Below are 45,163 nucleotides of genomic sequence, written 5' to 3' on the forward strand. Positions count from 1 at the left end.
GATTGCCGACGCCTACAGAGCATTCACCCCTGCCGAATGCGCCAACTACTTCACGGCAGCAGGATACAGTTCAACTTGATCGGAATCTGCTCTAGGACAACGGATCAACAAAAAACATTCGAAGATAAATACTTGCAGGATTCTGAGGCACGCGGTCGCGCTGCTTCGAAATGGCGCGCGAGAGCACGTAGGTTGTCGCTAGATCTTCTTTGAACTCCCGGTGCACACGTCGCGCACACACCGCCTCCTAACCTATTGAAAAGATTGGCGTATCGCTCCAATCCATCATTGGAGAGATCGCGTTTACAGGTCGCAACATGCGCCCTCTCCGACAGCGATTTCGCAGTGAGGCTCTACCGCCAACCCCATGACCGACATTCACATTGCTCCCCGCGACAAGGCTATCGCTCAGCTACCGACTCCTGAAGATGGCTGGTATCTGCCCACGACACCGAGTAGTAAGGACTCTTCGAGGTCGTGGGGAAGCGGAAAAGGACCTGCAAGGATGCTGGTTCTATTTGAGATAGCTGGCAAGATTCATACTCAGTATCTTGCCGAGCGCCGAATATGATGCGGTGAGTTGCGTCTCGTAGGTCGAGAGCTGCGCCGTGATGGCGGCAACGTCGACGCTGGTGAGGTCGTTCGACAGCGTCTCGGCATAGCTCTTATAGTCGGCCTGGCGAGCACTCGCGGTCTCGATCGATGACGCGGCGCCGGACAGCTTTGCCTGCAGGGCCGCGGTGTCGTCGAGCGCCGTGCTGGCGAGATCCAGCGCGCTGGTGATGTCCGAGGACGACAGCGTCGTGCTGTTGGCCACGAACTTCAGCACCCGCATCACCTCCTCGAACGCCGAATTGTCGGCGGTGATGCCATATGACACGGTCTGGTCGGTAGCGACCCGCACAGACGCGATCTCGTTGCCGCCATTGTAGTAGCTGGTGTCCGACGTGGTGGTCGAGCCGGTTCCGGACGAGAAGCTCGTGAGATCGACCGGAGCCGTGTCGGTCTTGCCGCCGGCGAACACGTATTGGCCGTCATACTGCGTGTTCATCAGCGAGCCCATCTGCTCCAGCATCTGCTGGGCTGAGCTGATCGCCGAGTTCACCTCGGTCGAGCTCCCCGTCGAGGCCGCGCTGAGCTGGGAGCGCAGCTGCGTGAGGATGTCGGTCACCGAGCCGACCGCCGAATACATCACCTGGACCTTGCTGCCGGCGAGCGTGGCCGCGTCGATATAGGATTGCGCGCGCGTCACCGAGACCTGAAGGTTGATGACGTGCTGCGCGTCCGCGCCGTAGCCGCCGAAATCGGTCGAGACGACGCCCGTCGATTCCTGGATCTGCTTGGTGGCCATGACCGACTCCACGCGCATGGCATCGGCGATCATCCTGTTCGACTGGGCGAAGGTGGCCACCCTCATCGCGACCATAATCGTACCCCCTTACGTCGACTGCACGGCGGTGAGCAGCGCCGAATACATGGAATTGATGGCCTGGATCAGCGCCGCCGCCGCCGAATATTTGTTCTGGAGCGTGCTCAAATTGGCCGATTCCTCGTCGAGATTGACGCCGGACTGCGACGACAGCGAATTCGCATAGGTCGACTGCGCGGTCTCCTTGGCGGTGTAATCCGTGGAGGCCTGCGAAGCCTTGCTCGAGACGTCGGAGACGATGGCCGAGGCGTAGTCGGCGAGCGACCCGGTGCTCGCGGCGAGCCTGCCCGTCGATGCAAACGTCTGCGAGGCCGTCAACGCATCGTAAAAGGCATTGACCACGGTGGCGGAGCCGGACGACAGTACCGAGCTTCCGACAGTCGGGCTCGACGACGAGTCCAGTGTCGCAAGCTGAAGCTCGTTCGTGCCGGACAGAATCTTGCTGTTGACTGCGATGTCCGAAGCGCTCGTTCCCGTCACCAGATCGTTGAGGCCGAAATACTCGGAAAACCCCTCGCTGGAGCTGCCGACCGAGCTCGTCATCTCGTTGATGGCGACCCCGTTGCCAGAACCGGTCGTCGTGATCGAGAGATGGCCATCCGAATCGACCGAGGCGGACAAGCCGGAGATACCGTTGATGGCGGTGACGAGATCGCCGACCGTCGCGTAGGACGACAGGTCGAGATCGGCGTAGGAGACCAGGTTGCCGCTCTGGTCGGTGGCCGCAATACGCACCGAGCCAGAGGCGGACAGGGCAGAACTGCTGGTGACGGCCGTCGTCCCCGTCAGGCTGGTGGGCGCCGGCACCGAAGAGGCGCTGTTCGAGACGTTGTTCATCACGGACGCAAGCTGCTGCGCGAGCTGATCGAGCTGGGACTGCGCGTCCGGCAGCGTCTCGTCACGGAGCGTGATGAGCGCGCCGATATTCCCACCGGTGATCTGGGAGGTGATGTCCACCCCGTTCACGGTAATCGCGTTGAAGCCGCTCGACGAGGAGCCGGCGGTATACGTCGTTGACGCCGTCACATTGGACGCAGCCGTGTAGCTGATCGTATGTGCGGAACTGTCGACCAGTGCCTGGCCTGATTTGGTGTAGATCTGGATGTCGCCGTTCGAAGCGGTGGAGTAATTGATGTTCATCTTCGAGGCGAGGTCCTGAAGCGCGGTGTTGCGCTGGTCCTCGAGGTCGGCGGTCGACTGGCCGGAGGCGGCCATCTGCTTGATCTGGGTGTTCAGATCCGCGATCTGCTGCAAATTCGCGTTGACGTCGTCGATCGAGGACGCGATGTCCTGATCTGCGTCGGACCGGAGCTTCTGGATCCCGCTGGAGGTCTCCCGCAATTGGCTCGCGACGTCGTCGAGCGCGCTGACGACGTTGGATTGCAGCGAGGCGCTGCTGGGAGTGCTCGCCAGCGACGACAGCGCCGATTCCAGCGAGGCGATGCTGTTGGCGAGCGAGGTCCCGGACGAGGAATCATCGCTGCTGCTGATCGAGCCGTAGAGCTGCTGGAGCGACGTCAGGTAGGTGTTGGTGGTGTCGGCCGCGCCGAGCTCGGAATCCGCACTGACCAGCGACTTCAACAGCAGCTTGTCGACGGTCGAGGTGATGCCGGTCACCGTGACGCCGGTGCCGACGCCGTTGGTGACGCTGCTCGACTGGGTCGCGGACTTCCTAGTATAGCCCGTCGTGTCGGCGTTCGAGATGTTCGACGACGTCACGCTGATCTGTACGGACGTCGCAGACAGCCCGCTGAAAGCGACCGATCGAGCGATATCGAGCGACACGGCGGCCTCCCCTTCCGTCAAGCGCTGCGGCTGGTGCCGCTGGACACCGCACGGGCGGCAGCGACGCGACCGGATGCGCCGTAGGGCGAAACGGCGACGATCTGCTCACGGATCGCCTGCATGACGGCCTCGATCCGGCGGTTGCTGGCCTCGATCGCCGCGCGCAGGCGCACCAGATTCTCGTCCATCGCCGCCCGCAGCCTCAGGATCCGCTCCAGCAGCTGCTCGCGCAGGATCCGGTCCCGCACCGTCAGGCTGGTCGTGCCTGCCGCGCACTCGGCCACGGTTCGCTCGAAGATCTCCGCCAGCTTGTTCTTCTCGTCGACCTGCTTCAGGCGCGAGGCCGGCAGGCCCTTGGCAAGCTCCGCGTTCTCCTCCGCGATCAATGCAGTCAGGGTGTCGATCAGCGTGATCAGCGACTTGATCCTGCTATCGCCGTTCACGGCATTCGTCCTTGTGGCTTGGGCTACAGTCATGGTCATCGCCTTCTTCTAGTTATTCCGTTTGCCGCGGCCGCCTTGCGAGTTGCGCAGGTAAGCGCCGATCGCGGCCGTCCTGGCGGCCGTCTGCCTCATCTCACCGTCGATCTCCGCGGCTTCCCGTACCAAGCCACGCCGTGTCGTTTCCACGTCGTCGAGCAGAACGAGCAACTGCTTGCGGTCGCTGCCCTTGACGGTTGCGGCCCGTGCCATCAGCCGCTCGAGCCGGCGCAGCAGCGCCTCCCCAACGGCGTTCGCCTGCTCACCGCGCATCGCTCACCTCATCGCCGAGATCAGGGTGTCGTACATCTCGTTGACGGTGGAGATGATCTGGGACGCAGCGGAATAGGCCTGCTGCGCCGAGATCATGTCCGAGAACTGGCTGGAGGTATCCGTGGTCGATGATTCCAGCTCGCTGCCGTAGATCGTGCCCGCGCCGTTCTCGCCGGAGCCCTGCAAGGAGGCGTTCCCCGACGTCACGGTCGCCGAATAAATGCCGTTGCTTGAGGCGGCGAGCCCATTGGGATCGGCGAAGGTCGCCACCGCGATCTTGTAGATCGCGATGGTCTGGCCGTTGGAATAGGTCGCGTTGACGAGGCCGTCGTCACCGATCGAGACGCTCGACAGCTTGCCGTAGGACAGGCCGTCAGAGTCGATGCTGGTGACGTTGACTGACGGCGTGGTTTCGGCGGACGCATATTGCGTGAGGCCATCGGTTTTGCCGGCGGTTCCGAGATTCATGGTGATGGTGCTGTTCGCCGCACCATCGGTCCAGCCGGTGATCGAGACGGTGGCCGGATTCGGGCTGGTACTGGCGAGCGAACCGTCGCTGTTGAAGGTGATGTCGATCGTGCCCGAGGCCGTTCCGGTCGCAGTCGTGGTATCCGACGCCGAGGTCGGATTGGCGAAGCTCGCGCTCCAGGTGTTGGTGCCTGTCTTGGTCCAGGTGACCTGCATCGAATTCGAGGCGCCGAGCGAATCGTAGACCGTCATCGAGCTGGTGTAGGTGGCGCCGGTCGCGGCATCCGACGGCAGGTTCGCTTCGATCGTGGTCTTTGTGGTGGCGCTGCCGCTGGTCGAGGCGACCTGGGTGTTGATGGCCTCCAGATTGCTCGCCGACTCGCTGCCGACGACGTTGCCGTCCGCGTCGGTGCGCCAGCCCTCGAGGTAGTAGCCGTTGTTCTGGAGATAGCCGGCATTGTCGGTGGTGAAGGCGCCGTTACGGGTGTAGGCGACCGTGCCGCCCGATTTGGCGTCGGTCACCACGAAGAAGCCCGAGCCCTGGATCGCGACGTCGGTGGCGTTGGAGGTCGCGGCGAGCAGGCCCTGCTGGGTGATGTTGGAACGGCCCGAGACCGTGACGCCGCCCGAGGCGTAGGAGGTCGTATTGCTGGAGGCGGTCACGAGCGCGTCGAACATCGCCGACGTCGTCTTGTAGGCGGTCGTGTCGGAATTGGCGATGTTGTCGCTGATCATCGACAGGGACTGGCTCTGGGCGCTGAGCGCCGAGATCGCCGATGACAATGCGCCGGTGAGACTCATGATGAAGCTCCGAGGAAATCAGGATGTGAGATCAGGATGTGACGCCGAGGATGTTGGCGGCGCTGACCGCGACGCCGTTCACCGTGAGCGAGGGCGTGGACGTCGAGGTGTCGATGCCGGTCACCGTGCCGGTGACGGTCGTGTAATTGAGGACCGAGTTGCCGGCGGTGTCCGTCGCCGTCACGGAGATGCTGTACTGGCCGCCATCGGAGAGCTGGTTGCCGCTAGAATCCTTGCCGTCCCAGGTGAAGGTGTTCGAACCCGCATTTCCCGTCCCGGTGCCGGTGTAGACGACGTTGCCGGAGGAATCCGAGATGCTGATCGAGACGTCCGAAGCGGTCGACGACAGCGAGTAGCCATAGGTCGCCGAACCGTTGCTCAAGGTCGCCGTATCGGACTTCGCCTCGACAGTGTGGCCGATGTAGTTCACCGAGTTCAGCGTCACGAGGCTCGAGAACGAACTCGCCAGCGACGACAAGTTGGAGTTGATCGACTGCTGCGAGGTGAAATTGGCGTAGGAGGTGAGCTGATTGACGAGGTCGGTGGTCGAGGTCGCATCCAGCGGATTCTGGTTCTGCAGCTCGCTGACCAGAATGCTCAGGAAATCGTCGGATGTCAGCGTCGAGTTGGACGACGTGCTCGACGACGACGATGTCGTGGTGGTCGCAGTCGTTGCAGAACTCACGGCGGAAACGGTCATCGGAGACTCCGGCGTCTTTGCTGCCGGCGAGCAGATGTCGGCTCGCGGCGCTCGAAATTGGTGTGCTGATGAAACGGCTGGCCGCGCAGATTCGGGCGGCGATTCACGCGCGCGAGAACGGCTTTCGACACGGCAAAATCTGCCGTGTGCAAGTCTCAAAGAGCAGTGAGTTCAAGTTGATTTGGCGCGGGGGGTGGCCGTGCACTCCATCGCCCCGCCCGCGGGTCAGGGCAAACGCATATGACTTGTGGCGGCGGCCTGCGCGCACGCCTCGTCCTTCTAGACGGCGCTTACGCGCTTCCTCTCCATTTCGGCGCTGGAAACTCGGGACGAGGCTCATCAGCATCAGCGCTCATCGAAATTGCTGCCGCGTGCTCCGCCCTCATCCTGAGGAGCCCGCCCAAAGCGGGCGTCTCGAAGGATGGCCGCGGGAAAAACTCCCAAATGCGATTGTCCTGACGCAAGGGCGGCGAAGGAAGCGACGATTGAGAGCAGAGCGCTCAGCTCCCCGCCGTCTCGCCTTCGGTGCGCGGCTCGGCGGCGTCATCTTTCATTCTTGCGGCCGCAGCGACGATGCGGTCGGCGAGGCCCGCCGGCGCGCGCACCGGCGGTGCCGCGAGCGCGAGGCGCAGGGCGCGCGCCTGTTCCAGCAGGGCTTGCGCGGCGGACGACCGCGACAGCAGCTCTTCGGCGGCCAAGCGCCGATCGCCGGGCCAGAGGGAGACATCCTCGCCCAGCCGATCGATCAGTTCCTCAAACTCGGTGACGTCCATCGCCCGCCGATCCCGCCTCGGTCAGGCCGTCATAAAGCATTGCAAGCGCGGCGGAAACCGGATTTCAGCGGCTTCGCCCGCCAAATGTGCCCGCAGCACTACGGAAAGCGGTGGAAACGGCGACCGTTCCGATGCCCGCCCTCTCCCCGTCGCGGAGCAGCGGGCAGCTTCAGCCCTTGCGGGCCGAATCGGCCGGTCCAGGCTTGCCGCCCCGCACGGTCGCGTCGACGAACTCCCAGGCCTCCCGCAGTTCGGTCAGCCCGGCGATGATGCGGCCGAAACTTTGGCGAGCGTGCGGACGGCCATAGGCCTTGTGGCTCGCCAGGATCATCGCGTGGTAGGTCTGGAACAGACGCTCCGCCACGTCGCCGCCTTTGGCGAAATCGAGATTGTGGCTGAGCCCACGCAGGATCGCGGTCGCCTTCATCAGGTGCTCGTGCCCTTCCTCGAAACGCCTCGCCTCCTGGGCGGCGAGCGATCTCTGGAGAGAGATAATCGTGCCGCCGAGCAGCATCGAGACCGCCTTGAGCGGCGGCACGGTCATTGCCGTCCCCCGATAGGCCTGGTTCGCCCTGTACGCCATCTGATTTTGCATCATCAATCACTCGAGCTGTTGAGCAGGGCCTTGAGATAGTCGAGCGTGCTGTTCGCACTCTCGATCGCGGCTTGGTATTTCGCGTACTGCGTCTGCAGCTGCGACTGCAGCGTCGCCGCGGCGCTGTTGATATCATCGACCTTTTGCTGGAGCTCGTCGTCGCGCGTCGTCAAGCTGGTGATCTGCGTTTGCAGCGCGCCGGTCGATGACGAATAGTCCTTCGCAAGCTGGTAGATCTGCGATGCAATCCCCGTGCTCGAAGTGACCGTGATCGACTGCGAAGTCGAGCCGGTATAGGTGAAGGCCATGCCGGCATAGATCGAGCCGGACGCGCCGATGATCGTGGTGCCGCTGACCGTAAACAGCGAGGAGTCGCCGCCGACCGAGGCCGAGGACAGGTTGCCGTCGGAATCGACGGTCAGTTCCAGCGTGAAGGATTGCGGCGACGTCCCGGTGTTGACGACGCTGAGCTGGCTCGACGACGTCGTGGTTTGCGCCGACAGCAGCTTGGTCACGCCGCTCAGGTTGGTGCTCAGGATCTCCGACAACGTGCTGGTGTCGAGCTCGAGTTCATTGCTCTCGTTGAAGGACAGGCCGAGATCGGCCATCGTCATGCCGCCGACGGTGCTGTTGAGGGCGTTCTGGAGCGCGTCCATGATGTTGCGCATGGTTCCGTCGCCGAACAGGACCGCACTCGAGTCTGCGGTGCCGTCGGTCGTGGTCGCCTGCTGGGCGATGACCTCGTCGCGAAAGGCATTGTAGTTGGTGACGAAGGTCTCCAGCGCCGATTGGATCTGGCTGGTGTCGGTCTCGATACTGATGTTCAGCGAGGTTCCGTCCGGCGTCGCCTGGAGCAGGCTGAAGGTGACCCCGCTCAGAACGTCGGTGATGTCGTTGGTCTCGCGGGTCATCGAGATGCCGTCCAGCGTGAATTCGGCCGACTGCGCCTCCTGGATGACGTTGGTGAAGCTGCCAGAGCTGTTGGTCACGCCGAGCTTGTTCAGGATATCGTCGCCGGACGTGCTCGAATAGGTGATGTCGGCGGCATCCTCCGTGCCTGTCAGCACCATCTGGAAGGACGTGCTGGAGACCTGTACGATCGAGGCCTGGACGTTGGTCGTCGAGGTCTGGGCGTTGATGGCATCGACGACGTCCTGAAGCGACATCGTGCTGGTGATGGTGATATCGGACGTAGCCTCGCCGTCCAAACCGATGGAGAACGTGCCGGAATAGCCGAGTTCGTCGGTCTGGCTCGATTGCGAGGTGCCGACCACCTTCTGTGCGGCCGCGAGCTGACTGATCGTCAATGTATGGTCGCCGATCGCCGCCCCGTTCTTGATCGTCATGGAAAGCGCCGAGGAGGCACTCACGTCTCCGGTCGAGCTGATGCTCGCCGCGCGCGTCGCGAATGCACTGGTGGAGAGCGAATTGACCACCGCGGTGGACAGTGACGACAAGCCGGAATACAGCGTCTGCAGATCGCTCTGAAGCGTCTGATAGGCCGCGATCTTGGCCTCGTTGTTCGTGATCGTGGTCGAGATCGTATCCGCCTGCGCGGTCTTCGCGTCCACGGCGGACTGTATCAGCGCTGACCAGTCGATACTGCTCGAATTGGTCGACCCGCTCGTGGTGACGGTGACACCCGAGCTTGCGCTGCTGGTTGAGCTGACGCTGGCCACTTTGGTTGCCTATTCCCTGGTAGTGAGCGGGCCGGCCTCATGCCGACCCGCCCGGATCATCATCAGTTCAGCAGCTGGAGCAAGTACTGGGGCATTTGGTTCGCCGCGGCGAGCGCCGACACGGCAGCCTGTGTCTTCACTTCGGCCGAAGACAACTTGGATTGCTCGGACGCGATGTCGACGTCCTCGATCGCGGAGTTTGCCGCCTGGAGGTTCTGCGTCTGGGTCGAGATCGAATCCGACGAGAAGTTGAACCGCGATTCCTGAGCGCCGATCGAGGCGCGCGCGGCAGAAACGGTGTCGATCGCAGTATCGATGGCATCGAGCGCCGACGTCGCGCCGGACTGAGTGCTGACGTCGAGCGTGGAGACAGCGAGAGAGGACGCGGTCAGGCTGGTCAACTGGATATCGATCGTGTCAGAGCCGTCCGAGCCGACCAGCACGGACACACCGGACGAGAACACGCTGGATCCATCGAGCAAGCTCTGGCCGGAATAGCGGGTGCCGGTCGCGATCGAGTCGATTTGGGCGTTGAGCTGAGAGAATTCCGATTGGATATAGGCGCGACTGGAGTCGGTCACGGTGCCCGACGCGGATTCGGACGCCAGCGACTTCATGCGGGCGAGAATGTCCGAGATGTTCGACGCGCCGCCGTCGGCGGTCTGGAGAATCGCGGTCGCCTGCGAGGCGTTGGTCGCAGCCTGCTGAAGCGTGGTGACGTCCGAAGAGATGCGCGTGGAGATCGCAAGGCCCGCGGCGTCGTCGGATGCCGAGGTGATGCGCGATCCGCTCGACAGCTTCGAGAGCGAGCTGCTCTCCTGCGCGGCGTTGATGTTGAGATAGCGGACCGCGGCGTTGGCGGCGGTATTGGTGTTGATTGCGGGCATTGAAAGCTCCTGTGCTGATGGGCATGGCGTGCCGCATCGTTGAAATCGACTGACGACGACGCGGACCGCAGCCCCGTCCGTTCGCTCAAACGGCGGAGCACGAGGAGATCAGGCGCGAAAATCTTCGCGAGGCGATTTTTATGGTTAGCAGTCGGTAAACGCGGTGCGGATGTCGCGCTCGTGCTTGCGCAGGAGCTGGCGCAGCTGCTGACGGCCGCGTTTGAGCAGCGACTCGACGGCGGCGACGGTCGTATCCATAACCTGGGCAATCTCGCCGTTGCTCATGTTTTCGTGGTAGGACAGGATCACCGCGATGCGCTGTTGCTCGGGCAAGCGCTGCATCGCGAGCTCCAGCGCGTCGTTCAGCTCATTGCGCGCGATGAGCTCGACGGCGCCGGGCTGTTTGTCGGCGACTTCCGGCACGGCCTCGACGTTCTCGGTGCGCGGCTTGCGACGCAGGTCGATGCAGCGGTTGGAGATGACGCGGTAGAGCCAGGTCGAGAATTTGGCGCGGCCGTGCTGCCAACGTCCGCGATGACTCCAGATCTTGAGCATGGAATCCTGCACCACGTCCTCGGCGTCCGCGGTGTTGCCGACGATACGCAGCGCAATGGCATAGGCGCGATCGATGTGACGCTCGACCAGCATGCGGAATGCGACCTCATCGCCGGTAGCGAGCCTGTCCAGGAGTTCGCTGTCCTCGTCGTAGACGACATCGGCGACATCAGGCGGCCCGCCCGGCACGAGCGGCGCGGACGGCATCATCGGCACCGTCTCTTGGGCCGGCACCGTCGTCGCGATCTCGGCCTCGACGGGAGCCCAGACATCAGCAGCGTAACTCATCCCGCAACCTCCAACCCGCAATGCCCGCGGCGCCCATGCCACACGGCTTCCAATCGTTGAACGCGGGACGAAAGCAATCCAGGCGGTGAATTTCCGTTGCTTTTCAAGATGTTACCTGGTCATTTTTGCCGAGTATCGGGCAATAATTGCCGGTCGCACGATCATCTTGCGCGTCGCACCTGCAATCATCACATCGTCTCGCGTCATGGCGGATCGTTCATCCTGAGCAGATGTCATCGAGAGAAAAACGCTGACATTACGCGGCACTAGGTGATCAGACGCGACACGCGACTGGTGCATGAAGAGACAATTGTTTCCGAGTGTGAATGAACGCGAGACGACTTCTGCACGCGGCAATTTTTTCCGAATCACCTTTTGCGAACCTAGCGATTTTTTTGAATCTGTCAGTCGCGACGAACGCGATTTCGAATCGCGCGTGAACTTTTTTCGTATACGTGGCGCCTGACTCGACACATGCGCACGTTAATCGTCCTGGTGGACGGGGAATTGCAGCATGAAGATCGCAACGAGTGGCACGGAGCGCCGCACGCAAATTGTTTCTGCTTGGTCATTCGATGTTTTCGATACATTTCTGCTTCGCGCCTGCGCGACGCCGGATGGCGTATTTGAAAGGACTTACGAGCTTTCCGGCATTTCAAGTTCTTGTCCCAGTGTTTCCACGAGTTTCGTTCAGCATCGCATCCAGGCCGAAGCGCGTGCGCGCCGGACGGCAAAAGAAACTCGCGGCACGAGTGAAGTGCACATCGCGGAGATCTATTCCTGTTTTCCGTTCAGGCTGTTCGACCTTTCGCGACGCGACCTGAACGATCTGGTCGAATCGGAATTCGCAGCCGAGCTCGAGCTCTGCCGCGCCAACCCCGACATGCTTCGGCAATACATGGAAATTAAGCGCACGAACCGTCGCGTCGGTTTCATCTCCGACACCTATTGGGACTCCGACCGGCTGGCGCGGTTGCTGCGGGCCTGCAGTCCCGGGCTCACATGGGACTTCCTCTATGCGTCTTGCGACCACGGCAGCAGCAAGAGCGAAACCTTGTTCGCCAGATATCTCTCGGAGCAGGGTATCGACGCCGGTTCCTCCTTTCACGTCGGCGACAACGAGAAGGCCGACATCAGTGGGGCGAAGCGCCACGGCATCCGCCCCCGCTATTATCCGCAGGCCACGCCACAACTGGCGTCGACCTTTCAACGCGAGACCGCCCTGTTCGAGCTCCTGTGCCAGGGCGCGCCGTCGCGGCTCGACCACGGCGCACGCACCTTGCGGCGCATGGTGGCCGCACGCAGCGCCGAGAGGTCGCCGGCCTTCCACCTCGGCGTGACCGTGCTCGGCCCGGTGATGACGGCATTCGACGCTTTTATCGCCCGGCGCTGTGAAGCGGCCTCCGGCCCAGGACGGACGGTTGTTCTCGGCTTCCTTGGCCGCGACGGCTTTCTGTCGCACCAGATCTGGCAGCAGCTTCACGGCACCACATCGGCCTATATCGAGATCAACCGCCGCGTCAGCCTGATCGCCTCGGCGGACACGATGCAGCCGCTCGTCGATCTCCTCCGCAAGGTCTTCAAGATCGACGCGTCGACATTCGGCGACATGCTCAAGATCATGCCAGCGAGGGTCGCCGCGTTCTTTGCCGGCTTCCCGGACGGGATCGCTTCCGGCGAGGAACTCGCCGAGGCGCTTCCGGGACTGATGAATCCAGCCGAAATCGTCGAACTTGCCGCAGGCTTGCGCGCGCGGCTGCTCGCCTATCTGCGTCAAGCCGTACCCGGGTTCGACGACTGCACCGATCTCGTCCTCGCCGATCTCGGCTATTCCGGCAGCGTGCAGAAGGCGCTGCGTCGCATCTTCGACCTCGAAGGCATCGGGATCCGCCTCCACGGCGCCTATCTGATGTCGCTCGACGACGCCTTCGACGAGCTCGCCGAGGAGGACAGCGCCGAAGGATTCATCTCCGACCTCGTGGTCACCCCTCACGTCAAGCGCATGCTGATCCGCAACGTCGCACTGTTGGAACAGATCTGCTGCTCCGCCGACGGCTCGGTGCGTGACTATGACGGCAACCAGGTGCTGCGCGAGATCAATCCGCGCCCCGAAAGCCAGATCGCGCTGGCCGCCGAGATCCAGGCCGGCGCTCTCGCCTTTGCAGAAACCGCCGAACACGTCGCCCTCGATTTTTGTCTGAGCCCCTATGCGACACCCGACGTCGCCGCGCGCTGGTGCGCGGCAACCTTGGCGCGCCTCTTGCTGCTGCCCGACGATGACGAGCTGGCGCTGCTCGGCGAACTGAAGCACGACGTCAATCTCGGCACCCATGCGCTGGCGTCAATGATCGACGGCGACTTCATCCGTCGGCAGATCACCGCCCGCGGTCTCTCAGCCGCCTGCACGGCATCGGCGCCGCCGATGTGGCTCGCAGGCAGCTTTGCGCGGCTATCGCCGTCCCATGCTTATCTCTATGCGCTGTTCGGCGCGAACCGCCTGCCCGCTAACGTCTTCGGGGAGAGCCCTTGCGATCGGGTCCAGATCGGCCTGTTCCGCGGCAATGGCGAAGCGACGCTGGAGGCGGTGACCGTTCACCGCACCGGCCTCGGTGAGCTGCGCCTGCGCATTCCGCTCTCGCGCGCCATAGGCATCACCACGATCGCGCTGCCGCTGGCGAAATTCGCTGCCGAAGGCCTGGTGCACGGCGTGACCATCCAGTCCGCCGACACGGTACGCGATGCTGCCGAGAGCCAGGACGCGATCGGCATCGCCGCCGACAGCCTGGTCTATGCGGGCCTGCAGCGGAACGGCGCGCATTATAGCACCGAAGACGGGGACGGCTGCCTGCTGATCCCGGTCGCCCCGATGGCGCAGGAGATCGCGGTCTACTCCGTCGCAATCACGCCGCTCGGCTCCGTCCCCAAATAGTGCGCCTGATCGCACTGCCCGGGCCGTTGAAGTCCAGGGCCCGGCGACGTCAAGGGCTGGCGACGCGAGGGGCACGGAATTGACCGACGAGACGCACGCGAATCTTGATCGGCTCCTGCAATCCGGCGGCATCCGGCTCGGCGAGGCCCAGCACGACCGTCTGGCCTGGCTGGTCAGCCGATACGGTGCGCCGACGCTCGATGGGCTAAACGAGGGGCGGCGCAACGGCGTCATCATTCTTCGGGAGCCGCCAAGCGGCGCGGCCGCCGAGCTGTTCTACCGCTCGCTAACGCCCGGCTGCGCCGTCGTCATTCCCAGAAGCGAAAATCCGGGCTTTGACTTCCTCAAGTCGAAGCTGACCGAGTTCGGCACTGTCGGCCCCTGCGGCTCGGACGGACCGCACGAGATGTGGTGGGGCGGCATCGGCTGGTCGAAATTCCTCTCTGCCGCCGATTCATCTCCCCTGCGTCCGCGGATCGTCTCCTGCTATCCGCGCGGCGGCGACGCAACCGCAGCCTTCGCACTCCGGCATTCGCTCGAGCGGTTTGACCTCGCCTGCCACATCGAGCCGATCGAAGCCCAGCTCAGCGACCGCATCCTCTGCTTCGAAAAGGCCGAGTTCATGATGCGGACGTGGACCAAATATCGCGAGCCGCTGCTGTTCGTCGAAGCCGGCGCCGTGGTGCGCGAGGCGCCGCTGCTGCCGTCCTTCCTCGGCTGCGACGTGGCCTTGCACAAGTGGAATCGCTGGGAGATGTCGGCGCGCACGCTCTATCTCGGCCGCACCAAAGCTGCGGAGATGATGCTGCGCACATGGCAGCAGCTCGCCGCGTCCTATCCCGCGATCTGGGAGGGCTATCTGCTCGACCAGGCCTGGAGCCTGACGTCGTCGCAGGTGCCGCTCGACACCGTATGGCTGCCGCGATCCTATCACGCACTAAAAGGCGACCTCGGCGCCTCGCGCGCCACGATCCTGCATGACCAGCAGACGACGACGCTGGAGCTCGGCCCCGATCTTGGCTTTGCGAGCATGGTTCGTGCCGCCCGTCGCGCCGGACGCACTGGCGCCCGCGACGCCTTCATGGTGATGACCTCGAAAGCCGGGACCGGCAACGGCATCGCCGTGATCCTGCGCAACGTCTCGGCCAGCGATGCCGGCGCGGTGGCCGCGACTGTGGAGGCCGTGACCGGCGCCTATGCCGCCGATTGCGGCGGGTACGGCCGGCTCGAGCTGTCGCTCTGCGCCTGGCAGGACGACGTCGGCGCCGCGCGCGAGGCCGCCGCGCAGGCGCGCTACTGCGTCCTGGAGATCGCGCCGGGACAGCGCATCACCAACGACTTCTTCGCCGCCCACGCTTCCGACGACGCGGTCATGTCCGCACGCCGACTTTTCCCCTGACGGAGATCCGAGATGCTCAAGACCATCATCCTGCTCACCGACACCGTGCAACAACAGCAGCCGCTGGCCAATCTGCTCCGCGAGCACAATCGCGATCTCTCCTTCTGCTCGGCGCTCCGCGCATCGGACCTCAGCGCGATCGAGCCTGACGTGCTGAACGAAGCACGGCTGATATCCTTTGCGGCCGATGTCGCAGTTCCCGAAAAGCTGCTGCTCCAGCTCGGTTATGGCGCCTACAAGTTCTACGCCGCGCCGGTGCAATATCCGGGCTTGCCGTCGGCGTGTGACGAGAGCGACGACGATCCGCGCTGCTACTCCGTGATCGCGCAATCGATGGTGATCTGGCCGGATTTCAAGAAGGTGGTCGGCCTGGAGACCGTGACGATTCCTGACGGCACCGTTGCTGCCGAGCGCGAGCGGATAGTGTTATCTCGCCTTGCGTACCTGTTCTGGCAGATGTCGGGCATGATCGCCGGCGAGGCCACCGATCTCCCCGGCATCATCGAGTCCAGCGAAGGCCGGCGTCCGGTGCTTGCGATGATGAACTAAGGGCCGCCAGCGCGGTGCGAGGCTGCGCGGAGCGCCAGGCGGTGCTCTGGCGCCGCGACCGCGATCGTCCGGCCCCCGCACGGCAAGGCCGCAGCCGCGCAGCTCCGCGTGCCCAATTCTCCGACACTGGCATCGACATCGATGCTGGCGCGCCGCCTGCTCATTGTGAGCGTGGCATTGGACGGGCTCTCTCCTAGATAGACGCGATCCTCTCTCGACATGCAGCGGCGGGCGTCCAACTGGAACGAGGTGCCACCCCCAAACCTGAACTCCTGAACCGTGTCGTATTTGCCCTTCGTCAGCGGCACGGCGTAGAAGAGGAGCTCGCCAGCGGCACGCTTGCTGGTCGCACCACTTGGCTTATCCAGCTGAAAGTAGGCATTCGTCGCACGATCTTAGTATTTGCATTGCCTGATAGGCTTGGGGCGCTTTGCGCGCCAAAATACGGCATTCACGCACTTTTGTTGTAGGCGGCGGCTGCCGTCCAGATCCCACCTTGGGGATTGGCTTACTCAGACGATAGGCAAATCGTTTCCATGTTTTGTATGTTTTTCTGACAGATCTGCAACGGCCGGATTCCAGGTACGACAATCCTGTCGCAGCACAGGCTTTGGCGGACGCTTCGCAACCTGGCATATGGCCATTCAACTTGACCGCATTGCGCTCCAGTTCGGCGATTCCTTATCGCAACCCTGCCTCGGGTCGATATCTTTCTCCAATCACGCGAAAAATTGCGATGCCGGCTCAGCGAACGCTGGCAACGATCACGCGCGCTCCCGCATCGGCGAGACGCTTGCACTGCTGCTCAGATGCGCCGACATCAGTCACCAGAGTCCAGCGGGGCGGCAGCGGCGCCCAGGCCATCTGTTCTGCGCGGCCGAGCTTGCTGGCGTCGGCGAGAACGATGACTTCCTTCGACTGCTGCATCATCAGCGACTTCAGTGCAACCTGTTCGAGATCCGCTTCGCACAGGCCACGGCCATTCACCACGCCGTCGGCGCTCATGACGGCGTGGTCCGCGGTCATGCGCCGCAGCGCCTCATTGGCGAGCGGACCCATGGTGCTCATGCTGGTGGTGCGCAGCGCGCCGCCCAGCACCACAAGCTCTATGCTCGGAGCCTTGGCGAGGAAAGGCAGCAGCGCAAGATTGTTGGTGATGATGCGCAGCCGCCGCTGCTGCAGCAGTCGGCCGAAGGCTGCGACTGTCGAGCCGGCATCGAGTATCAGCGTGTCGCCATCCTCGATCAGATCGATCGCCGCGCGCGCGATGGCCTGCTTCTGTTTGCCCTGAACCGCGAGGCGCTGCTCGAGCGTCGTCTCGTTCGCGTGGGCGGTGAGAATGGCGCCGCCATAGGTGCGGCGCACGGCATTGTTCTTGGAAAGATGCTGGAGGTCGCGCCGCACGGTGGAAGCGGAGACGTCAAAGCGCCGCGCGAGATCATCGACATCGATCTCTCCCGCGTTCAGTGCTTCCAACAGACGAGCGTGACGCTCCTTGCTGCGCATCGACATCGAACCTCAGCCCCCGGATTCATTGCCGTCAACCGAACTCGACGTATCGGCTTCGCGGCACGGCCGACGGATACCACGATGCATCGGCCCCGCAATGTCAGTGCTCAACGCGCATCTCGCTCGTCATCCTGAGGAACCCGCGCAGCCCCCTCAAACCGCCTCCTTCGGCGCTAGATCGACCGCCTGCCGCAGCGCCTCGATCAGGCTGCGCTCGTCGGCAATGCCTTTGCCTGCGATGTCGAAGGCGGTCCCGTGATCGACCGAGGTGCGGATCACCGGCAGACCAACAGTGATGTTCACACCGGCTTCCAGCCCCAGCACCTTGATGGGTCCATGGCCCTGATCGTGATACATCGCGACCACCATGTCGTAGTCGCCGCGGCCGGCCAGGAAGAACAGCGTGTCGGCAGGCAGGGGGCCGCGCACGTCCCAGCCCTTGCGCTGGCAGGCTTCCACGGCCGGCGTGATCTTCGCGGCTTCCTCGCCGCGACCGAACAACCCGTTCTCGCCGGCATGCGGATTGATGGCGCAGACGCCGATCTTCGGATTGGCGATGCCGGCGCGCACCAGTACGTCATGTCCGCGTGCGATGACACGCTCGACGAGGCCCGGCTCGATCTTCTCGATCGCATCGAGCAGGCCGATATGCGTGGTCACGTGAATGACGCGGAGTTTCGGCGACACCAGCATCATCGACACTTCCGGCGTGCCGGTCAGATGCGCCAGGAGCTCGGTATGGCCGGGATATTTGTGGCCGGCCGCATGGAGCGCTTCCTTCGAAAGCGGCGCGGTGCAGATGCCCCGCGCGAGCCCTGCCTGCACCACCTGCACCGCTTTCTCGATATAGCGATAGGCCGCCTCACCTGCCGTCGCAGACACCTTGCCGAACGGCAGATCGTCCGGCACAAGCTTCAGGTCAACGCACTGCACGGCCTTCGACGCAAAATTCGCCTGCTTCGCGTCGCTCAACGCATCGACCTTGAGCGGCACGCCGACGATCTGACCGGCCTTGCGCAGACGGTTGGAGTCGCCGATCACCAGCGCATTGCAGATCGCCTGCACCTGCGGCTGCGCCAGCGCCTTCATGATCACCTCGGGCCCGATACCGGCCGGATCTCCCATGGTGATCGCAATGGTCGGACGAGTCATGTGAAACTTCCTCTGGTTCGGACGGCGCGAAGCCGCTCGCTGATGCGGATGAGGCTGTTCTCGTCACCGAACGCGCCCGCTTTGGTGGCGATCGGAACAGACAATCGGCCAAGAGTAAGGCCGAGCGACACGCCCGGCTCGATCTCGTCGGCAAGACGGATGCCGTTGACGCCGAAGCGCGACAGCATCGCCGCCGCGGTTTCTCCGCCGGTCGCAGCGAAGGCGCCGATCGCGGGTGCGACGGCCTCAAGAGCGTCGGCGAGCCCCTTGGCGAGCTGCGGGCCGAGCGACATGTCGGGGTGATCATCCACCATGATCTCAACCAGTGTATCGCCGCCGCCGGCAAGTCGTTTCATCACGTCCGCAGCGAGCGCCGCCCTGCCGGCACCATCGTTGAGCAGCGTCTCCGGCGCGACCGGGAAATGCGCCACGGTGCCGGTCGCATCGAGCTCGCGCGCGGCGGCGCGAGATGCGCCGGCGAGCGAGCCCACCACGATCAGGGTGCCGGAAGCGCTCGTCGGAATGCGCAATGGCTCGATGGCATGGCTGGCTTCGAGGCCGGCCAGGGCGTGCGCGAGGCCCGCGCTGCCGATGAAGAAGGTTGCAGGCGAAGCATGCAGGCTCGCCCGCGCGATCAAACGCAGATCGTGTTCAGTCTCGGCGTCGCAGGCCGCGACCACGTCGCCCTCCCGGGCGAGCCTCGCGAACGTGGCCTTGAGATCGCCACCGCGGACGGCAGCGAGCTTGACCTTCTTACCGCGGACGCCCGCGGTCGCGAGAACGTCGACAAGATCGGCGTTCGGGTAGGTGTGGTCGCGGCGCCAGACCTCGGCTTCCTCGAGGGGGCGGCCTTTGACCAGGATACGCCCGTCGATGGTGGTGCGGCCGGTGGCCGGAAAGGCCGGCGCGAACACGCCGAAGGCCGGACCCGACCGTGACTTGAGATGCGCAAGCGCGGCTGCAATCTCTGCTGCAGGTTGCCCCCGCAGCGTCGAGTCAATCTTCTTGAAGAGAATACGTCCGCCTTCGCCCAGGCGCGCCAGCACATCGGCATGGCGGGCTGCAGCGGCCCCGGCCGAAAGGCCTCGACTCGCGGCATCGTAGGCCAGGACGGGCAGCTGGTAGCCCGATGCGTCGGTCATCTCACCCCACGTCACCGCAGCCGCGCGCCCCCTTCTGCCGAAGGCGATCGCACAGTCCGCGGCACCGGTGAGATCGTCAGCGACGATCAGCCAGCTTTGGCTTGATGCGTTTTCCTGACGCGAACCGGCATCCACTTCGCTCGAAAGCGCTTTAGGGGCCATCTTCAGCGACCTGCTTCGGTGACTTTGTGTCAGTGACTTGCCTCAGTGACAACCGAGCGCGCCGCGGGGGTCATCTTGCCGGCAGAAGCCACGTTGTTCTCTTCCGCAGGCTCCTCGACGTCGCGACCAACAACGCGGGCTGTCCAGGCGGTGACGATCGGCACGAGGATTGCGGTCACCACGACGCACGCCGCGACGAGGATAGTCGCAGGCCGCGCCGCGTCCGCATAGGCCGGATTCGCCGCGGCGACAATCGCCGGGACGGCCGCCGCATTACCGGCCGTCGAGGCCGCCGCAACACCCGCGACACCATTCCCGCCAGTGATGCGATCGGCGAGGAACAGCGGGATGCCGGTCACGACCACCACGGCCACTCCCATGCCGAGGCCGAGCAGGCCGGCCTGCCAAACCTTCGACAGATCGAGGCCGGCGCCGAGCGCGAAGGCGAAGAACGGGATCATCACAGGCACCGCGCGGCTCAGGAAGTCGCGCATCTCTCTGTCGAGATTGCCGATGATCATACCCACCACCAGAGGCAGGATAGCGCCCACGAGGGTCTGCCATGGAAATGCCGAGAGGCCGGCGACGCCCAAAGTGATCATGGTGAGGAAAGGACCGCTCTCCAGCGACATGACGGTATAGGCGCCGACGTCACGCGGACGTCCATATTGGCCCATCAATGCCATATAGAGACCGCCATTGGTGTCGTTCATGGCGGCGACGATCGCGAGCGTCGAGACACCCGCGAACATACCAGCTGCGACCGGCGTCTCTCCCAAAATGCGGCCGAAGATCAGGCCGAGGACAACGGCCACGCCAACCTTCACGATCAACAGGGTGCCGCCCTTCTTCACAATGTAGGGGGTCGCGCGGAAGTCGATGCTCGCGCCCATGCAAACGTAGAACACGGCGAGAATCGTCAGCGCTCCAGAGAACAGTGCGCCGGTGAAGGAGCCAAAAAACTTCGGGGTATCGGGAAAGAAGGTGGCAATAAGCGCCCCGACCAACAGAGGGACCACCATCATCCCGCCAGGCACGCTCTCGATCGCCCGCTTAATTGGAACCTGCATCTTTGTTGTCCTCCCGCACACCACACACTTCCGATCATTTTGCGCGTTTCGCCAAAAAACGAGCAAGTCTCTGGCCGTATATGCTCATATCGCGCAATATTCAAGATTAATTGCGCATTTTACGCAAAACTGACCCGATTCCGTCAGACGCGATTGATTTTGCTCGCGGGAGAATGCCAGGGAATTGGGCCATGAGAGGTTGGGCATGGTGCTCATCGCGCAGATGGTCGAAACGCTTGCTTGGGGCAACACCCACCGAAGCCCAGACCGTCGTCGCATGCTCTGGCCGCAAGGGCGCCCGGCCGGGCCTTCGCCTGCAGGCGGGACACCGCCTCGGTGAGCGGAACGTCGGCCTGTAAGCCGTCGGCTCGCGCAGGCTTACCTGGACGTCCCTCATCTCGCATCCGGCGACGATGGCCATCTCCGGCACCGCCATTTCACGCGCCACGCGAATTCCAGCTTCGGTCCGTCGAACGCGCCTTTGCCGGGATTGATTGAGGCACAAGGCCGCATTGCCGCGCCGGCATCGCCGAGCTTCGCCTCTGACCAATTCCAGATCGCGTCGTCGCCGGCGCGCGCCGCCCGCCGCGTGGCCAGCGCCACCTCGTAGGAGAGAAAACCGAGGTCTCGGTAGACCTCGCCCAGCAAGACGATGAAGCAAGCGACATCGTTCTCCACGTTCGGCCCGCGGCAGAACGCATGGGCATCGTCTTGCTCGAAGGCGCGCGTCCGCATGCTGCCATGCACGTTGCTTCGGCTTTGCGATCGTCTTGAGGGGCCGAACATGCAAGTCACGACGGGAGCTTCAATCTTCGGCTACCAGCCTGCAAAAGCGGGCGCATCGCGCGGAGCATCGAAGCCGTCGGCTACCGACGAGGGGGGCTCTCGTGAGCAAGAAGATGGCGGTTTGGGCGGCAGCAGCGTCGAGCAGGACTTCCTGAAATACGCGAAGATGATTCCCCTCGACCGTATGCGGGCCGGCATTCTGAAGAGCATGAATCTCATCGAGGCCGATCTCGCCAAAATGACCCCGGACCAGAGAGTAGCGGCGCCGGCGCAGAAAATTAGGGAAGCCATCGAACAGCGGCTAGAGAAGAGGGGCCAGCCGTCCGGCAGTCTGGTCGACCAGTCCGCCTAACGACCGCACGTCACCAATGGAATGTCGCGCCTTTTCCAACCTCGCAATCGAATGCCGCATTCTTGAGAACGACGTCATTGACCGCGTCTAGAATCATCGTGCGGGCGTCGATCTTGCCATTTGCATACACCCTGAACGAGAGAAATTTCCTGACCGGATCGGTCAGCTGGCGATTGCCGGGAAGCTGACGGCGGGATCATCGCCCAACGGGGCGATCGTTTCCAGTGTCGTGTAGCGGCCGCGCTGGACCGCTCGCTCGTCGTTTTGCTCGAGCAGGGTCGCCCCGACGAGGGCGCGCACCGCGAGTCGCGCGAACAACATCGGAACGAACCGCAATAGCTGGACCCAATCGGTGCTTCGAAAATCATGATCGGGCCAAGAGGCATCGCCCGCTGGTGAGGACGATCACATCGCGATCAGGGACGCGGCATCTAAACGACACGACGTCGCCGTCGGTCCACATGTCGGTCACGATGCGATCGCCTGGATAAACCGGCGCGGAGAAGCGCGCATCGAACGATCCCACCCGTCCCGCGTCGCAGTCGCAGATCGTCCGCAGCACGGCACGGCAGGCAATCCCGTAAGTCGCGAGCCCGTGAAGAATCGGTCGCGCAAACCCTGCGCGGCCGGCCACCCTCGGATCGGCGTGGAGCGGATTGCGATCTCCGTTCAAGCGATAGAGCAGCGCCGCCTCCGGGCGCGTTTCGAACGTGTCGGTCTGGTCCGGCGGCCTCTCCGGCAGTTGATGCGGCTCGGGGCCCGAACCTTGAGGCCCACCGAATCCGCCGTCACCGCGCGCCATGATCGTCATGACGAACGTAAACAGGGGCGCGTTATCTGCTGCCGATCGCGCGGTCGTTTCGAGCAGCAATACGGCACCCTTGCCGGCGCCCTTGTCATAGACAGCCGCGACGCGCGAATTCGCCAGCAGTTCGCCTGCGACCGGCAGCCGACGATGCAGGGTGAGCCGTTGCTCGCCATGCAGAACCTTGGTGAAGTCAACGCCGGTCTTGCGAATTATCCCGGTCGATGCGAGCACCACCGCCATCGTGGGAACCGCCTGCAGCGCGGCGCCTTCGTAGACGAACGGCAGTTCGCGCAGGTCGAGCGGATCGCGTCCCATGCCGATGCTGAGCGCGTACAGCATCGTCTCGCGCTCCCCATACGCAAACCGCATGTCGGTGATCTCCAGCGCCTGGAGCGCCTCGAGGTTGATGGCCACCGGGATATCCTAGATGCTGATATTGAATTCGTGGATGACGGAGGCCCATCGCTTGACCTCATCGTCGACAAAGCCCGGAAAATCGGTGACGTCGCTCATATCCTCAAACCCGAGATCGAGCAGTCTGGAATTCACATCAGGGAGCGCGACAATTTCCCGCAATTCCCTGGTGAGCCGATCGGCAACGGGCCTGGGCACGGCCGACGGTGCGAAGAAGCCGCTAAACCCGGTCAGGCCGAGCACGGGAAATCCCGCCTCGTCAAAGGTGGGTATATCGGCATAGCGCTTCATACGCGCCGGATTGGCGATCGCCAGCGTCAGTGCGCTCTCCCTTTGAGCTACTGCCCCACCGACCGATACGAAGGCACTGTCCACTTCGCCGGCAAGGATCGCTGTCAGCGCCGGCGCCTCGCCGCGATACGGCACCTGGAGCAATTTGATGCCGGTGTTCTTCATCAGCACTTCGCCGATGATATGCGCGCTCGAACCGAGGCCGTAGGTTCCGTAACTCAGGGGTTTGGGGCTGCTACGGGCCTTCTCGACGAAGTCCCGCAGAGTCGTTACACCGAGCGTCTTTGGCACGATGAACGCGATCGGCAAGCGGCCGAGAGGCGCCAACGGCACCAGGTCCGACATCTTGTAGCTCGGTGACTTGTGCAACGATACGTTCTGGACAATCGAGCTCATGGTGGAGAGGATGGTGTAGCCATCGGGGTCCGCCCCCGCGACCGCGCTCGCTGCGATCATGCCGTTGGCGCCCGGCTTGTTTTCCACGATCACGGACTGGCCCAGGCGCTGCGCCAGCCGGTCGGCCACGACGCGCGTCAAGCCGTCCATCACGCCGCCCGGCGGCAGCGGCACGACGATCTTCAACAGCCGGCTGGGCCATGGCGATTGCGCCAGCACGGGCGTCGCGGCAAGTGTTGCAATGCCGGCGGCACTTCTCATGAGTGAACGTCGCGTAAGCATGGTCCCTCTCAAATTCGTGTTGAACGTCCGGCCCAGAACGGCTCGCGCAGCTTTCGCTTGAAGATCTTGCCGCTCTCTTCGCGCGGCAACGTGTCGTGGAAGACCACCTCGCGCGGCACCTTGAATGCCGCCAGGCGTCCGCGGACGAAATTCCTGACATCGTCTTCAGTCAGCGCCGCGCCCGCGTCGCGTTGAACGGCCGCATAGATGCGCTCGCCGAACTCGTCATCGGGAATACCGAAAACCGCACAGTCCTGGACGCCCGGACAGCTTTGAAGCGTTGCTTCGATTTCGGCGGGATAGATGTTCACCCCGCCCGAGATGATCATGTCCCGCTTGCGGTCGTTGAGGAACAGATAGCCGTCGGCATCGAGGTAACCGACATCGCCGCAGGTGATCAGACCGTCGATTTCCACGGAACGGCGATCATCATCGCGGCCGTGATAGTTGAAATCCGGATAGGCCGGCGAGCGTGCGTAGATCTCGCCGCTGACGCCCGGCGGCAATTCGCGGCCCTGCTCGTCGAATATCTTGATCGTGCCGCCGGGAGCGACACGCCCCACGGTTCCGGGTCGGGAGAGCCAGTCGTGTGAGGTGCAGATCGTGGCAACGCCGGTCTCGGAGCCGCCGTAGGTCTCGACGAGAACCGGTCCCCACCAGGCGATCATCGCCCGCTTGACATCCGGCGGACACGGCGCGCCCGTGTGTAGCACGAGTTCAAGCGAGGACACGTCGTATTTGCGCCGCACCTCTTCCGGGAGCTTGAGCAGCCGCACAAAGAACGTCGGCACCATCACCAGCGTCGTCAAGCGGTGGCGGTCGATCCGCCGGAGCAGCTCTTCAGGATCGAAGCGCGATGACAGCACAAGCGTTTCGGCCAGCGCCAGGCCTTGCCTCGCGAAGGCGTTGGGCGAGGCGTGATAGAGCGGTCCGCCGACATATGAGCGCATTCCTTCGCGGCAGCCATAGACGACACGGAACAGATCGCGCATCGCCGCGGCCTGTTGAGGCGTTGCCGGTTCGCGACGGACGCCCTTGGGCCGGCCCGTCGTTCCAGAGGTGTAGATCCACGACGAGCGTGGCGGCAGCGGCGGCCTGTCCCATTCCGGCTGTGCATCCAGCCAGCGGTCCCAATCCTGATCGCCGTCCTGCACAGCGACGGGATTGCCAGCATCTGCGCTCGACACGACAAGGACCTCGCATGCTGCCGGAATGATCCGGCGCACCGGGGCGAGCAAGTCGGCGTGCACGACCAGCACCTTCGGCTTCGCATCTCCCAGCATATAGATGATTTCGTCGGGGCTTGCGTGCCAGTTCAACGGCACCGCATAGGCGCCGATGGCATTCGCGGCATGGGTCGCTTCGAGGAAGGCAAAATCGTTTCGCAGCAGCAGCGCTACGGCGTCGTTCTCGCGAACGCCGAGCCTCGCAAGTCCGGTGGCGGCCCGGCGGCCGCGCGCCAGAAGCTCGGACTTCGAGCGGGTGCGTTCACCGACGATGATGGTCGCGGTTTCGTCGCTCACATTTCCTCCGTCCGCGGGTCTTTTGCCCAACTTGACTTTGGCATCAATATAATGGACTGACCATTAGATCAATAGACCAATTGAGATGGAGATGCCTTTGAGCATTCGGGGCAAGGCCTGCATCGCCGGTATCTACGAGCACCCGACGCGGAAGGCCGACGGGCTGTCGCTCGCCCAGATCCACGCCGAAGTCGCGCGCGGCGCGCTTGCCGACGCAGGCCTCAGCAAAGACGACGTGGACGGCTATTTCTGCGCCGGCGATGCGCCCGGGCTAGGTCCGATGAACATGGTCGAGTACCTCAACCTCAAGCCGCGTCATGTCGATTCGACGGATACCGGCGGCTCCGCCTATGTTCTGGCGGTCGGCCATGCCGCGGCCGCAATCGCGCTCGGAAAATGCAGCGTCGCCCTGATCACCTTGGCAGGCCGGCCCCGCGCCGCCGGCCAAAGCCAGATCCGTCCGGCGCCTGGCGCAACGGCGGACGCGCCGTTCGAGGCGCCCTTTAATCCCGTGATCGCGACGATGTACGGCGCTGCCGCCAATCGTCACATGCACGAGTTCGGGACCACATCGGAACAACTCGCCTGGATCAAGGTCGCGGCATCCCATCATGCTCAGCACAATCCACACGCCATGCTGCGGAACGTCGTGACGGTCGAGGACGTGCTGAATTCTCCGATGGTGGCAGATCCCCTGCATCGCCTCGACTGCTGCGTGATCAGCGACGGCGGCGGCGCCATCGTTCTCGTCGCCCCGGAAGTCGCGCGAAGCCTCAAAAGGCCGGTCGTCAGCATTCGCGGGGCCGGCGAGGCGATCAAGCATTCCGCCGGTGGCAGGATCGATCTTACCTACAGCGGCGCCGTCTGGTCGGGACCGCGCGCATTCGAAGAGGCCGGCGTCCGTCCATCAGATATCCAATACGCCTCGATCTACGACAGCTTCACCATCACGGTGCTGATGACGCTGGAGGATCTCGGCTTCTGTGCCAAGGGCCAGGGCGGCCGCTTCGTGGCCGACGGAAATCTGATCTCGGGACATGGCAAGCTGCCCTTCAACACCGACGGCGGCGGCCTTTGCAACAACCATCCCGGCAATCTGGGCGGCATGACAAAAGTGCTCGAGGCCGTCCGTCAGTTGCGCGGCGAGGCCCATCCCCCCGTGCAGGTGCCCAACTGCGCGCTGGCCCTGGCGCATGGCACCGGAGGCTCGCTCGGAACGCGCCATGGCAGTGCCACCGTCATTCTGGAGAGGCAGTAATCCCGTGTCGCAAACCCCTGTTCCATCCGCAAATCCCGAAATCCAGCCCTACTTCGAGGCTCTTCGCGACGGGAAGCTGCTGATCAAGACGTGCACGCACTGCCGGCAGCCGCATTTCTATCCGCGCGCAGGCTGCCCCTTCTGCTTCTCGGATGCCACGGAATGGCTCGAAAGCCGCGGCACCGGAACGATCTACGCCTACAGTGTGCTGCGCGCGGCCAAGGACCTGCCGGTTCTTGCCTATGTCACGCTCGACGAGGGCCCGACGCTGATGACATCGATAGTCGACAGTCCGCCGAGTGCCTTGTCGAACGGCGCAGCCGTCCGCCTGGTCGTTCGCCCGGGCGCTGACGGCACACTCGCGCCGATGTTCACTCTGATCTGAAGCTTGAGGACGCAAAGCCATGCGCAACATCGTTTCCCTGGAAGGCAAGACTGTCGTCGTTACCGGTGCGGGCCAGGGCATCGGCCGTGCCGCGATCAACCTGGCGCGAGAACTCGGCGCCAACGCAGTTGCCATCGACCTCAATCGCGAAACGCTGTCGACCTACGATACGTCCGATCGCCAACTCATGACCATCACCGGCAGCGTGACGGACGAGGCGTTCGCAACGGATGCGGTCGAGAAGATCGTCGAGCGGTTCGGCGCGATCCACGGCCTCGTCAACAATGCCGGCATCACCCGGCCGGCGATGTCGGAGAAGATGACGCTTGCGCAATGGAACACGGTCATCGAGGTGCATCTGACCGGAGCGTTCCTGTGGACCCAGGCGGTGGGACGCACCATGCTGCAGCGCGCAAAGGGCGGCGAGACCAACGTCGGCTCCATCGTCAATATCTCGTCCGACGCAGGGCGTGCCGGCGCGATGGGCCAGATCAACTATGCCGCCGCCAAGAGCGGCATGCTGGGGATGACGATGACCTCGGCCAAGGAGTGGTCGAAGTTCGGGGTCCGAACCAATTCAGTCTGCTTCGGCGTGGTCGAGACACCCATGACCGAGACCATCCGTGGCGACAAGTTCCGCGAGGGGATACTGGCCCGCATTCCGATGGGTCGCTGGGCCCAGCCCGAAGAAGTGGTGCAGCCGGTCTGTTTCCTGCTTTCGGACGCCGCCTCCTACATCACCGGCCAGCACATCGCGGTCAACGGCGGTTTCCACATATCTATCTGATCAGCCAGCGGAAGCTCTTGCAAAGGGGCTGGTGCGGGCTGATGAAGACCTGATAACCCCAGGGACGACTCATGCCGCAACAACGATCCAGGCCAGAGCCGCGTACCGGTCGAAAGACTGCGGACGGCACGTCGGCACCATCGGCTGGTGATCACAGGGATAGCCGATCTGCCGGAAAGCCCTTCCGTCCCATCAAGACCCGCCGGATCTTCGAGGAGATCTGCGATGCGATCCGCGACAAGCTCGTCAGCGGCGAACTGAAAGCCGGCGACCGGCTGCCGTCCGAGCGCGAATTGTCCGAGATGCTCGATGTCAGCCGCACCGCGTTGCGCGAAGCCATCCGCAGCCTCGAGATCGCCGGCATCGTCGAAATGCGAAAGGGAAGCCGGGGTGGTGCTTTCATCACCCGGAGCGGCGCCGGGCAGGTCACCCGTACGTTCCGTGACATGCTCGACTTCGGTCATGTGTCGCTGGCGACGTTGCTCGAGGCGAGGCTCATGGTGATGGACGCCGTGGTACGAGCCGCATGCGAGCGCGCCAAGCTCGCGGATATCGAACGGCTGAGCAGAAATGTGGCCGAGACCGTCGAGTTGACGAGGCAGGGCCGCTACGAGGAACGGACCTTGAAGGCCGTCGAGTTCAGCACTTTGCTGGCAAACTCGACCGGCAACCAGGTGATGTCGGCGATTCTGGAAGCCATGGCATCCGTGATCCGCCGCTTTGTCCTGATCGCCGGGCCGCCCGCCCATGACCCGGTGATCGCCTCTCGTCTGCGGCTAATCGAACAGATCAAGGCCAAGGATACCAAGGGCGCTTGTGAGACGATGCGCAGCTATCTCATCAAACTGAACGAGCACCTGCTGAACACCGAGAAAGTCCGGCTGCGCGGCGACGCCCGCCGCCGCGCGCGTGCGCCGGCCTGACGTCGGTTGGCCTCACCTCACCGCCCTTATCCGGTGGTTTGCCAATGCAGCAATGAATATCGCGGCATGGAGTCATGGTGATGCTCGAATACGCCCTGGACATCGGTACCGATGTTGATGGTTTGCAGGGGATCGCCGAGCAGATTCCCCACCATGCGCACATGTCCGGCATGCGGCAGCTCCACCAGGACGGCGAGGTAAGGTCCACGCCCACGCAATGCGTCATGGGAAGGACTCCAGACGCGCTCCCAACTGAAGATGCGGCCGCGCGGCTCGATCTCGGTCCATTCGACGTCGAACGAATGGCAGTGGTGGCAAAGCCATTCCGGCCCGAACTGCCACGTCGCGCAGTGCGGGCAGCACTGCACCAAGAGGCGGTTCTGCTGCAACCCCGCCCAATACGGTGCCGATAATCCATCGTTTTCGGGGACCGGAATCGGCAGCCCTTCGGGAAGATAGGTCGCGCGCGGAGTGTCGCTCATAGCGTTGCTCCGGAGCCAAGGAGAAGGTTGCTGGCCGGCGTCACCATCGGCCCGCCGATCACCATCGCCACGTCGTTGCGCGTGACCTGGTTGACCGACTGGCCGCGGATCTGGCGCACCGCCTCGATTACCAGCTCGAAGCCGTGCATGTAGCATTCGGCGAGATTCCCGCCGCTGGTATTCAGCGGAAGCCGCCCGGATGGCGCGATCAGATTGTCGAGCACAAGAAAATCGTTCGCCTCCTCGGGCTTGAAGAAGCCATGCTCGGCCAATGCCATCACCACGCCACCGGTAAAATTCTCGTAGCTTTGAACGACGTCGACCTCGGCGGGACTGATCCTGGCCATGCGGTACAGCGCGGGCGCGAGCGTCCCGAAACTGGCGCTGGCATATTGCGGTGAATTATGCGGTATCGTCCCGCTGCGGTATCCGGCGCCAGTGGCCGCACCGAGAATGTAGGCGGGCTTGTTGCGGAAATCGCCGGCGCGCCCCTCAGGCACGAGGATGATCGCAGCGGCGCCGTCATTCTCCATGCAGCAATCGAAGAGATGAAACGGCTCGGCAATCCAGCGCGAGGCGTTGTACTTTTCGGGATCGAGCGGCTTGCCGAACATCACCGCGCGGGGGTTCGACTGCGCATGATGGTACGAGGCCAGCGCAATCGCCTGCATGGCTTCCTGCCGCACGCCATGCTCATGCATGTAGCGCCGCACGCGCATCGCAAAACGCTGCGGCGGCGCCAGCACGCCGTACGGCATCAGATAGGCCCTCTCGCCTGAGATAGTGCCGATACCGCCGGCCTGTCCAAAGCGTCCGTACTGCCCTTGCGCCAGCGAACGGAACACCACGACGCAATCCGCGAGGCCAGCAACGATCGAAGCAGCGGCGTTGGCCACCGCCGCGCAGCAGCCCCCGCCTCCCCCGCCCCATTGCATCGTGGTCGTGCTCAGCCGGCGTACCCCGAGCGCTGCCGCCAGGCGCGCCGCATCGCTGCGATCGTCACTGTAGGACGAGAACCCGTCGATCTCGCGCGGGTCGAGCCCGGCATCGTTGCAGGCTGCCAGGATCGCCTTGAGGGCCAGCTTGAATTCGGAGTCGGGCGATGCGCCGTGGCGATAGTAATCCGTCTCGCCGATCCCGACCACGGCAACGCGGCCCCGCAGCGTGCGTTCGCCTGTTGCCCGCGCCGTCATGCCTTGACCGCGGCACCAAAGGCGCCTGCCTCGGCCAACCGCGCGAGGCGGGCTTCATCATAGCCAAGCAGATCGCGGAGCACCTGCTCGGTATGCTGGCCGACGGCAGGAGCGGCGACGGGGTCGACGACCGGCGTCTGCGAATAGCGGATCGGCAGGCTGACATTCGGGATCCACCCCACTTCATCATGAGGAATCCGCGTAACGATGCCGCGCTCGCGCGCTTCCGGAGACCGGATCGCCTCACCGACGGTCCGGACCTTGCCGCAGGGCACGGCCGCGGCGCGCATCTTCGACTGCCAGCGCGACCAGGGATGCTGCGCGAACGCTTCGCGTAGGATCGCAAACAGTTCATCGCGTCGGCGAATGCGATCGGCTCCGGTCGCATAGAGATCTGACGATGCAAGATCGGGACGACCGATCACCTGCGACATCAGGCGCTGGAAAATCTTGTCGTTGCCGCAGTTGATGTAAAAAGTGGAATCGGCGGCCTGGAACACCCCCGAGGGGCAAGTGTCCGGACTGGTGTTGCCGTGGCGCTGCGGGTCCGTTCCAGTGAACAACTGCTGCAGCGACGCATAGCCGGTCATCAGAACGGCAGTGTCGAACAGCGATACCTCGATGGCCTGACCGATGCCGCTGCGTTCGCGTGCGACAAGTGCGCCGAGAACGGCATTGCTGGCCATCATGGCCGTGCTGATATCCATGACCGGCGACAGCGCGCGCACGCCTTCGCGGTCCGCGTAGCCGTTCATGGATACAAACCCGCTCTCGACCTGGGCGATCGGATCGAAGCCGAGCCGGTCCGAGAAAGGTCCCTCTCTGCCGTAGGCGGAGACCGAACAATAGATGATCGACGGCGCGATCTGACGACAACTCTCGTAACCGAGCCCGAAGCGCTCCATGACCCCCGTGGAGAAATTCTCGACCACGACATCCGCCGTACGGATCAGGTCCCGCGCGACCCCAACGCCCTCGGGCGATTTCAGATCGATCGCCACGCTTCGCTTGTTGCGATTGGTCCACAGGAACGGCGCACCATAGTTCAACCTGGCGTCGATTGGCGGGTAGCGCCGCAGGTCGTCGCCACGCACAGGGGCCTCGACTTTGATCACCTCGGCGCCCATGTCAGCCAGGATCATCGTTGCGAACGGACCTGCAATGAAATGCGAGAAGTCCACGACCCTGATCCCGGCAAGCGTCCTGGGCGCATCAGTTGTTCGGGGCGTGTGCTCCGGAAAGTCCGCTTCGATCCGATCCAGCATCTTTCCACCCTTATGGTTTTGTTCCGATATGATCCGGTCAAAGATCGAGCACAAGCGTGCCGGACTTCGATCCCGAACAGCAGATCATGATGGTCTTGTTCGCTGCCTGCTCTTCCGGACTCAGGAATAGGTCGCGGTGATCGGGGATTCCCTCGATCACCCGCGTTTCGCAGGTCCCGCAAACGCCTTCCGAACAGGAGTAATTGGCCATGACGCCGGCATCGAGAACGGCATTCAGAATGGTCTTGCCCGGCTCGACCGGGATCGTGCGATTGCTGCGTGCCAGCCTGACCTCAAATCCGCCGTCGACGGACGGCGCCTGCTTGGCCTGGAAATACTCGACGTGGACATGCCCCGCCGGACGGCCTGCGGTGGCCTTCTCGAAAGCTTCCAGCATCGGCACCGGGCCGCAGCAATAGAGATGCGCGCTGGCCGGCGCATTTCCGACGATGGCGGCAAGATCGAGAGGGCGCCCGCCATGCTCATCGTCAAAGTGGAGATGGAGCTGGGCGTTCGACTCGATGGCGCTGAGCTCGCCGAGAAATGCCGCAGCCCGTCGCGTCCTTGCCGCATAGGAAAGTTTCCACGGGCGGCTCAGCGCTTGCAGGCGCCGGATCATCGACACCAGCGGCGTGATGCCGACGCCGCCTGCGATCAGCAGCGAGGATTCCGCATCCTCGCGCAGCGCAAAATTATTCCGCGGCATGGAGACGGTAACGATATCGCCGGCCTTGAAGCTGTCGTGGACGAAGCTCGAACCGCCGCGCCCAGCAGCATCCTTGTTGACGGCAATGATGTAGCGATGCCGTTCACTCTGATCGTTGACGAGCGAATAGCTGCGGATCATGCCGTTCTTCAGATGCAGATCGATGTGGCTGCCCGCGGTGAAGGGTGCGAGGTCGCCTCCTGCCGGAAGCACCAGCTCATAGGAATTGATGCTCTCGGCTTCATAGCTGATGCGCTTCACTCGCAGTTCCTGCAGGTCGCCGGCCATGTCGAAGCGCTCAAAGCTCGTAGCCGAAATCCGCGCCGAGCTTCGCCCGCATGAAAGGCGCGCCGGAATCGATCCAGGAGTCCTCGGGCGGCAGCCGCAAGGACACCGCGCGGACCATGAACACGTCCGGATCGGTGACGCCCTTCGGCGTGGTGCCGTGGTCGCGATAGGCGCCGAGTGCTTCCAGAATGAACCGCCTGGTCATCGCGATGCCGGTATCGCTGGAACACAAATTCTCCTTGGTGCGGTCGGCGATCGGCGATACCCCGCTCTGGCACGCCCCGTCCTGGACCCAAAGACCGGGGAGACCGGAGAACCATGTCGTCCGCTGTGCCTCGTAGTCGAACTGATATCCGTTCTGCGGATTGTACTTCGTCCAGTAGTCGGCGTACGGCACCGTCACCGGCTGCTTGACCAGCGCGTGGCGGCTGGCGTGGCCGCTCTCCCGGCCCTTGTGCCCTTCCGCGAAAACCTCGCGTGTCTTGGCCAGCAGCGGCTGCGAGGGATGATAGGAGAACATGATGCAGAGCGTGTTCTCGTCGTCGATCGGCACCCAGGCGTGACCGCTCAGATCGGGAAACGGCGATAGCGGCGGAACGAGCGTGTAGAACGGCAGCATGAACTGATTGACGCGCCAGTAGAGCGTATTGGCGTCGTAGTTCCGGCGTGCCGCAATGCTCATGCCGAAATCCTGCTTGACGCATTCGAAGGTCGGGCGGAGGTCGCGCTTCTGGATCCAGGCGCTGGTGGTGCCCTGCGCGTCGAGACGGCCGTGGAGCAACGGCGCGTGCGCGGAATCGATCTCGCCTTCGACGGCCTGCAGCCAGTTGCACTCCTGTACCCGCACCGAGATGTGAACCTGCTCCTCGGGGACAAGATTCCACTCGACATTCGGCAGCGGCGGAGGCGCGGCCTGATCCGGCCCGAGATACGCCCAGATCATTCCGTTGCGCTCGCGGCAGGCATAGGCCTTGATACGCACCCTCTCCTTGAGCCGGCTGCGGACCGGTTCGGCCGGCATGTCCATCACCGCGCCCGTGACGTCGAACTTCCAGCCGTGATAGACGCAGCGCAGGCCGCAATCCTCATTGCGGGCGAAAACCATCGGCGCGCCCCGGTGCGGACAGGCCTGGTCGACCAGACCAACGCGGCCCTCGGTGTCGCGGAAAGCCACCAGATCCTCGCCGAGTAGTCGGATACGCTTCGGCTGTCCATCGCGCGCCAGATCGGCGGACGGCAGAAATGGAATCCAGTAGAGCCGGAATAACTCCCCCAGCGGAGTGCCCTTGCCGACTCTTACCAGCCGCTCGTTGTCCTCGTGCGAGAGCATGATTTTCTCCTCGATCGCTTTTGTCAGGTTCGATTTTGGGTCGTTCTCGCGTCCAGCAAGGCTGTGACCCGATCAGACAATCCAAGATCGCGCGCGGTCCACAACGGGTCGGATGAAGCAAGCGGCTGTCGCGGAATCGGTGGCTGCTTTCCGGCCTCGACCAGCATGATGATCATTTCGATCCGCCGACGCTCCAGATCCTTCAGTACGTCTTCAACGACGACGCCTTCCGCGGCGCAGCCGGGAAGCTCCGGATAAGCGCAACGGACGAGCCATTCTCCGGGCTCGGTCTCGACAGCTTCCGCCTCGAGCAGATATGGAATCGACAACAGAGCGCGTAGATCCAACGCCGGGCCTCCCTGGGGCTCTATTCTAGGAGCGACCATTTAATACGTATACGTATCATATCGCCCTGATCCTGGCAACCGTCCGGATGCCGCCGGGGCGAACCCCGTCCCCGCGGTTGAGGGGCCACGGCCAAGCTGCTAACCGATGGTTACACTGGAGCAGGTGGGAACTAGGCGTCATGTCGGTCAAAAAGGACGAAGCTGGAGATCCGGTTGCCGCGCTGGCACATCAGTGGAGACTGGAAAGCGGCATCGGATTTCTGCTGCGCCTGCTCGAAGCCAAATATGACGGGCTCTACCAGAGCGTAACGCGGCAAACCGACATCACGCCCCGCCAGTTCGGCGTCCTGATGGCGCTGCTGCAGCAGGGACCAATGACGGCGTCCGCGCTTGCAGAACGCATCAGTTGCGACCGGAATACGCTCAGCGAAATGCTGAAGCGGATGACCGCACGCAGGCTGATCTCCAAGAAGAACCATCCCGCCGATCGCCGTTCCATCCAGGTCCAGATCACGGCCAAGGGCACCAGCGCCCTGATGGCCGTGGTTCCGGCCGCGGCCCGGCTGCAGGATCTCATGCTTGCTCCCTTGAGCCAGGACGACCGCGCGCATTTCCTGCGTTGCATGCTGGCGATCGCGAAGTCTCCCCCTCCCGAGCCCGGCGCCTGAGTCCCGCAGCCGCGGCCAGGCCGCCGCTTGGCTGGCCACGGCTGTTGCAATCCCTCGGCCGATACGATACGTATACGTACTAAATATATTTCCGAGGCGCCATAGAGCGCCCGTCGAGGGGAGGCGCTGATGCGCGCACTGGTTCTGCTGCTGTCATTCCTGTTCGCGGTCCCTTGTCTGGCCAACGGGTATCCGGAGCGTGCGATCCGGATGATCGTTCCCTATCCGGCGGGCGGCTCCACCGACATCCTCGCGCGGGCGATCCTGCAACCCCTCACCGAAATCCTTGGCAAGCCGGTCATCATCGACAACAAGTCGGGTGCCGGGGGCATCATCGGCACGACAGAAGCGGCTCGGGCAACGCCGGACGGATACACGATCGTATTCGGCAATCTCGGGCCGAACGCGTTGAACGCGAGCCTCTACAAGAAGCTCGCCTACGATCCCGTCCGCGATTTCGTGCCGATCTCGAAGGTCGTCGACGTGCCGTTCCTGCTGGTGACGGCGCCGTCGACCGGGATCAGCAGCGTCTCCGATCTCATCGCGCGCGGCAAGAAGGATCCGAACGCCCTCACCTATGCGTCGGTCGGGCAAGGATCGGCCTCGCATGTCACGGCAGAGCTGTTTCGTCGTCAGGCCGGCATTGAAATGCAGCATATTCCGTATCGCGGGGGCGCGCCCGCAACGAACGATACGCTGGCGGGCCAGGTTTCGGTCTATTTCATCACACCGCTTGAAGGCATGGGGCAGGTCCAGGCCGGCATGCTCAAATCGCTCGGCATCAGCACGGCGGAGCGCTCGCCGCTGTTTCCGGACACGCCGACCATCAACGAGGCGCTTCCCGGATTTCAGGTCGTGGTGTGGTTTGGCATCCTTGCGCCCGCTGGCACCCCGCCAGAGATCGTGGCCAGGCTCAACGACGCAGTCACGCGCGCGGTCGCGACGCCGTCCGTGCAGGAGGCCCTCAAGAAGCTGGGCGTCGAACCGAAGAGCTCAACCCCGGATGCTTTTGCGGCCACCATCCGCGCCGATGTCGACAAATGGACGAAGGTGGTGAAGGAGGCCAACATCACACTCGACTAGCACCGTCTCCGCTATTCGGTCTTGACGCTGCGCTCCTCGATCACCTTGCGCCAGGACGGTATTTCTGCGGCGATCAGGGCGTGCAGCTCGGCAGGTGTGCTGGCCTTGGCCTCGACGCCATAGGAGAGAAACCGATCCCGTATCTGTGGTATCGCCAGCACCGTGCCAAGCGCGGCGTTGAGCTTGGCCACGACGTCCGGCGGAGTGCCGGCAGGGGCGAGAATGCCGAACCACGTTTCGACCGAATAGCCCTTCAAGGCACTGCCGATGGATGCCGCCCCGGGAGCAACCGGCGATGGGCCGGGCGAGGAAACCCCGAGCAGTTTCACCTTGCCGGAGCGGATGTGCTCGTTCAGCGTATCGGAAGTGGTGGTGAGAAGAATGTCGACCTCGCCGGCAAAGATCGCAAGCGTCGTTGGCGCCTGGCCCCGGTATGGGACGTGGACCATTTGCAGACCTGCCTGATTGAGGAAGCGCTCGGTGCTCAGATGCCCGAGCGAGCCGGGTCCGGCAGACGCGTACAGTAACGGCTTGCTCTGCACCTTGGCATAGGCAAGCAGCCCGGCGACGTCGTTCACCGGCACCTTTTCGCTTGCCACCAGAACCAGCGGCGCTGTGGAAACCAGCGACACCGGCGCAAAGCTCTTTAGCGGATCGAAATCGATGCCCTTCTGCAGCAACGGCGCGATCGAGATCGGGCCGTTGTTGGCAAACAGAAGCGTGTAACCGTCGGCATCCGATCGAGCCGCTTCGTTGGAACCGGTCGTGCCGGCCGCACCGCCGCGATTGTCGATGACGATCGGCTGGCCGAGGATTTTTGTCATCGGTTCCTGCAGAGCACGCGCCATGATGTCGGTCGAACCGCCGGCGGGATAAGGCACGATGAGCCGGATCGGACGCGATGGATAATTGTCCGCTGCGGCGGGCGCGACGAGGATCGCCGCTCCGAACATGAAAACCAGAACACCTAGTACCTTCACCACGATCCTCCCACGCTGTTTTTTGATTATCTTGCAGTCCGAAAAATTTCGCGCCTTGGCATCAAATCATGGAGATGTCTCACTCTTCCCAAATGCGCCGGCCGCAGCCGCCTGTCCGACGTCATCCTTGGACAGGCCGAGCACGCGCGAGAGGATCTCATCCCGGTGCTCGCCGATGGCGGGTATGTCGTGGCCGATTTCAGTCCGCGCGCCCGACATCCGCCACGGCGCGTTGACGCCCTTGAACTCGCCTGCGACGTCGGCGATCGGCGCGAATACGCCGCGGGCGGACAAATGCGGGTCATCCAGCGTCTCCGCGGGATCGCGAAAGCGGGCGCTTGGAATACCGGCGCGATCGAGCGCAGCCAGGCACTCATCCACGGAGTGCTGCATCGTCCATCGCTCGATGACCTGCATCATCGCGATCCAGTTCGCACCGCGCGCCGATACCGAGATGAAGCGAGGGTCGGACGAAAGCTCCGGCAAGCCCGTCAGGTCGCGAAGCGCCGCAAAATTGCGTGCCGACACCGGCGCGATCAGGACGTCGCCGTCCCTAGCGCGCACAGGGCCGTAGGTCGGGCGCGCCGCCGGCGCCGAGAACTGCGCTTCCTGCAGCTCATAGACCAAGAGGTTCAGCATGCAGTCCATCAGAACGACATCGACGTGCTGCCCTGCTCCCGAACGCTCCCGTTGTACCATCGCCGTTTGAATCGCCGAGAACCCGAAAACGCCGCCGAGAATATCGGCAACGAACACGGCTCCTGCCGCCGGCCGGTCGCGATCGCCGGCATATCGCATCAGTGCGCGATCGAAACCGCTCTCGGCATGAACGATCATTGCATAGGCCGGGCGCTCCGACTGTGGACCGGTCTGGCCGTAGCCGGATATCGAACAGTAGATCAAACGCGGATTGATCTTGCGAAGCGCCTCATATCCGAGACCGAGTCGCTCCATGACGCCGGGCCGGAAGTTCTCAACCAGAATATCCGTGCTTTCGACCATGCGATGCACGAGCTTGATCGCCTCGGACGACTTGAGGTCGAGCGCGATGCTCTTCTTGCCGGCATTGAGCTGACCGAAATAGGCGCTTTGGCCGTCGCGAAGGGGCGCGCGCAGACGCATCTCCTCGCCTTCCGGCGGCTCGATCTTGATCACTTCGGCGCCGACATCGGCCAGCAGCCGGGCGCAGTAGGGTCCGGCGAGCATGATGGAGAAATCCAGCACGCGGATGCCCTCGAGCGGTGATTTCAACGATTGTCCCTGCATCATCGGTTCCTATCGAGGTAAGCCGAGCGCACGCTGCGCAATCAGGCTGCGTTGAATTTCGTTCGTTCCGATGCTGATCACCCACATCAGGGAATGACGCAGGTTTTGCTCGAACCGGCCGTTGTCGATGGCACCCGGCATCTGTTCGGACAGCGTTGCGCGCATGCCCAGCATGTCGAGCGCAGCTTCGCCGAAGCGTTCCATCAGCTCGCTGGAAAAGACTTTGCTGATCGCGCCATACTCCGGCGGAGTGATGCCGCCGGCGGCGAGGTCAGCGCAATGCATCATCAGCTGGCGCCCGATCTCGATTTCGCACGCGAACGCCGCCATGCGGTCCCGGATGATCGGATCCCCGCTCAACTCCTGCCGGGCCATGACGTGCTGGCGTAATCGTTCAAAGGCATGCGCGACTTTCAGCACGATGCCGCCGCCGACCAGCCCCCGTTCGAAAGCGAGCGCTCCGGTCAGGACTTTCCAGCCCTCGTTCTCACCGCCGACGAGGTTCTCCAGGGACACGCGAACATCGTCGTAGAAGATGTTCGCGAACGTTCCATCGTACATGGTGGTGGCCGGCCGGATCGTGATCCCGGGCGTGTTCATCGGCACGATGAACATGCTGATGCCGGCATGGGGCTTGGCGCTCTTGTCGGTTCGCGCCGCCAGGAACATGTATTTTCCCCACCAGGTCGTGGTCCAGATCTTCTGACCGTTGATGACCCAGTGGTCGCCGTCGCGGACCGCGCTGGTGCGTAGCGCCGCGAGGTCAGACCCTGCCTGCGGCTCGCTGTAACCCATCCCGTGCATGGCCTCGCCGCGCAAAATCTCCGGCAGATATTTCTTCTGTTGCTCGGGCGTTCCGAACATCATCAAGGCGTTGGCCTGGATCGACGCTCCGATGCGCGGAGCCTCGTTCTGCTCCATGATCTCCATGAGGGCGATCTGCTCGAGCGGCGAACGCGCCTGGCCGCCGAACTCCTGGGGCCAGCCGAGGCCGATCCAGCCGGTGCTCCCCATATCGGCAGCAAATTCAGCGTCGAACTCACGCTTTGCGAACGGCTTGGCGTCGAAGGCGGCCTTTCTGCCGCCCGCCCAGTTTTGCGCAAGCCACCGCTTGACCTGGTCGCGCAATTCATTGCCGGCGGAGCCGAGGTCATATAGCGGCATCCCCGCACCGCCATTATCGAACAGATAGGCGGCGAGGCTTCGTCTGGCATAAGCGGCGCCACCAAGCGCGATGGTGTCCAGATGCACGCGCTTGAAGTGCAGCGGCGCTTCGTGTTCTTCGGCGTAGCCGATCGCGCCGAATGTGTGCTGCGTCTCCAGCGAAACGCGTCGCAAAGAAGGGCCTGCGAATGCCATGGCGCAATCGGAGAAGTACGGCCAGTCGAGCCCGCCCTCGTCCCGCAGTTTTGCCGCATGGTGCAGAACCAGGCGCACGCCTTCGAGATCGATGAAGCAGTTGGCGAGCTTGTGCTGGATCGCCTGGAACCGCCCGATCGGCTGGCCGAATTGCTGCCGTTCCCTGGCGTAGGCGACCGCCAGTTCGAACGCGCGGCGCGCGGCACCATGTGCGCGCGCCAGTAGCATCAGACGCGCGATCGATCGCAGATCGCTCAGGCTGATCTCGGCAGCAGGAACAAGTCTTGCCGGCACCGCATCGAGCGTCAGCTCCCAGTTGCCCCATGCCCCCATGGCGCGCGTCGGTATACGATTGACGCCGGGAGCCCGAAGGTCGACGAGCACAAGCCGCGCCTCATCCACCGGCGTGAACAGGTGGGTCGCGCTTCCCGCGGCTTCAACGAACCGTAGGCCTCCCGTTGCCTTATCGCCATGAAGCGTGATCGAGCCGATACCGGGATCGGAATCGAACGCACCGAAGGAAACGACAATGCGCGCCGCGCCCACGTGAAGCGCCTTTTGCAACTCGGCTGCATCGGAGGATGCATCCGACAGCACGAGATTGGCCAGCACGGCAGACCACATCGGAGCGGGGCACGCGGCACGGCCGAGTTCTTCCATCACCGCCAGGATCTCGCGAAGGCCGCCCGCCTCCGGATCGGCGCCCAGAACCGCGACACCTTGCTGGACCAGCTTGTCCCAGATCTCGGTGATCGCGTCCGGCGACGCACCATCCTTCAGGCAGTCGGCGCGCCAATGCGCTTCGAGAAGTCCGCGCAAGGAATCGCGAAGCATGCCCGCAACGTCGTCGCTTTCGATGTCGGAGGCCGCCATCGCGACAGCCTACGCCTGACCGAACCTCGGCTTGCGCTTCTCCTTGAAGGACATGGTTGCCTCCTTGTGATCAGCTGTCTCGAACGTGACCTGTTCGAGCGCCATTGACGCCTCGAGCAACATGTTCACGCGATCCTTCACGATCTGGTTGATCGACAGCTTGGTCCAGCGGATCGCCCAGGTCGGGCCGTTCGCCAGTTCGATGGCGATTTCCCGCGCCTTGCCCAGCACGTCAGCACGAGGAACCACATGATTGACCAGGCCAATCCGTTCGGCCTCCCTGCCCTTGAGCAGCGTGCCGCGGATCAAAAACTCCTTGGCCTTGTTGATGCCGACCAGCAACGGCCAGATCACGGTGCCACCGTCTCCGGCAACCAGCCCGACGCGCGAGACGTGCGTGTCGCCGATGCGGGCGTCCTCGGACATGACCGTAATATCGCACAGCAGCGCGTGGGTCGCAGCCAGCCCGATGGCATCGCCATTGATCGCCGCGATGATGGGCTTGTCGAGCTCGAGCTGCCGGGTGACGCCGCGGCGGCTGATCATGGGATCATGGATCTCGCCCTCCTCCAGGACGTCCCCGCCGGGACGCTCCGACATCGCCTTGACGTCGCCGCCAACGCTGAAGAAATCGCCGGCGCCGGTCAGCACCACGACGCTGACGGCATGGTCATCGGCGAGGTCGTCCCAGATCGTCCGCAGCTCGCGGATCAGCTTCTGATTGATCGCATTGCGCGACTGCGGCCGGTTCAGGGTCACCGTCGCCACCTTCTCCGCCACGTCGACCTTGAGGCATTCATACTTCGCGTAATTCGACACTTTATTCCTCCCGTTTTTGTCGTTGTTTGAGCGTAGGCCGTCAGCTTCCAAGCCCAACTAACGCCGCATGCCCGGCCGGACCTCGGCCATCGCGACATGCAGCGACATCGCGCCCGGGTCCTGCTCAAGCATTCGCTGGACAGCTTCGAGATGCGCGCGCATCAGGCGGCGCGCCGATGAGGTGTTTCGTTCGGCTATGGCGGATAGAAATTGACGCCGCCGCTCAGCCAGCCGGCTCATCGCAACGCCGCTCGAGGCCACCTTGGCGTAGACAAAACGCATGTGAATTTCTGTCACCGAATCCATGATCATCGCGATGACCTTGTTTCCGGTCGAAACCGCCAGCAGCTTGTAGAATTCGCGGGAGCACTCGACCCGGTCGAGAAGTCTCCCCTCTCTCGTCGCAAGCTCGGTTCGCCGGATGTTGGCCTCGAGCGCGTCCAGATCGGACTGACGGGCGTTGTCACACGCCAGCCCGACGACGAGGTCGAGCACGTGGACACGCGCCTCGGACAGCTCCCGGACCGAAATCGTGCCAAGGCTCAGCATGTCTCTCATGACGTCGTTCATGCGGCTGGTGTCGCCCTCCTGGATGAAGGCACCGCCTTTGACGCCTTTCAGCAATCGAAGCACGCCAGCCATCTCGAGGCTGCGCAGCGCCTCCCTCAGGACATTGCGGCTGACACCGAGCTGCTGAGCGAGATCACGCTCCGGAGGCAGCTTGTCGCCGGGCTTCAGCAACCCAAGCGCCAACTGCTCGCGAATGCGTTCGCAGATTTCCTCGAACGCGCGGCGGGTATGGATCGGGCGAAATCTTGGCGCTGGCGACGGGCTTGCGGCAGCCCGCTGATCGGCGGCGCGCTCCCGCCTCCCGGACGGAACCTTGCGTGAGCGCGCGGACGCGCGGGGGCTTGACTTGGTGCTCATGGAGTGAACTATTAAATGGATCACCCATTCAACGGAAGCCCCTTTTTCGGGCTTCGAGCAAAAAGTTCTCGAGAGGGCCCATGAACTTTTCCGAAGAGCAGATCGCCTTCCGCGACACTGTGCGCAGGATGGCCGAGAAGCATGTGGCGCCGATTGCTGCCGAAATCGACGAGACCGACCGCTTTCCGACCGAGCTCGTGAAGCTATTCGGCGAGATGGGGCTGATGCAGCTTTGGGTGCCGGAGCAATATGGCGGCCCGAACGGAAATCTCACCATGGCCTGCATCGCACGCGAGGAGATCTCGAAGATTTCACCGGCTTGCGCCTCGATTGCGGCGCTCAACACGATGTTCATCATGCCGCTACTGCATTTCGGCTCGGAGGAGCAGCGCAAGAAATACCTGCCGATCATCGCCCGAGGCGGCATCGTCACCGCGATCGCCATCTCCGAGCCGCAGGCCGGTTCGGACGTCGCCGCCATAAACACCCGCGCCCGCAAAGACGGCGATTGCTACGTTCTAAACGGCCGCAAACAATGGTGCAGCTACGGCGTCGTGGCCGACTACATCGTAGTGATGGCGCGGACGAGCGATGGCAATGGCGCGGACGGCATCAGCGCCTTCATCGTCGAGCCGAAAAAAATGTCCGGCGTTTCGTTCGGACGCCACGAGCGCAAGATGGGCTTTCGCGGCGCCCCCAACACGCCGATCTTCTTCGATAATGTCAGGGTTCCCCTCGAAAATCTCGTCGGCGAGGAAGGCAAGGGATTCCGCGCCTCCATGCGAGCGCTCGACCTCAACCGCCCCACCATCGGCGCCCAATCCGTTGGCCTCGCACAGGGCGCGCTCGACGCCTGCGTCGCCTATGCGAAGGAAAGGAAGCAGTTCAAGAAGCCGATCTCGGAGTTTCAGGGCGTCCAGTTCATGCTTGCCGATATGGCCATGCACATCGAGGCGGCACGCGCGCTGGTGTACGAGTGCGCCCACGCGGGCGATGCCGGCGACTGGAAGCGCCTTAACGTGCTGGCCAGCATGGCCAAGTGCGTTGGAAGCGACATGGCCATGAAGGTGACGACCGACGCCGTCCAGATCTTCGGCGGCTACGGCTACACCATGGACTATCCGGTCGAGCGCATGATGCGCGATGCCAAACTGACCCAGATATTCGAAGGTACGAACCAGATACAGCGATTGGTGATTGCCCGGGAGCTGCTTCGCTAAACTAGCTGCGAGCCGTCGGATGACAGAGAAAATCGCGGAAAGCATAGTCCTAGCGCGAAAGCTCGTTGTCTTGGTAGCGGGGAGCGACTCGCCCTCTTACCCGAACATTCCGGTTGTGTTCTGGGGCGAGTTGCGCCCGTCGGACTTTCCTATCTGCGCGCGCTAGTATCCCAATCTACGACGAGCTCGCAATCGATCTGTACCAATTGACCTGAGCGCTGTACTTCGTGGCGAACGTACAGAAACGAAGGAGAAGCGCTCGAAAGCTCGGAACGATCAAGCCGGGTTCCCAACTGAAAGAGCCCGTTCTGATTCGTAAATGCCCTAAGTCTTTCAAAAGCTTGGTGGGCGCACCAGGGCTAGAGATCAACGGCTTACAGCGGAAAGTCCAACTGCAGTAGCGCGTCGTGATTGGCAGACCGAGACATCGGAAACGTCGGCGGGTCGAGTCACTGGTCCGCTACGGCGCTAAATCGGCTACTGATCGTAAGAAATCGGATGCCGCGACGACTCGGTCATCGGTCTGCCTGAGGACCGGACCACCTCGACGTGGAGGGGCACGTGCGCGATCAGGCCTGCAACGATCGGTGGGCGCGCAGGATACCCCGCTCGGAGACGTTGAAGGAGTTCGAGCGCCCGACAATCCGGCGAGTTCTGCTTCGCAGGCGCGCTCGTGAGCCAGCTCCAGAAGCTCTACCATCACCTTGCAGGCGCGCCGGTTTGGCGGGAAACTGGCCCCACGCCGAGATCAACGAGAAGCAGGCCCGGTCGATCAAATACCAGCTCACCATCGCCAAACTGCCGCTTGCCAAGGATATTACCGACTTCCAGTTCGACGGCACCCCGATCAACCAGACGCTCGTCAATGATCTCGCCGGCGGGTGGCTTCATCGCTCTGCAGCGCAACGTCGTCCTGGTCGGCGGCACCGGCACTGGCAAAACCCACTTGGCCATTGCAATCGCCAGGAGCTGCATCAGATCAGGCGCCCGTGGCCGCTTCTACAATGTGGTCGACCTCGTCAACCGTCTGGAGACCGAGACCCGCAACGGACGGCAGGGCCGGCTTGCCGAGCATCTCACCCGGATGGACTTCATCGTCCTGGACGAGCTCGGATATCCGCCCTTCGCCCAGTCCTGTTCCACCTCGTTAGCCGGCTCTATGAGCGCGCATCCGTAATCGTCACGACCAACCTTGCCTTCGGCGAACGGCCCAGTGTGTTCGGCGACGCCAAGATGACCACCGCACTGCTCGATCGGCTGACCCATCACTGCGACATCGTCGAGACCGGCAACGACAGCTGGCGATTCAAAAGCCGAGACGACGATCATATCACCCGCGCTCGTCTCGCCTCCGCTATCCCGGCCAGCTCCGACGAGACGAGCGCTACCGCCAAACCCCGCCGCACCAAGGGGTCAAAATTGGACGCCGACGAGGGGCGCATTGCCTCACCCAGAATGTTACTGGACAACTTCTCGCCGATGATTGGGTCGATGCCATCGAATTGGTTCGGTGGCGTCTATGGCGGGA

Annotated in this window: 41 protein-coding genes and 2 pseudogenes; 12 read left to right on the plus strand and 31 right to left on the minus strand. The window is 63.4% G+C overall.

Features of this window, described 5'->3' with window-relative positions:
* Window positions 1-514: 514 nt before the first annotated feature.
* The 11 genes from EDE08_RS37590 to EDE08_RS37640 form a co-directional block, all read right to left on the minus strand.
* A complete protein-coding gene (locus tag EDE08_RS37590; protein ID WP_131874754.1) occupies window positions 515-1,426 on the minus strand; it encodes a flagellin in 912 nt (303 codons plus the stop codon).
* Window positions 1,427-1,438: 12 nt separating this feature from the next.
* Window positions 1,439-3,214 (minus strand): flagellar hook-associated protein FlgK, encoded by a 1,776-nt coding sequence (gene flgK / locus EDE08_RS37595; protein ID WP_131874753.1) that lies wholly within the window; start codon window positions 3,212-3,214, stop codon window positions 1,439-1,441.
* A 17-nt stretch (window positions 3,215-3,231) separates the two neighbouring features.
* On the minus strand, window positions 3,232-3,690 hold the full coding sequence (locus EDE08_RS37600) for a flagellar protein FlgN (protein ID WP_502700664.1): 459 nt from the start codon (window positions 3,688-3,690) through the stop codon (window positions 3,232-3,234).
* Between the two features lie 15 nt (window positions 3,691-3,705).
* On the minus strand, window positions 3,706-3,966 hold the full coding sequence (locus EDE08_RS37605) for a hypothetical protein (RefSeq protein ID WP_131874751.1): 261 nt from the start codon (window positions 3,964-3,966) through the stop codon (window positions 3,706-3,708).
* 3 nt (window positions 3,967-3,969) lie between these two features.
* Window positions 3,970-5,235, minus strand: a complete 1,266-nt coding sequence (gene flgE / locus EDE08_RS37610) for a flagellar hook protein FlgE (RefSeq protein ID WP_131874750.1) — start codon at window positions 5,233-5,235, stop codon at window positions 3,970-3,972.
* A gap of 31 nt (window positions 5,236-5,266) precedes the next feature.
* On the minus strand, window positions 5,267-5,935 hold the full coding sequence (locus EDE08_RS37615; protein ID WP_131874749.1) for a flagellar hook assembly protein FlgD: 669 nt from the start codon (window positions 5,933-5,935) through the stop codon (window positions 5,267-5,269).
* 500 nt (window positions 5,936-6,435) lie between these two features.
* Window positions 6,436-6,708: a hypothetical protein gene (locus tag EDE08_RS37620; protein WP_131874748.1), complete on the minus strand. Its 273-nt coding sequence runs from the start codon at window positions 6,706-6,708 to the stop codon at window positions 6,436-6,438.
* 169 nt (window positions 6,709-6,877) lie between these two features.
* Window positions 6,878-7,306, minus strand: a complete 429-nt coding sequence (locus EDE08_RS37625) for a flagellar export chaperone FliS (protein ID WP_165936421.1) — start codon at window positions 7,304-7,306, stop codon at window positions 6,878-6,880.
* Window positions 7,306-8,982 carry a flagellar filament capping protein FliD gene (gene fliD / locus EDE08_RS37630; RefSeq protein WP_131874746.1) on the minus strand — a complete coding sequence of 559 codons (1,677 nt, stop codon included), beginning with the start codon at window positions 8,980-8,982 and terminating at the stop codon, window positions 7,306-7,308. Before fliD ends, EDE08_RS37625 begins: the two co-directional genes overlap by 1 nt.
* Window positions 8,983-9,044: 62 nt before the next feature.
* The gene (locus EDE08_RS37635; RefSeq protein WP_061880515.1) at window positions 9,045-9,869 is read right to left on the minus strand and encodes a flagellin; all 825 of its coding nucleotides are present in this window, start codon (window positions 9,867-9,869) and stop codon (window positions 9,045-9,047) included.
* Between the two features lie 144 nt (window positions 9,870-10,013).
* Window positions 10,014-10,712, minus strand: a complete 699-nt coding sequence (locus EDE08_RS37640) for an RNA polymerase sigma factor (protein ID WP_131874745.1) — start codon at window positions 10,710-10,712, stop codon at window positions 10,014-10,016.
* Between the two features lie 514 nt (window positions 10,713-11,226).
* Here EDE08_RS37640 and EDE08_RS37645 point away from each other — a divergent pair.
* The 3 genes from EDE08_RS37645 (at window position 11,227) to EDE08_RS37655 (ending at window position 15,589) form a co-directional block, all read left to right on the plus strand.
* The gene (locus tag EDE08_RS37645; RefSeq protein ID WP_131874744.1) at window positions 11,227-13,641 is read left to right on the plus strand and encodes an HAD family hydrolase; all 2,415 of its coding nucleotides are present in this window, start codon (window positions 11,227-11,229) and stop codon (window positions 13,639-13,641) included.
* 79 nt (window positions 13,642-13,720) lie between these two features.
* Window positions 13,721-15,040: a hypothetical protein gene (locus EDE08_RS37650; RefSeq protein ID WP_131874743.1), complete on the plus strand. Its 1,320-nt coding sequence runs from the start codon at window positions 13,721-13,723 to the stop codon at window positions 15,038-15,040.
* A gap of 12 nt (window positions 15,041-15,052) precedes the next feature.
* Window positions 15,053-15,589, plus strand: coding sequence for a hypothetical protein (locus EDE08_RS37655; protein ID WP_131874742.1), 537 nt, complete (start codon window positions 15,053-15,055; stop codon window positions 15,587-15,589).
* Between the two features lie 744 nt (window positions 15,590-16,333).
* Here the strand turns inward: EDE08_RS37655 and EDE08_RS37660 are convergent.
* The 5 genes from EDE08_RS37660 to EDE08_RS37680 form a co-directional block, all read right to left on the minus strand.
* Window positions 16,334-17,101: a DeoR/GlpR family DNA-binding transcription regulator gene (locus EDE08_RS37660; RefSeq protein WP_131874741.1), complete on the minus strand. Its 768-nt coding sequence runs from the start codon at window positions 17,099-17,101 to the stop codon at window positions 16,334-16,336.
* A gap of 150 nt (window positions 17,102-17,251) precedes the next feature.
* Window positions 17,252-18,250: a 4-hydroxythreonine-4-phosphate dehydrogenase PdxA gene (gene pdxA, locus EDE08_RS37665; protein ID WP_131874740.1), complete on the minus strand. Its 999-nt coding sequence runs from the start codon at window positions 18,248-18,250 to the stop codon at window positions 17,252-17,254.
* Window positions 18,247-19,554 carry a four-carbon acid sugar kinase family protein gene (locus EDE08_RS37670; RefSeq protein ID WP_131874739.1) on the minus strand — a complete coding sequence of 436 codons (1,308 nt, stop codon included), beginning with the start codon at window positions 19,552-19,554 and terminating at the stop codon, window positions 18,247-18,249. The genes pdxA and EDE08_RS37670 overlap by 4 nt, the downstream gene beginning before the upstream one ends.
* Before the next feature lie 29 nt (window positions 19,555-19,583).
* Window positions 19,584-20,624 carry a 2-keto-3-deoxygluconate permease gene (locus EDE08_RS37675; RefSeq protein WP_092090551.1) on the minus strand — a complete coding sequence of 347 codons (1,041 nt, stop codon included), beginning with the start codon at window positions 20,622-20,624 and terminating at the stop codon, window positions 19,584-19,586.
* A gap of 393 nt (window positions 20,625-21,017) precedes the next feature.
* A complete protein-coding gene (locus tag EDE08_RS37680; RefSeq protein WP_131874738.1) occupies window positions 21,018-21,410 on the minus strand; it encodes an aminoacyl--tRNA ligase-related protein in 393 nt (130 codons plus the stop codon).
* Between EDE08_RS37680 and EDE08_RS37685 the strand changes: the two genes are divergently transcribed.
* Window positions 21,409-21,762: a hypothetical protein gene (locus EDE08_RS37685; protein WP_131874737.1), complete on the plus strand. Its 354-nt coding sequence runs from the start codon at window positions 21,409-21,411 to the stop codon at window positions 21,760-21,762. The two genes, EDE08_RS37680 and EDE08_RS37685, sit on opposite strands and share 2 nt — an antisense overlap.
* A 162-nt stretch (window positions 21,763-21,924) precedes the next feature.
* Here EDE08_RS37685 and EDE08_RS37690 read toward each other — a convergent pair.
* From EDE08_RS37690 to EDE08_RS37705, 4 genes and pseudogenes are all read right to left on the minus strand, one after another.
* Window positions 21,925-22,065: pseudogene (locus tag EDE08_RS37690) on the minus strand (IS256 family transposase); the annotation flags it as partial.
* A 61-nt stretch (window positions 22,066-22,126) separates the two neighbouring features.
* The gene (locus EDE08_RS37695) at window positions 22,127-22,984 is read right to left on the minus strand and encodes a MaoC/PaaZ C-terminal domain-containing protein (protein WP_165936419.1); all 858 of its coding nucleotides are present in this window, start codon (window positions 22,982-22,984) and stop codon (window positions 22,127-22,129) included.
* Window positions 22,985-22,993: 9 nt separating this feature from the next.
* Complete coding sequence (locus tag EDE08_RS37700; protein ID WP_165941767.1) at window positions 22,994-23,857, minus strand: tripartite tricarboxylate transporter substrate binding protein; 864 nt, start codon at window positions 23,855-23,857, stop codon at window positions 22,994-22,996.
* 104 nt (window positions 23,858-23,961) lie between these two features.
* Complete coding sequence (locus EDE08_RS37705; RefSeq protein ID WP_131874735.1) at window positions 23,962-25,476, minus strand: acyl-CoA synthetase; 1,515 nt, start codon at window positions 25,474-25,476, stop codon at window positions 23,962-23,964.
* 97 nt (window positions 25,477-25,573) lie between these two features.
* On the opposite strand from EDE08_RS37705, the gene EDE08_RS37710 reads away from it, so the two are divergent.
* The 4 genes from EDE08_RS37710 to EDE08_RS37725 all read left to right on the plus strand — a co-directional run bounded on the left by EDE08_RS37710 (window position 25,574) and on the right by EDE08_RS37725 (window position 28,829).
* Entirely contained in the window at window positions 25,574-26,734 is a 1,161-nt protein-coding gene (locus EDE08_RS37710) for a thiolase family protein (protein WP_131874757.1), read from the plus strand.
* Window positions 26,735-26,738: 4 nt separating this feature from the next.
* Window positions 26,739-27,119 carry a Zn-ribbon domain-containing OB-fold protein gene (locus EDE08_RS37715; RefSeq protein WP_245525002.1) on the plus strand — a complete coding sequence of 127 codons (381 nt, stop codon included), beginning with the start codon at window positions 26,739-26,741 and terminating at the stop codon, window positions 27,117-27,119.
* 19 nt (window positions 27,120-27,138) lie between these two features.
* On the plus strand, window positions 27,139-27,906 hold the full coding sequence (locus EDE08_RS37720; RefSeq protein WP_131874733.1) for an SDR family NAD(P)-dependent oxidoreductase: 768 nt from the start codon (window positions 27,139-27,141) through the stop codon (window positions 27,904-27,906).
* A gap of 71 nt (window positions 27,907-27,977) precedes the next feature.
* Window positions 27,978-28,829, plus strand: a complete 852-nt coding sequence (locus EDE08_RS37725) for a FadR/GntR family transcriptional regulator (protein ID WP_131874732.1) — start codon at window positions 27,978-27,980, stop codon at window positions 28,827-28,829.
* A 26-nt stretch (window positions 28,830-28,855) separates the two neighbouring features.
* On the opposite strand, the gene EDE08_RS37730 is transcribed toward EDE08_RS37725, so the two are convergent.
* The 6 genes from EDE08_RS37730 to EDE08_RS37755 are packed head-to-tail and all read right to left on the minus strand — an operon-like array spanning window position 28,856 to window position 34,440.
* A complete protein-coding gene (locus tag EDE08_RS37730; RefSeq protein ID WP_131874731.1) occupies window positions 28,856-29,311 on the minus strand; it encodes a Zn-ribbon domain-containing OB-fold protein in 456 nt (151 codons plus the stop codon).
* Window positions 29,308-30,504 (minus strand): thiolase C-terminal domain-containing protein, encoded by a 1,197-nt coding sequence (locus EDE08_RS37735; protein ID WP_131874730.1) that lies wholly within the window; start codon window positions 30,502-30,504, stop codon window positions 29,308-29,310. The genes EDE08_RS37730 and EDE08_RS37735 overlap by 4 nt, the downstream gene beginning before the upstream one ends.
* Window positions 30,501-31,769, minus strand: a complete 1,269-nt coding sequence (locus EDE08_RS37740) for a CaiB/BaiF CoA transferase family protein (protein ID WP_131874729.1) — start codon at window positions 31,767-31,769, stop codon at window positions 30,501-30,503. Before EDE08_RS37740 ends, EDE08_RS37735 begins: the two co-directional genes overlap by 4 nt.
* Before the next feature lie 37 nt (window positions 31,770-31,806).
* Window positions 31,807-32,763 carry a PDR/VanB family oxidoreductase gene (locus EDE08_RS37745; protein WP_131874728.1) on the minus strand — a complete coding sequence of 319 codons (957 nt, stop codon included), beginning with the start codon at window positions 32,761-32,763 and terminating at the stop codon, window positions 31,807-31,809.
* 10 nt (window positions 32,764-32,773) lie between these two features.
* Entirely contained in the window at window positions 32,774-34,093 is a 1,320-nt protein-coding gene (locus EDE08_RS37750) for a Rieske 2Fe-2S domain-containing protein (protein WP_131874727.1), read from the minus strand.
* 23 nt (window positions 34,094-34,116) lie between these two features.
* Window positions 34,117-34,440 (minus strand): type II toxin-antitoxin system HicB family antitoxin, encoded by a 324-nt coding sequence (locus EDE08_RS37755; protein ID WP_131874726.1) that lies wholly within the window; start codon window positions 34,438-34,440, stop codon window positions 34,117-34,119.
* A gap of 179 nt (window positions 34,441-34,619) precedes the next feature.
* Between EDE08_RS37755 and EDE08_RS37760 the strand changes: the two genes are divergently transcribed.
* Both EDE08_RS37760 and EDE08_RS37765 read left to right on the plus strand, forming a co-directional pair.
* A complete protein-coding gene (locus EDE08_RS37760) occupies window positions 34,620-35,108 on the plus strand; it encodes a MarR family winged helix-turn-helix transcriptional regulator (protein ID WP_131874725.1) in 489 nt (162 codons plus the stop codon).
* 129 nt (window positions 35,109-35,237) lie between these two features.
* Window positions 35,238-36,191 carry a Bug family tripartite tricarboxylate transporter substrate binding protein gene (locus EDE08_RS37765; protein ID WP_131874724.1) on the plus strand — a complete coding sequence of 318 codons (954 nt, stop codon included), beginning with the start codon at window positions 35,238-35,240 and terminating at the stop codon, window positions 36,189-36,191.
* Window positions 36,192-36,202: 11 nt separating this feature from the next.
* Here the strand turns inward: EDE08_RS37765 and EDE08_RS37770 are convergent, their stop codons facing one another.
* The 5 genes from EDE08_RS37770 to EDE08_RS37790 form a co-directional block, all read right to left on the minus strand.
* A complete protein-coding gene (locus EDE08_RS37770) occupies window positions 36,203-37,171 on the minus strand; it encodes a Bug family tripartite tricarboxylate transporter substrate binding protein (RefSeq protein WP_131874723.1) in 969 nt (322 codons plus the stop codon).
* A 66-nt stretch (window positions 37,172-37,237) separates the two neighbouring features.
* Window positions 37,238-38,422 carry a CaiB/BaiF CoA transferase family protein gene (locus tag EDE08_RS37775; RefSeq protein ID WP_245525003.1) on the minus strand — a complete coding sequence of 395 codons (1,185 nt, stop codon included), beginning with the start codon at window positions 38,420-38,422 and terminating at the stop codon, window positions 37,238-37,240.
* A gap of 24 nt (window positions 38,423-38,446) precedes the next feature.
* Entirely contained in the window at window positions 38,447-40,342 is a 1,896-nt protein-coding gene (locus tag EDE08_RS37780; RefSeq protein ID WP_245525004.1) for an acyl-CoA dehydrogenase family protein, read from the minus strand.
* Between the two features lie 336 nt (window positions 40,343-40,678).
* The gene (locus EDE08_RS37785) at window positions 40,679-41,488 is read right to left on the minus strand and encodes an enoyl-CoA hydratase/isomerase family protein (RefSeq protein WP_131874721.1); all 810 of its coding nucleotides are present in this window, start codon (window positions 41,486-41,488) and stop codon (window positions 40,679-40,681) included.
* A gap of 57 nt (window positions 41,489-41,545) precedes the next feature.
* On the minus strand, window positions 41,546-42,415 hold the full coding sequence (locus EDE08_RS37790; RefSeq protein WP_131874720.1) for a FadR/GntR family transcriptional regulator: 870 nt from the start codon (window positions 42,413-42,415) through the stop codon (window positions 41,546-41,548).
* Here EDE08_RS37790 and EDE08_RS37795 point away from each other — a divergent pair.
* Together EDE08_RS37795 and istB are read left to right on the plus strand one after the other, a co-directional pair.
* Window positions 42,376-43,635, plus strand: a complete 1,260-nt coding sequence (locus tag EDE08_RS37795; RefSeq protein ID WP_245525006.1) for an acyl-CoA dehydrogenase family protein — start codon at window positions 42,376-42,378, stop codon at window positions 43,633-43,635. The genes EDE08_RS37790 and EDE08_RS37795 overlap by 40 nt on opposite strands.
* Window positions 43,636-44,370: 735 nt before the next feature.
* Window positions 44,371-44,955, plus strand: a pseudogene (gene istB / locus EDE08_RS37800) (IS21-like element helper ATPase IstB); the annotation flags it as partial.
* Window positions 44,956-45,163: the final 208 nt, after the last annotated feature.

The organism is Bradyrhizobium sp. R2.2-H (assembly GCF_004346455.1).
GTDB classification, from domain to species: Bacteria; Pseudomonadota; Alphaproteobacteria; order Rhizobiales; family Xanthobacteraceae; genus Bradyrhizobium; species Bradyrhizobium diversitatis.

Bases quoted from the DNA above. Each gene is read 5' to 3' on its own strand.
- EDE08_RS37590 (WP_131874754.1), bottom strand. From the start codon at position 1,426: ATGGTCGCGATGAGGGTGGCCACCTTCGCCCAGTCGAACAGGATGATC.
- EDE08_RS37600 (WP_502700664.1), bottom strand. From the start codon at position 3,690: ATGACTGTAGCCCAAGCCACAAGGACGAATGCCGTGAACGGCGATAGC.
- EDE08_RS37605 (WP_131874751.1), bottom strand. From the start codon at position 3,966: ATGCGCGGTGAGCAGGCGAACGCCGTTGGGGAGGCGCTGCTGCGCCGG.
- flgE (WP_131874750.1), bottom strand. From the start codon at position 5,235: ATGAGTCTCACCGGCGCATTGTCATCGGCGATCTCGGCGCTCAGCGCC.
- EDE08_RS37615 (WP_131874749.1), bottom strand. From the start codon at position 5,935: ATGACCGTTTCCGCCGTGAGTTCTGCAACGACTGCGACCACCACGACA.
- EDE08_RS37620 (WP_131874748.1), bottom strand. From the start codon at position 6,708: ATGGACGTCACCGAGTTTGAGGAACTGATCGATCGGCTGGGCGAGGAT.
- EDE08_RS37625 (WP_165936421.1), bottom strand. From the start codon at position 7,306: ATGATGCAAAATCAGATGGCGTACAGGGCGAACCAGGCCTATCGGGGG.
- EDE08_RS37635 (WP_061880515.1), bottom strand. From the start codon at position 9,869: ATGCCCGCAATCAACACCAATACCGCCGCCAACGCCGCGGTCCGCTAT.
- EDE08_RS37640 (WP_131874745.1), bottom strand. From the start codon at position 10,712: ATGAGTTACGCTGCTGATGTCTGGGCTCCCGTCGAGGCCGAGATCGCG.
- EDE08_RS37645 (WP_131874744.1), top strand. From the start codon at position 11,227: ATGAAGATCGCAACGAGTGGCACGGAGCGCCGCACGCAAATTGTTTCT.
- EDE08_RS37655 (WP_131874742.1), top strand. From the start codon at position 15,053: ATGCTCAAGACCATCATCCTGCTCACCGACACCGTGCAACAACAGCAG.
- EDE08_RS37660 (WP_131874741.1), bottom strand. From the start codon at position 17,101: ATGTCGATGCGCAGCAAGGAGCGTCACGCTCGTCTGTTGGAAGCACTG.
- pdxA (WP_131874740.1), bottom strand. From the start codon at position 18,250: ATGACTCGTCCGACCATTGCGATCACCATGGGAGATCCGGCCGGTATC.
- EDE08_RS37670 (WP_131874739.1), bottom strand. From the start codon at position 19,554: ATGGCCCCTAAAGCGCTTTCGAGCGAAGTGGATGCCGGTTCGCGTCAG.
- EDE08_RS37675 (WP_092090551.1), bottom strand. From the start codon at position 20,624: ATGCAGGTTCCAATTAAGCGGGCGATCGAGAGCGTGCCTGGCGGGATG.
- EDE08_RS37685 (WP_131874737.1), top strand. From the start codon at position 21,409: ATGCAAGTCACGACGGGAGCTTCAATCTTCGGCTACCAGCCTGCAAAA.
- EDE08_RS37680 (WP_131874738.1), bottom strand. From the start codon at position 21,410: ATGTTCGGCCCCTCAAGACGATCGCAAAGCCGAAGCAACGTGCATGGC.
- EDE08_RS37720 (WP_131874733.1), top strand. From the start codon at position 27,139: ATGCGCAACATCGTTTCCCTGGAAGGCAAGACTGTCGTCGTTACCGGT.
- EDE08_RS37725 (WP_131874732.1), top strand. From the start codon at position 27,978: ATGCCGCAACAACGATCCAGGCCAGAGCCGCGTACCGGTCGAAAGACT.
- EDE08_RS37730 (WP_131874731.1), bottom strand. From the start codon at position 29,311: ATGAGCGACACTCCGCGCGCGACCTATCTTCCCGAAGGGCTGCCGATT.
- EDE08_RS37735 (WP_131874730.1), bottom strand. From the start codon at position 30,504: ATGACGGCGCGGGCAACAGGCGAACGCACGCTGCGGGGCCGCGTTGCC.
- EDE08_RS37740 (WP_131874729.1), bottom strand. From the start codon at position 31,769: ATGCTGGATCGGATCGAAGCGGACTTTCCGGAGCACACGCCCCGAACA.
- EDE08_RS37745 (WP_131874728.1), bottom strand. From the start codon at position 32,763: ATGGCCGGCGACCTGCAGGAACTGCGAGTGAAGCGCATCAGCTATGAA.
- EDE08_RS37750 (WP_131874727.1), bottom strand. From the start codon at position 34,093: ATGCTCTCGCACGAGGACAACGAGCGGCTGGTAAGAGTCGGCAAGGGC.
- EDE08_RS37760 (WP_131874725.1), top strand. From the start codon at position 34,620: ATGTCGGTCAAAAAGGACGAAGCTGGAGATCCGGTTGCCGCGCTGGCA.
- EDE08_RS37765 (WP_131874724.1), top strand. From the start codon at position 35,238: ATGCGCGCACTGGTTCTGCTGCTGTCATTCCTGTTCGCGGTCCCTTGT.
- EDE08_RS37790 (WP_131874720.1), bottom strand. From the start codon at position 42,415: ATGAGCACCAAGTCAAGCCCCCGCGCGTCCGCGCGCTCACGCAAGGTT.